Genomic DNA, 57,671 nt, shown 5'->3' on the forward strand with positions numbered 1-57,671 from the left:
CGACTTCAGCCCGAGGATGCGATGAGCCGACATCGAGGTGCCAAACCTCCCCGTCGATGTGGACTCTTGGGGGAGATCAGCCTGTTATCCCCAGGGTAGCTTTTATCCGTTGAGCGACGGCCCTTCCACTCGGTACCGCCGGATCACTAAGCCCGTCTTTCGACCCTGCTCGACCTGTCTGTCTCGCAGTCAAGCCCGCTTCTGCCTTTACACTCCCCGGATGATTTCCAACCATCCTGAGCGGACCTTTGGGCGCCTCCGTTACCTTTTGGGAGGCGACCGCCCCAGTCAAACTGCCCACCTGGCACGGTCCACTACCCCGATCCAGGGGTCCGTGTTAGAACTCCGATGCTGCGAGGGTGGTATCCCAACGGCGCCTCCACTGAATCTGGCGACCCAGTTTCCAAGGCTCCCACCTATCCTGTACACGCACCACCAAAGTCCAATGCCAAGCTACAGTAAAGCTCCATGGGGTCTTTCTGTCCAATCGCAGGTAACCTGCATCTTCACAGGTATTTCAATTTCACCGGGTCCCTCGCTGAGACAGCGCCCAAGTCGTTACGCCATTCGTGCGGGTCGGAACTTACCCGACAAGGAATTTCGCTACCTTAGGACCGTTATAGTTACGGCCGCCGTTTACTGGGGCTTCGGTTCAAAGCTTCGGCCTTGCGGCCTGACCTCTCCCCTTAACCTTCCAGCACCGGGCAGGCGTCAGCCAGTATACGTCGCCTTCCGGCTTAGCACTGACCTGTGTTTGTGGTAAACAGTCGCTTGGGCCTCTCCTCTGCAACCTCCCCCAGCTTTGAGGCGTCTCTCCTCTCACCAGGGAAGGCCATCCTTCTCCCGAAGTTACGGATGCATTTTGCCGAGTTCCTTAGCGAGGGTTCTCCCGCGCACCTGAGGATTCTCTCCCCGCCTACCTGTGTCGGTTTGCGGTACGGGCACCCCGGGTCTCCCTAGCGGCTTTTCTCGGCAGTGTGGCGTCAGGGGCTTCCCTACTTCAATTCGGTCGGCGTCACGGCTCACGTTTAGTCCGACGGACTTCCCTGCCGGACCACGCTTCCCGCTTACCCCGGCACGACCAACGGCCGGGTCCCCCTAGCCTCCTGCGTCCCCGCATCGGTCAAGCGACCCGTAGGTGGTACAGGAATGTCGACCTGTTTCCCATCGCCTACGCCATTCGGCCTCGGCTTAGGTCCCGACTGACCCTGAGCGGACGAGCCTTGCTCAGGAATCCTTAGGCTTTCGGTGGACAGGATTCTCACCTGTCTTTTCGCTACTCATACCGGCATTCTCACTTCCATGCAGTCCACATGTCCTTCCGGTCATGCTTCTGCCCGCATGGAACGCTCCCCTACCGCGTGAGCAGTGAGATGTGAGTAGTGAGTAGTGGGTCACTGCAGTCTTTGCATCAACGTGTAGATCTGCTTCCCGAGCTGTTCGTACCCGGATATGACTTTGTCCATCGCAGCGATCTCGTAACCGAGATCCCTGGCCAGACTCAGAAGGACGTACATCTCGTTGGCAGACCCCAACGCAATCCGCAAAAGTGTCGGAAGTCAGCGGCTGAATCGCGCCGACCGAATCCCTCGGCGATGTTCGCCGGGATGGACACGGCCGCTCGACGCAACTGCTGTCCCAACTCAAACTGTTCGTGGGCCGGAAATCTACGGGTCAGCCGGTGCACCGTCAGCGCCAGTTCGTAGCCCTGCTGGTACACCCGCAGATCCTGAAAACTCCGGACCCCACTCACTGCTCACCACTCACCTCTCACCGCTCACACCCGCAGCTTCGGTGTCCTGCTTAGCCCCGAGTATTTATGGCGCAGCGTCATTCGACCAGTGAGCTATTACGCACTCTTTCAATGATGGCTGCTTCTAAGCCAACATCCTGGTTGTCTCTACAACGCCACATCCTTGACCACTTAGCAGGAACTTGGGGACCTTAGCTGGCGGTCTGGGCTCTTTCCCTCTCGACGACGGACCTTAGCGCTCGCCGTCTGACTGCCGGCCATACTTGCTGGCATTCGGAGTTTGACTGAGTTCGGTAACCGGTGTAGGCCCCTAGCCCAATCAGTGCTCTACCTCCAGCAAGCTCACATGCCGACGCTAGCCCTAAAGCTATTTCGGGGAGAACCAGCTATCTCCCGGTTCGTTTGGCTTTTCACCCCTATCCACAGCTCATCCGGTAGCTTTTCAACGCTAATCGGTTCGGGCCTCCACGGGGTCTTACCCCCGCTTCACCCTGGCCATGGATAGATCACCGGGTTTCGGGTCTACAGCCACTGACTACGCCCTCTTCAGACTCGCTTTCGCTTCGGCTCCGGGCCTGAGGCCCTTAACCATGCCAGTGACCGTAACTCGCCGGTTCATTCTGCAAAAGGCACGCACTCACGCTCTTATGGCGCTCGTACTGCTTGTAGGCACACGGTTTCAGGGTCTCTTTCACTCCGCTCCCGCGGTGCTTTTCACCTTTCCCTCACGGTACTGGTTCACTATCGGTCGCCAGGCGTATTTAGCCTTGGAGGGTGGTCCCCCCGGATTCCCACGGGATTCCTCGTGTCCCGTGGTACTTGGGATCCGCCTTGCGGCCCCTCGCCTTTCGCCTACAGGGCTTTTACCTTCTGTGGCCGGCCTTTCCAGACCGGTTCGGCTAGACTCCGGGCATCGCATTCTCGGCGTCCCGCAACCCCAGCGCCGATTGCTCGGCGCTGGTTTAGGCTCCTCCCCGTTCGCTCGCCGCTACTGAGGGAATCTCGGTTGATTTCTTTTCCTCGTCCTACTGAGATGTTTCAGTTCGGACGGTGCCCTCCGCACAGCCTATGGATTCAGCTGTGGGTGACTGGCCATTACGCCAGCCGGGTTGCCCCATTCGGAGATCCCCGGATCTACGCCTGCTTGCGGCTCCCCGAGGCTTATCGCAGCTTTCCACGTCCTTCATCGGCACCTGGCGCCAAGGCATCCACCGTGTGCCCTTCCTAGCTTGATTTCGCTAAGAATCGCATGTTCACTGTGCAGTTTTCAAGGTACGACCTGGGGTTCTTCTCGAACCCTCAAAACTAAACAGTGCAGAATCGGTCCGCCAAACAGCCGCCAATTCCCCCCAGCCCGTTTTGATGGGCTGAGTATCGACCTGGGAGTCTCCCCCTGCTCAGGGAGGAAAGCTCCTTAGAAAGGAGGTGATCCAGCCGCACCTTCCGATACGGCTACCTTGTTACGACTTCACCCCAGTCACCAGCCCCACCTTCGGCGGCTGCCTCCCCTTGCGGGGTTAGCTCACCGACTTCGGGTGTTGCCAGCTCCCATGGTGTGACGGGCGGTGTGTACAAGGCCCGGGAACGCATTCACCGCGGCATGCTGATCCGCGATTACTAGCAACTCCGACTTCACGCAGGCGAGTTGCAGCCTGCGATCCGAACTGAGACCGCCTTTCAGCGATTGCCTCCCCCTCGCGGGTTCGGGGCGCTCTGTGACGGCCATTGTAGCACGTGTGTAGCCCAGGACATAAGGGGCATGATGATTTGACGTCATCCCCACCTTCCTCCGGTTTGTCACCGGCAGTCTCGCATGAGTCCCCACCTTTACGTGCTGGCAACATGCGACAGGGGTTGCGCTCGTTGCGGGACTTAACCCAACATCTCACGACACGAGCTGACGACAACCATGCACCACCTGTCTCGCCGTTCTCCCGAAGGAGCACTCCCGCATTTCTGCAGGATTCGGCGGATGTCAAGCCCTGGTAAGGTTCTACGCGTTGCTTCGAATTAAACCACATGCTCCGCTGCTTGTGCGGGCCCCCGTCAATTCCTTTGAGTTTCAGCCTTGCGGCCGTACTCCCCAGGCGGAGCGCTTATTGCGTTAACTACTGCACGAGGGGGGTCGATACCCCTCACACATAGCACTCATCGTTTACGGCTAGGACTACCAGGGTATCTAATCCTGTTTGCTCCCCTAGCTTTCGCGCCTCAGCGTCAGTTACTCCCCAGGCAGCCGCCTTCGCCACTGGTGTTCCTCCCGATCTCTACGCATTTCACTGCTACACCGGGAATTCCACTGCCCTCTAGAGCACTCAAGCCCATCAGTTTCAGAGGCACGCCCGGGGTTGAGCCCCGGAGTTTCACCCCTGACTTAACAGGCCGCCTACACGCCCTTTACGCCCAGTAATTCCGGACAACGCTCGCCCCCTACGTATTACCGCGGCTGCTGGCACGTAGTTAGCCGGGGCTTCCTCGCCTGCTACCGTCAAACCCTGCCCATTTCCTGACAGGGCCCTTCTTCGCAGGCAACAGAGCTTTACAACCCGAAGGCCTTCCTCGCTCACGCGGCGTTGCTGCATCAGCCTTTCGGCCATTGTGCAAAATTCCCGACTGCTGCCTCCCGTAGGAGTCTGGGCCGTGTCTCAGTCCCAGTGTGGCCGGTCGCCCTCTCAGGCCGGCTACCCATCGTCGCCTTGGTGAGCCGTTACCTCACCAACTAGCTAATGGGCCGCGGACCCCTCCTCTGCCAGCGCCAATCGCTCTAGCGCCTTTTCTCCCAGCCCCATGCGGGGCCGTGAGCTTATCCGGTATTAGCAGGCCTTTCGGCCTGTTATCCCAGAGCAAAGGGCAGGTTATCCACGTGTTACTCACCCGTCCGCCGCTAGGCTTTGAAGCCGAAGCCTCAAAGCCCCGCTCGACTTGCATGTCTTAGGCACGCCGCCAGCGTTCGTCCTGAGCCAGGATCAAACTCTCCGTGGAAAAGTTCGATTGGCTCGATTGAAGTACTCGGCTCGCTTGGCTTTTCCTCTTCTGCACTGTCTAGTTTTCAAGGTTCGAGACCGCCGCTGCCGTCAGGCGACAGCTTTATCAGTTTAGCAAGCTCTCGGCTTCGTGTCAACCGGCCAGTTCGTTCCAGCCGTTCGTTTCCACCGGCCGCTTCCGGCCCGGCCGCTCCGGCCGAGCCCGCCGCCAACCGGCGGCAAGAAGTCATTCTATCAGGCAGACCGATCGGCGTCAACCGACCAATTGCTGGTTGGCCCGCGCCGCCCGGCATGACGCCGGCAAGATGTTAGTATACCGACTGCCGGGCGGGGAGTCAACACACACCGATCTTTCGGTTGTCTATCCATCCAGCCCGAGTGCGCGCCGCGCGTTGGCCGTGGTGGCCGCCGCGATGTCCTCCAACGTCGTGCCACGCAGCTCGGCCAGGAACTCCGCCACGATCCGCACGTAGCCCGGCTCGTTCCGCTTGCCCCGGTGCGGCACGGGTGCGAGGTAGGGATCGTCGGTCTCCAGCACGATGCGATCCAGCGGCAGCCGCTGCGCCACTTCGCGGCCGACCGGATTGTTCTTATAGGTGACGGTGCCGCCGATTCCAATGTAGAAGTTCAGCGCGAGGCACCGCTCCGCCATCTTCCAGTCGCCGGAGAAGCAGTGCATGATGCCGCCGACCTCGTCCGCCCGCTCCTCCTCCAGGATGCGCACCACATCCTCGTGCGCATCACGGTTGTGAATGACCAGCGGCAGCCCCAGCTCGCGCGCCAGGCGAATCTGCTTTCGGAACACATCCCGCTGCACGTCGAAGGGCGCCCGATCCTTCCAGTAGTAATCGAGGCCCACCTCACCCAGCGCCTTCACCCGCGAATGGCGCGCCGCCTGCCGCAGCTCGGCCTCCGCCTCAGGCCCCCATTCCAGTGCGCTGGTCGGGTGAATGCCCACCGCGGCCCACACCCAGTCCCGCTGCTCGGCAAAGGCCAGCGTGACCGGCAGCAGCGCCCGCTCGAAACCGATCACCATCAGCTGGCTCACGCCCATCTCCTGCGCCCGCGCCAGCACCTCGTCCCGGTCGTCTGCGAACTGGTGGGCCGTATCCACGTGCGAGTGCGTGTTGAACAGCATGTTGCGTCCCTCTTTCAGTCGATCTCCCCGGGCGCCGGCCGCGGCGCCCGGGGAGAGGTGGTCTGGCTCACTCTCGGACTCACTTCACGCGCATCCCGGTGGGGAAGTCCGGCTTATCCAGGGTGACCAGGCTCAGGCTGCCGTCCTCCGCGGTGGCGGCCAGCAGCATGCCGTGCGACTCCACGCCCCGCAGCTTCTTCGGCTTCAGGTTGGCCACCAGGATGATCCGCTTGCCGATCAGCTCCTCCGGCGTGTAGTGCTGCGCGATGCCCGAGACGATCTGACGGCGCTCTTCGCCCACCGCCAGCACCAGCCGCAGCAGCCGGTCCGCCTTGGGCACCCGCTCCGCCTCCACGATCTCCGCGACCTTCAGCTCGACCTCGGCGAAGTCATCGTACTCGATCTGCGCCACGCCTTCCACCGGTTCAGACTGCTTGGCTGCTGGAGCGGCCGCAGGCTTCTTCCCGCCCTCGCTTACGGAGGCCTGGTCGTCATCCTTCGGTACCTCGATCCTCGGGAAGAGCGGGCTGCCCCTGCGGATCGCGGTGCCCGGCTTCAGGCCGCCCCAGGCGACCGCCTGCTCCCAGGGGATCGTCCGGACCTGCTCGGGCTCCAGGCCAAGCTGCTCCCAGATGCGCTCGGGCGTGTGCACCAGGAACGGAGTGAGCGCCACGGCGACCAGGCGCAGCGACTCCGCGAGACTGTACAGCACGCTGCGGAGCTGGCCGGCCTTGCCGGGATCCCGCGCCAGGGCCCACGGGGCCTGTTCGTCGATATACTTGTTCGCCCGGTCCACCAGCCTCCACAGCGCCGCCAGCGCGGTGGAAAGCTCCAGCCGGTCCATGGCCTCCTGGAACTCCCGGAGCACCTGCCCGGCCAGGTCGGCCAGCACCCGGTCGTCATGGTCCGGATCGGGCTCCGGCACACTGCCGCCGCTGAACTTGTTGATCATCTGCGTGGTGCGGGAGAGCAGGTTGCCCAGGTCGTTGGCCAGGTCGTTGTTCGTGCGCAGGATGAACGCCTCTTCGGTGTACGTGCCGTCAGAGCCGAAGGGCACCTCCCGCAGCAGGTAGTAGCGGACGGCGTCCACCCCGTACCGCTCGATGAGGACAAACGGGTCGACCACGTTGCCCTTGGACTTGGACATCTTCTCGGCCTGGGTGCCGAACAGCAGCCAGCCGTGGCCGAAGACTTTCTTGGGCAGGGGCAGGTCGAGGGCCATCAGGATGCACGGCCAGATGATGGTGTGGAAGCGCACGATCTCCTTGCCCACCAGGTGCACGTCGGCCGGCCAGAACTTCTGGTACAGCTCGTCGTTCTCCGTGCCCCAGCCCAGGGCGGAGATATAGTTGGAGAGCGCGTCAATCCACACGTAGATGGTCTGCTTCTCATCGATGGGCACCGGAATCCCCCAGCGCACGGTGCTGCGCGAGACACAGAGATCTTCCAGCCCCTGGTTGATGAACGAGACCATCTCGTTCTTGCGCGTCGCCGGCTGGATGAAGTCGGTTTCCTCGATATACTGCAGCAGCCGGTCAGCGTACTTGGAGAGGCGGAAGAAGTAGCTCTCCTCCTTGGTCCACTCCACGGGGCGGCCGCAGTCCGGGCAGAGGTTGCCCTCCTTCAGCTTGCCCTCGATCCAGAAGGTCTCGCACGGCGTGCAGTACCAGCCCTCGTACGAGGCCTTGTAGATGTCTCCCTGGTCATACAGCTGCTTGAAGATCTTCTGCACGACCCTCTTGTGCCGCTCCTCCGTCGTGCGGATGAAGTCATCGTACGAGATGTGCAGGGCCGCCCACAGCTCCTTGATGCCGGCGACGATCTCGTCGACGAACTCGATCGGCGTCTTCCCCTCCGCGAGGGCCGCCCGCTCGATCTTCTGACCGTGCTCGTCGGTGCCGGTCAGAAAGTACGTCTCGTGCCCCAGCCGGCGGTGATAGCGCGCCAGGGCGTCAGCGGCGACAGTCGTGTACGAGTGGCCGATATGCAGCTTGCTGCTGGGGTAGTAGATGGGCGTTGTGATATAAAACTTGGTCATGCGGAAAACCCCTCCTCACCAAAAGCTTGCCCCGTCAAACACAAGAAGCCTCGTCCCCCGCGAAAGGGACGAGGCTTGCACCCCGTGGTACCACCCTTTTTCGTTCGACGCACGTCGAACCTCATCCGGATACAGGCATCGCGCCGATATCCTGGCCCGCTAACGGGAGCCCCCCGTCCCAGCCTACGCAGTTCGGACGAACCTTCAGCCGGCCGCTCCAGAGCCATGTTCGGGTCATCTCGGTCGCCGCCGGCTTGCACCACACCCGGCTCGCTGTGGGGACCTCAGACCTTACTCATCTCTTTCATCGCGTTTGAATGGCCTTAGTATAGGCGACTCCGAAAACGCTGTCAAGAGATCGCAACGCCGTCTCCTGCTAAGGCTTGCCGCACTTGGGTAAAATGCCCAATTGACCCTTGACTTAGGACGCCCATCCAGTTATGGTTGTCATAAGCGGGCAGACTGCCCTTAATCTTGCAGCCGTTCGAATGTGCCCCAGGTAACGTTAAAGCATTGCCTTGACTTTTTCTGCCATAACTGTTATCATCGGTGATAGAGCTTTCGCAGCCCCTGGATGCAAGGAGGGAATGTGCCATATGATGAAGTCCACGGGAATTGTCCGGAAGGTAGACGAGCTCGGCCGGGTCGTCATTCCGATCGAACTCCGTCGGACGTTGAACATTGAAGAGAAGGACTCCCTGGAGATCTACGTCGACGGGGACAAGATCATCCTGCGCAAGTATGAGCCGGCGTGCGTCTTCTGCGGCAACGCGGCCAATGTGGAAAACTTCAAGGGTAAGAACGTTTGCCAGTCCTGCCTTGCCTCCATGGCTGATCGTGCTCATCAAGTGGGGTAAACCAAATACCGGGGATCGAGTAGGAGGGGGCGGCTAGCCCCCGTCCTCTCACACCACCGGACATGCGGGTCCGCATCCGGCGGTTCGCCAAGATTGACGAGTAGCTTCATAGCATTCGGTCAGGCTTATCAGCCCCTGGGCACGCCAGTAGGCGTTGCCCAGGGCGTTGTGTAGTGGGCCACCTGCCATCCGCCACGGGCCTTTACGGCTGTTGGCGAGTTGGCAGACTACCCATTCGGGCAAACCGAGGGCGCGCAACTCCCGAAAGCGCGTGCGTACACGCTTCCACTGCTTCCATACGCATGCTCGCAGCCGACGCTTCAGCCATCCTTCGAGTCTTTCAAAGGCTGACCTGGCATCGGAGAGCGCATAGTACCCAACCCAGCCCCGCAAGTAAGCGTTCAGGCGTCGGATTCGGTCCTCCATACTCTCGCTGCGGTTGCGGTCCGTCAGCGTGCGAAGCTTGTCCTTCACGCGCTTCAGGCTCTTCGGTGCCAGCCGGATGCGCACTCCCCGGCGCTTGTAGAAGCTAAACCCGAGGAACTGCCGCTTCCATGGCCGGTCCACTGCGCTCTTCTCCTCGTTGACCTTCAGCCGTAACCGCTCCTGCAGGAAGTGGCGCACGCTCCTGTAGACCCGTTCTCCCGCCCGCTTGCTGCGGACGTAGATGTTGCAGTCATCGGCGTACCGGACGAAGTGGTGCCCGCGGCGCTCCAGCTCCTTGTCGAGGTCATCCAGCAGGATGTTCGCCAGCAGCGGGCTCAGCGGACCGCCCTGTGGCGTCCCTTCCTCCGTCGCCGCGACTACCCCGTTCAGCATGGCCCCGGCCTGTAAGTACCGCCGGATCAGCCGCAGCACTCGCTTGTCCGTTACCCGCCGGGCCACGCGAGCCATCAGCACGTCGTGGTTGACCCGGTCGAAGAACTTCTCCAGGTCCATGTCCACCACCCAGTCGTACCCTTCCTCCACGTACTGACGTGCCTTCCTGACCGCGTCATGACCCCGCCGCCCCGGCCGAAAGCCGTAGCTGGATTCGGAGAATGTCGGGTCAAAGATTGGCGTCAGTACTTGCAGGAGTGCCTGCTGGATCAGGCGGTCCATCACGGTGGGAATACCCAACATCCGCTTGCCGCCGCCCGGTTTCGGGATTTCGACCCGGCGGACTGGCTGCGGTCTGTAGGTCCCCCGGAGCAGTTCCTCACGGATGCGGCTCCACTCTGCGCGGATCTGGTCCCGCAGCCGTTCGGTGGGGACACCGTCCACGCCTGGGGCGCCTCCGTTCCGCTCCACCCGTTTCAGGGCGGCCAGCATGTTCTCCCTGGCCACCACCTGCTCCATCAGCTTGCCTTGCTCCCCGCAGGGTGACGCTCCGCCTTGTGCCGGCTGCCCACTCCGCCCTCTCGCCGTCCCTTGCGGCTTCACCGCTACCTCCGGCGAGCAGGCCCCGTGCGGGGTTTTCTGCGTTTGTCGCGGGCTGCTCGAACGCAACGGGTTCACCCCTCTCCTGACGTTCGGCCCTTCCCGGTCGGGGCGTCCCCCTGCCGGTACTATGGCCTATCTCGATGTTATGCACTCAAACTCTCTCAATTTCGCTGGTTCGCACCATTTCGCGTCCTGCCACTTGGCTCAGACACACCCATTGGACGAAAGACTCTGACTTCTGGTGCGAGACAAACGCGGGGTGGCAGAGAAGAGCCCCGTGCGACTCTTCAGACATGCCCTGTATGCTGCCGCCTGGACGGGTCCCACGTACTCCGCCCCCGGCCACCCTATCATGTCTCCCGGGGTCCTTGCCCTCAAAGTCCTTCGTCCTGCCTAAATGGGGGCGGGTGGGGCGCTAGTACTTTGCTGCAGGGTCATGCCCTTCCAGCCATAGTCGGCTTCCCCCACCCAAAGCGGCACATCTATCGGCACACCGCCCTCTCAGGCGGCGAGACCTAACTGCTCCGCCCGCCAGGCCCCCAAGGCCCTGGCCGGATCATAGCTACACTGCTTCCTGACCAGGGTGAACAGCACCCGCAACAGCTTGCACGCCAGCGCCACCAGGGCCTGCTTGCCCTTGAGCGGGTTCTGCTGGCGAGTCCTGAAGTGCTTGTACAGCGCTCGAAACTCCCGGTTCTTGGCGGCCGCCGTCATCGCCATCTGGTACAGCACGTGGCGCAGTCCAGGCCGGCCGCGCTTGCTGATGGGCGTCCGGCTGCGGTCCCGCTGCCCCGACGTGTTCTCTGTCAGGTTGTAGCCCGCCAGCTTGCGAAGTTGCCGCCAGTCCGCATACCGGCGCAGGTCGCCTACCTCGCCTAGGAAGGCAGCAGCGGTCACCACACCGACCCCAGGCACGCTCAGCAGGTACTGGGCGAGGCCCGTCTTCTCCAACGCCTCGGCCATTGCCGCCTCCGTCTCCGCCAACCGTTCCTTCCAAAAGATCACTTCTTGGAGGATCTGCCGCAGCTGAAGCCGGGCGGCGTCCAGCCCGTACGGCACCCCTATAGACCGCCGAGCCGCTTCCTGCAGGTCCTGGGCCCGCCGGAGCCCGACCCGCCGGTTGCTGGCAGCCCGGAGTTCCGCCGCCAGCTGAGTCACCGGCACCGCCAGCACGTCCTGTGGAAACGGCCGGTACTGCAGCACATACAGCGACGCCTGACCGAGCGGGTCGGCAAACACCTCCGTGTACTCCGGGAAGTACTCGTCCAGGAGCGCCTGCAGCTGGTTCAGGGCGGCGTTCAGCTTCCGCCGGTGTTGCTGCCGGGCCTGGGTTAGGATCCGCAGTTCTGCATAGACCCCGTCTGGCAGATACGGCACGGAGAACCGGCCTTGCAGGACCAACTGGGCGTTGAGCCAGGCGTCTTTACGGTCGTTCTTCGTGGGCGAGTTATCGTCCAGTTCCTTGCTCGCCTTGACATGGGCCGGGTTGACGATGACCACCGTGAAGCCCACCTGCTGGAGATACCACGCCAGCGGCTTCCAGTAGTGCCCGGTCGGTTCCATCCCCACCACCACGCGGGTAGCGCCAGCCTTCTCCTTCGCTCGTGCGATCTTTCCCAGTAGACGGTCGAACCCTTCCCTGCTATTCTGGAAATGGAAGGGGCTGCCCACGGGCACCTCGGTCACTCCGTCGACCACCCAGGCCCAGTGCTTCCGCTTGGCGATGTCGATACCGACCACCACCGTGGGTTCACCTCGGACCAGGGCCAATTTCCTGGCTCGCTGCTTCAATTGCATTGCGTTCCGTGACCTCCTGTTACGAGTGGTGATTACCTTTCACACCCTACCGTATCAGGAGGCCTTTACTTTTCTCAACGCCGTCCTACATCATTACAGGACTGCTTTGCTGACTTCTGCCGGTTCAGCCGGGCCTCCCGACCCGGGTTACCAGCGTTGCTGGCGTTCCCGGCAGACCTCCCCGGGTAAGGACGCTGACCTTCGCCCCGCACCCGCCCCATCTACTGCACCGCCCTTTGGCAGCCTCGGGTTTTGCTGTGGTTCGCCAGCTCACCCAGGCGGCACAGCCTCCTATGAGGTTCGTGTTCCTCGGGTCGTGGCTTTGCCTCCGGCTTCCTCCAGATTCCGCCTCGCGACGGACACCCTTGCCTTTGGCTAGCGGGCTCGTGCTGCCTCGCCCGCAGCGGACTCTCACCGCCAAGTCAGCGCCCATGCCGGGCGCACCAAGCAAAAGCACTCCGCCAGCGGCGGAGTGCTTTTTTCATTCCTGTTCCTTCGCATCCAGCAGCGCCTGGTAGACAGCCTTGCGGGAGACCCCGTACCGCAGAGCGACCTCCTTCATCGCCACCTTCCGGTCCACCCCCTGCGCCATGAAGGCCTCTACCTCCCGGGCAAGGAGCGCCGGATCGGGCGCTTCGCCCCCGGCGGCGTCCTCCTCAGCGCCCTGCAGCACCAGCACGAACTCCCCTCTCGGAGCGTGGCGGGTGAAGTGGTCGATGACCTCTGAAATGGCGCCCCGCACGTACTCCTCGTGGATCTTCGTCATCTCCCGCCCGGCCACCATCTGCCTGTCCCCGAGCGCCGCCCGCAGGTCGCGGAGCGTCTCCAGCAGGCGGTGCGGCGCTTCGTACAAGATGAGCGTTCGCTCCTCACCCTTCAGCCGCTCCAGCGCCCGCCTGCGCTCCCGGCCCTTGTGGGGCAGGAATCCCTCGAACGCAAAGCGCCGGGTCGGAAGCCCCGATGCCACCAAAGCGGTCACGAACGCGGTGGGCCCCGGGATGGGGACGACGGGGATCCCCGCCTCCACCGCGCTCCGAACCAGTTCCTCGCCCGGGTCGGAGATGGCCGGCATCCCGGCGTCGCTCACAAGAGCAACGTCCTCACCCTCCAGCAGCCGCCGGATCAGCATCGGACCCGCCTTGCGCCTGTTGTGCTCGTGGTAGCTGGTGGTCGGCGTGTCAATCTGAAAGTGCTGCAGCAGTTTCCGCGTCTCCCGCGTGTCCTCGCACGCGATCACGGCCACCGACCTGAGGATCCGCAAGGCCCGGTGGGTGATGTCCTCCAGGTTGCCGATCGGCGTGCCGACGATGAAGAGCGTGCCCGCCACGTCCCGTCAGCCTCCCGTGGGTTATCCGCCGGTCTGCCCGCCGGCTGCCGGCTTCTCGCCGCCAGCTGACGCCCCGCCGACGGCGCCGCTGGCGGCGGCGGCCGCGCTGCGCCTCCGGCGGCGCCGGCGCCCGCTGCGCGCGGACCGCTCCGCGGTCTTGGCCTCGCCCTGCCTTGCAGCCGCATCCTGGGCATCACGGGCGCGCTGAGCCCCGTGCTGGTCGCCCTGATTCTGCTCGGCACGGGACTGCTCGCCCCTGGTCTCCTGCCGCCTGCTCTGCCGCTTCGTGCGCCTGGCCTCGCCGGACTTGCTCCTGCTCCGCCGCTCGCTCTTGGCGCTGCCGGTCTCCTGAGCCGGAGCTTCGACCGTCGCACCGCCGTCCTGGGCCCTGGCGCCCCGCTTCCGGCCGCGTCCCCGCCTGGCCGGCTTTTCCTCCTCGCCGGCCGCTGCGATCCGGGCGTTTCCACCTCCGCGCGGCTGCGGCGCCTCCTCCACAACAGGCGCCGGGGGCTCCGCCAGCCACTCGACCTCGGGCAGCTCCTCCGGTTCGGAATCGGGCAGCGGCGGCGGCACATAGCCGGGGGCCAGGGTCGGATCCTCTTTCGCCGCCTCGTAGGTCTCCTGCTCGTAGCGCAGGCAGCACATCAGCCTCCCGCAGAGCCCCGAGATCTTCGAGGGATTCAGCGAGAGGTTCTGATCCTTGGCCATCCGGATCGACACCGGCGAGAAATCGCCGAGGAAGCTGGTGCAGCAGAGGACGCGCCCGCAGGGCCCAATGCCCCCGAGCAGCTTGGCCTCATCCCGCACGCCGATCTGGCGCATCTCGATGCGGGTGCGGAAGACTGAGGCCAGATCCCGGACCAGCTCGCGGAAATCGACCCGCCCCTCCGCGGTAAAGTAGAAGATGATCTTTGACCCGTCAAATGTTTACTCAACGTCGACCAGGTACATATCGAGGTTGTGCGCCTCGATCTTCTGGAGAGCGATCGCAAAGGCATCCTTCTCCTTGCGCTTGTTCACCTCCGCGATCTGCGCGTCCCGGTCGTTCCCAATGCGAATCACCTTTTTCAGGGGCTGGACCACCTCGTCGTCCGGGACCTCTTTCGGCCCGACGACGACCTCCCCGTACTCCACGCCCCGCACCGTCTCGACGATGACTCGATCTCCCTGGGCGACGGGCAGCTCGCCGGGATCGAAGTAGTAAACCTTCCCGGCCAGCTTGAAACGTACGCCAACGACACAGACCACCCCGTCACCTCCTCGCTGCCGTGTGCAGCACCGGTTCATGATCTCGCCCTGCAAGCCTGCTCACGGCTGAGCAGCGCTGTGGAGGTCAAGCAGCAGCACATCCAACGCCAGCCGAGTGTTGGCATTGCGCAGCAGCGCTCCCCGCGCGGCAGCCAGGCTCTCCAGCATCGCCATCAGGCCGGGGCCGCCGTAGCGCCGGGCCAGCCTGCGCGCGTCCGCGATCCGGTCTGCGTTGACGACCAGCCGCTCCGGCGCCTCCCGGGCGAGCAGGAGCGCGTCCCGCAGCCAGAGGGCGGTCATCTCCAGCCGCTCCTCCAGGAGTTCTTTCTCCTTCTCCCACGCTGCGGCCTGCTCCAGAAGCGCCGCATCGTCCATCTCCCCCAGGCCGAGGAGCAGGTCAAATGCCTCATCCCGACGCCGGCCCACCTCCGGGCTGGCGGCCATCGCCAGGGCCGCCCCCACCGAACCGCCCGAGAGCGACGCAAACAGGCAGGCTTCCTCGGCGCCGATTCCGGCCTTCTCCTGCAGCACGGCCGCGACCTCCTCCGGCGGCAGTGGCGAGAAATGCACGATCTGGCACCGGGAGACGATGGTCGGCAGCACCCCCGCTGCGTTGGTGGTCAGCAGGACGAAGCGGGCGTAGGCCGGCGGCTCCTCCAGGACCTTGAGCAGCCGGTTGCCGGATTCGGCGTTCATCCGCTCGGCCCCGTCGATGATGACGACCTTGAATCGTCCCTCCGTCGGGCGGGCGTACACCTCGTTCTGCACCCGGCGCATCTGCTCGGTCTTGATCAGCCGCCCGTCGGGCTCCACCACGATCACGTCCGGATGCACCGGCGGGTCCGCGGCCAGCTTCAGGCAGGAGCGGCACGCCCCGCAAGCCTCGCCCGCCTCAGACGCCAGGCAGTTGAGACTGCGGGCCAGTTCGGCCGCGGCCAGCCGCTTCCCCACCCCGGGAGGGCCGGCAAACAGGTAAGCATGGGCAACCCGGCCGCCGGCCACCGCCCGCCGCAGCAGGTCGACGGCCAGGCGCTGGCCGCGAATCGCAGACCACGTCACGCCCAAGGCCCCCTAGAACTGCTCGAAGCGCTCCACGTCGAGCACGAAGATGGTGGCGCCACCCACAGTAATTTCCACCGGATAAGGGATGTACGAGTCCGCCGGCCCGCCCATGGGTGAAAGCGGCGTGACCAGCTGCTCCCTCGAGCGGCAGGTGCTCTTGATGATGCGCAGGATGTCCTCCACCCGATCGTCCTCCACCCCCATGAGAAGGGTGGTGTTGCCCTCCCGCAGAAAGCCGCCCGTCGAGCTGAGCTTGGTCGCGCGGAAGCCCTCCTGGGTCAGCCCCGACAGCAGGCGGTGGGTATCCTTATCCTGAACGATCGCGATGATCAGTTTCACGGAGGTTCGCCCCCTTTCGCTCACGTTGTGACGCCGGCCCCGCGGAAGCGGCGGGGCAGCACTTCCTCCACCAGCCTCCGGATCTCGCTCTGCGTCTCGTCCACGCTCCTGGACGCATCGACCACCTTCACGCGCCGGGGCTCCGCCCGGGCCAGTTCCAGGTAGCCCTCCCGGACCTGCTGGTGGTACTCCAGGGCCTTTCGCTCGATGCGGTCGGCCTCCTCGCCGCTCCGCCTGGCCATGGCGACCTCCGGGGCCACATCGAGCACGATCGTGCGGTGCGGACGCAGGGCGCCCGTGGCCATCTCGTTGATTGTCAGCAGGAACTCCATCGGCAGGCCTCCGGCAGCGCCCTGGTAGACCAGCGACGAGTCGACGAAGCGATCACAGATCACCACCTTGCCCGCCTCCAGGGCCGGCCGGATCGTGCGGCTCACGTGCTCGGAGCGGCTCGCCGCGAACAGCAGGGCCTCCGTGATCACCGACATCCCCCGGTTGGCCGGATCCAGAAGGATCTGGCGGATCTGCTCGGCGATCGGCGTGCCGCCCGGCTCCCGGGTGAAGACGTAGGGAACGCCCCGCTCATCGAGGTACTGCAGCAAGAGCTTGATCTGGGTCGACTTGCCGGAGCCGTCGACCCCCTCGAAGCTGATGAAGACCGACACCGCCGCTCACTCCTCCACGACCTGGATGCTGCGCAGCTGAGGATCCGCAGGGCCCTGGAGGTGCCAGCCGGCGCGGGCGGCGTGCCGGAGGTAGTCCAGCACATCCGCCGTCAGCCGCTCGCCCGGCGCCACCACCGGGATGCCCGGCGGGTACGGCGCCACCAGCTCGGCCGCGATGCGCCCCTCCGCACGGCCGAGCGGCACCGGCTCCTTTCGGGCTAAGTATGCCTCCCGCGGGGGCAGAATCACCTCGGGCCACGGCGGCTCCGGCGGGAGGACAGGCGCACCCTCTCCCGCAGGCAGCCGCTCCAGCCCCGCAATCAGCGCGTCCAGCTGCTCCCGGGAATCCCCGGGAGACAGCACGGCCAACAGATACGTCAGGCCAGCCGCCTCCACGGCCACCCCGGCCTCCTCCCACAGCCAGTCCGCCGCCCGGAAGCCCGTCGTGCCCCGGCCCCGCACGTCGATGAGCAGCTTGGTGGGGTCGTCGGTCGGGCGGACCCGGAGTCCCGGCAGGGCGTCGATGCGCCGGCGCGCCTCGTGGGCGAGCTCCAGCGCACGCTCCCAGGCCTCCCGCCCCCGCAGGGCCAGCTCGCGCCGGGCCAGGTCCAGCGAGGCCATCAGCAGATACGAGGGGCTGGTGCTCTGTACCAGCCTTAGCATCTCCTGCAGCCGCTCAGGAAGGATGCGGCTTCCGTGCCCCAGGTGGCACAGGGAGGACTGGGTCAGGCTGCCCCCCGTCTTGTGCAGCGACTGCACGACCCCGTCTGCCCCCAGGGAGAGCGTCGAGGGCGGCAGCGCGGGATGGAAGGGGAAGTGCGCGCCGTGGGCCTCGTCCACCAGGGCGGGCAGCCCTGCGCGGTGAATGAGCCCGATCGCGGCCGCGGTGTCCGCGGCGATGCCGTAGTAGGTGGGGTGAACCAGCACCGCCGCAGCCGCGCCCGGCAGGGCCGCCGAGAGCGACGCCAGGTCAGGGCCGGTTGCGATGCCCAGCTCCGCATCGAAGGTCACCCGCACCCAGCGGGGCCGGAGCCCGGCCAGGATCAGGGCCCCGAGCACGGAACGGTGGGCGTTGCGCGGCACCGCGATGGTCTCGCCGGGACGGCAGGCGGCGAGGATGAGCGCATGCAGGCCCGCCGTGGTGCCGCCCACAAGGAAGTAGCTCCGCCAGGCGCCGAAGGCCGCGGCGGCCAGCTCCTGCGCCTCGGCGATGACCCCTTCCGGCGCGTGCAGGTCGTCGAGCCCGGGGGCCTCGGTCAGGTCGATCGCCAGGGCAGAGGGCCCGAGAAAGTCCCGCCACTCCGGGGGCGCGGCGCGGCCCAGCTTGTGCCCGGGCACATGCAGCGGCGCCCGCACACGCGCGGCGTACTCTGTGAGCGCCGTGAAGAGCGGCGTCCGCTCCTGGTCCTGTGCCAATTGGCCACCCTCCTCACGGCTCTATTCGACGGTGCGGCGCGGTACACCTGCGAGGCTCAGCGCCCGTGCGCCCGCAGGCGCAGCACCCGCCGCACATCCTCGCCCTCCAGGGTGAGGGCCTCGAAGCCGAAGAGCAGCCGCGAGGCGATGCGCTCCCCGTATGTATCCTGCAGTTCGGCCGCCCGCAGGTTGGTGGAGACGACCATGGGCATCTGGCGGTTCAGCCGCACGTTGATGAGGTTGAACAGCTCCTGGGCCACGAACTCGGTCGCCTTCTCCGCGCCCAGGTCGTCCAGGATGATCAGGTCGACCTCCAGCAGCCGCTGCGCGGCCTCCCGGAAGTCGGCCTCGTCGTCGAACTTCTCGGCGCGGATGAGGTCGATGAACTCCGCCAGGGTGAAGTAGAGCACCGTCTTGCGGGCCGCGATGACGTGGTTGCCGATGGCCGAGGCCAGGAAGGTCTTTCCCAATCCCACCCCGCCCTGCAGGAGCAGTGACCTGCGGCACCGCCCGTCCGCCACCTCCTCGGCGAAGCGGCGGCAGTCGGCCAGAACCCCGGCGTTGTGCTTCCGGTTCTCCGGCGGGTAGACGGTAAGGTCAAAGCGGTCGAAAGTCTGCTCCCGCAATGGACCGGTGAGGCCCGCCACCCGGTAGAGGTCCTCGATCTCCTCCTGGATGAGGCACCGGCACTTGCGGGGGGGCGATACGGTGTCGCCGGCTTCGGTGTCCCGGATCCAGCCGGTGTTCTGGCACTCCGGGCAGTCCCAGTGCACCTCCAGCTCCCGGGGATCGATGCCGTGCCGGCGGAGGATCTCCTCCCGCTCCTGCGAGAGCCGGAGCGACCAGTCCCGCAGTTCCTCGAAGGTCATCTTGAAGCGGGTCGGCCGCTTCAGGTAGAGGCGCGCCAGATCCAGCCCGATCTCCGCCTGCAGCGCCTTGATCTCGGCCAGCCGGGGCAGCCGCGCGAAGATGGCCGCCTCCCGCTCGGCGCGCTCCTGTTCCAGCTGGCGGATGCGGGCCTCCCGGCGTTTGGCCCGCTCAATCGTCATATCGCTTAAAGACAACCTCATAGTAACTATCATCCTTCTTCTCGCGCTTCAAGATGACGTTGGACTGGCCGGAACCCCTGCGGCCCGACCGCGCAGCGCGGCCGGACTCCACGCCCGCGGCCGCCGTCTGCCGCTTCTGCTCCAGCATGCGGTCCAGGTCCGCGCGGGTGCGGATGCCTTCCTGCAACCAGCTCTCGAGCACCTTGTTCGTGTACTGCAGCGGGTTCTTCGCGCCGGCCGACTGCTCGCAGGCCTGGAGGATGACGTCGTCGTCGAACCCCCACTCCTCGTACCAGCGTTCGATCATCGCCTGCTCCGCGGCGGTCAGCGGCCGCTTGATGCCCAGGGCGTGCGTCGCCTTGCGGTGGCGGGCCACGGCCTTCTGGTGCTCCTCCAGGTACGCGGCCACCTGCGTCGGCGTCTGCAGCCCCGCTTCCGCCCACTCCCGCGCGATCGCCTTCAGGTAGCTCATGCGGGTTACCCCCTGGCGGAGACCTTCCCGCAGCACGGCTTCCACCATCTCCACCGCAAACCCGTACTCGTCCACCCACGACAGAATCTCGCGCACGTCGCGGGTGGAGAGCGAGCGCCCCAGCAGCCGTTCCGCCAGGGCAACGGCCGGGTGGGGCCCCTTCCGGGCCATCTCCCTCTGGTGCTCGTGCCAGTACTCCTCCCATACGGCGTAGAGGCGCGCGAAGAGCGGTCCGAAAGAGAACGTGACCTCATTCTCCGTCACATGGTCGCAGCGGGTGATCATGTCCTCTTCCAGCTGCAGCACCAGGGTGCGGACCTGGTCGAAATCGCGCGGCGTGTTGCGGCGGGTAACCGTGTAAACGCTGTAGGGGCTCTCTCCCGGCCCCCCCACACAGGCGAGCACGGCAAAGATCTTGCCGATGCGGTCGTAGTCGAGACCGAGATCCAGGGTATAGTCAAACAGCATCCGGGGGATGTTGACGAAGCCCCGCTTCATCAGCGCCTCAAAAAAACCGAACTCACCCGGCCCCTCGGGCGCGAGTGCCATTCGGCACCCCCCCTTTCGCAAAGTCGGTCCACCGCGCGCCCGTGCGGGTTACGCGCTGTACAGTGGCGTCGCGAGTTTCTCCGTGGCCCGCGCAAACTCCTGCCCTGCGGGCGCGGCCCCGCGCGCCGGCGGGCGCGCGGAAGGCCGCCGGCTTCCTGTCCGGCGGCCTTTCACTCGCTATAGGTCGGGGTGTTCGCTCATCGCCTTGATCCGGCGGAACCGGCGGTCAACCTCCCGCTGGAACTCCGCCAGCACCTCGGCGAACTCCGGCTTCAGCAGGTGGCGCGTCTTGCCCATCATCTTCAGCCACTCTTCCACGGGGATCTTCCGGCCCCTGGCCTCGGGGTCGTACGTCAGCCGGGTCTTGCCCCGCTCCACCTCGTAGAGCGGGAAGAAGTTGCAGTCCACGGCGGCCTGCACGATCTTGGTGCCCAGCCGGTCCTCCGCGAGCCAGTTGAGCGGGCAGGCGATCAGGAGCTTGCCATAGGCCAGGCCGACGTTCTTGGCGTACCACTGTGCCTTGGCCGCCTTCTTCCACAGGTCCTGCGGCTGCGACTCCACGGCCGTGAACACGTACGGGATGTGGGTCGCGGCCATGATCTGCGGCGTGTCCTTGTGGTGGAACGTCTTGCCGCCGCCCAGGCTGCCCACGTTGGAGGTGGCGGTTCTGTGGCCGATGGGCGTGGAGTAGGAGAGCTGCGAGCCGGTGTTCATATAGCCCTCGTTGTCGTACTCCAGGATGATCATGTTGTGGTTGCGCAGAGCGGCGCCGATGGCCGGCCCCATGCCAATGTCCATGCCCCCGTCGCCGGTCACCATCACGAAGGTGATGTCCTCGCCGACGTCGATCTCGCCCCGGCGCTTCTTCTCGTGGAACACCTCCACCACGCCCGAGAGCGTCGCCGCGCCGTTCTGGAACAGGTTGTGGATATAGGTGACCCGGTGGGCCGAGTAGGGATAGCCCGTGGTGACCACCATCGCGCACCCGGTCTGGAAGAGCACAACCACGTCGCCGGAGAGCGCGCGGAAGAAGTTGTCCAGGGCCGGGAAGATGCCGCAGCCCGGGCAGGCGCCGTGCCCCGGCGTGATGCGCTTGGGCATCTCCATCATCTTCCGGGGCGGCGGTACGGTGACCTTCACCTCGTCACCCACGACCTCGACCTTCACCGGCGACTGCTGCTCCTCGCGGGTCAGCGGCCGCACCACCGGCAGGGCTTGCGTCTCGGTGGCCGCGGTGGTGCCGTGGTAGTCGAAGGGCGCCTCCACCCGGCCTGTGCGGGCCATCTCCAGGGCCAGCGCGAAGAACGCCTCGGCGTCGGCCGGGTAGAAGTCCTTGCCGCCCAGGCCGTAGATGCGGGTGGCCACCAGGGTGCGGTTGTCCGGATCGTCCTTCAGGGCGGACTTGATCTCATGCGACAGGTTGCCGCCGCCCGAACCGTAGGAGTCGGCCCGCTCGCCGATGACGATCGCGGCCACCCCGCGCAGGGCCTCCCGGATCTCGGCGGCCGGGAACGGCCGCAGCACGTGCAGGGTCAGCACGCCGGCGCGCACGCCCTGCTCCCGCAGCTGGTCGGCCACCTGCTTGCCGGTGTCGGCCGCGGAGCCCAGCAGCACGACCGCCACGTCCGCGTCCTCCATGCGGTAGCCCTCGACCATCTCGATCCGACGGCCGGAGATCCGCTCCCACTCGGCGAAGACCTCGGGGATCACCCGGCGGGCGGCCTCCATGGCCAGGTGCAGCTGGTACTTGTTGTTGATCAGGTCCGGGTCGTTCATATAGGGGCCGAAGGTCTTCGGATTGCGGGGATCCAGGGCGTGGGGGAAGCCCTCGGGCTGCGGCCCGACGAACTCCTGCAGCACCTTCGGATCCTCGAAGTACGAGACCCTCCGCTTCTGGTGGCTGGTGAAGAATCCGTCGAAGCCGACGATCACCGGCAGGCGCACCTCGGGGTGCTCGCCGACCCTGACGGCGATGGGGTGCAGGTCGTAGACCTCCTGCGGGTTGTTCGCGTACAGGATGATCCAGCCCGTGTTCAGGGCGAAGTAGAGGTCGGAATGGTCCCCGCGGATGTCCAGCGGCCCCGACACCGACCGCGTGACCAGGTCGAGCACCATGGGCATGCGGGTGCCCGACTGCACAGGCATCTGCTCCAGGGCGTACAGGTAGCCGTTGGCCGAGGTGGCGTTGAACACCCGCCCGCCGGCCACCGCGGCGCCGTAGCAGATTCCGGCGGCGCCGTGCTCGCCGTCGCCGGCGATCATCGCGATGGTGTTCTCGCCCTCCACCCGCATTTCGTCAATATACTCGGCGATCTCGGTGGACGGCGTGATCGGGTAGTAGCCCATCAGGTGGAAGTTGATCTGGCTCGCCGCCAGGGCGGCCATCTCGTTGCCCGACTTGAAGGTGGTCTTCTGGACCCTCAGCTGCTCCTCTTTCAGCGCCATGACCGCTCACCTCCCCACAGCCAGCAGATGGTCGTGCCGCACAGTGTGGGCGTCCGCGTAGCCGTCGTGCTCGCGCAGCTCCCGCAGGGCGTCCACCGGGCAGGCCTCGACGCACTTCAGGCAGCCCTTGCAGTACTGGTAGTTGATCCCCTTCAGCACCATCGCGGGCCGTCCCCGCTTGTCGACCCCCTCCTCCCACACGAAGCAGAAGTCGGGGCAGACCAGGTCGCACTGCGCGCAGTCAATGCACTTCTCCCGGAGGAACTCCGGCAGGAAGCCCTGGCGCGAGGCGCTCAGGTCCTTCAGGGCCATGTTGCCCGGGTTGGGGATGACGCCGCCGATGGGCATGTTCAGGTAGCCGTAGGCGGCGCCGGAACCGCGGCTGCGGGCGGCGGGCGCTTCCGCAGACGGGCCGAAGTATTCGAACTGAATCTCCTCGTAGCCCCGCTCGAAGCAGCGCAGATTCCCAGGAACGGTGCGGGGGTACTTCTTCATGAACGTATCGGTGATGAGGGCCTTGATCGCCTCGGTGTCGAGGAAGTCCGCCGCGCGGGCGATGGCGCCGAGCACGGCCATGTTGACCCGGGAGCCCGTCTCCACCGCAATGGTGGTGGCGTCAAAGGTCCCGATGGTCACGTCGTCCAGGCCGAGCATCTGCCGGATCTCGTCCGGCCGCTTTCGGGTATTCACGATCACCACACCGCCCGGGCGGAGGCCGTCCGCGACCGGTTGCGCGCGGATGAGGGCTTCATGAAAGATGCAGACGATGTGCGGCTCCTCAATGGGCGAGCTGATGCGGATCGGGGTGTCAGGTTCGGCGAAGCGGATGAAGGACTTCACGGGCGAGCCCTTCTTCTCGGAGCCGTAAGAGGAGAAGTTGGCGCCGTTCAGGCCCTGGTACAGCACACCGGCCTCGGCCAGCATCTTGCCGGCGATGTTGGCGCCGTAGCCCCCGATCGATTCCAGCCGGATGTTGAAAAACCCGAGCTCGTCCTTGACGGGGAGCCGGATCGTTCCCTGCGTGGGGGTCGCAGCCACAGAAGTCTACCTCCCCTGCACGGTCGTCACGCCTGACACGAAAGTGCTACTACCGCGTGCCGGCGTAGGCATAAGGTACTAATCACTATACCACGTCAAGCCTTCGCCTGCCAATAGCCGGTTTTCGACGGCGAAATGCATTCGTGAACCGGCAAGCTGCATTTGGGGGGGTGCCTGCCTCTCCGGAACTGGGCGGCGAAACGCGCGAAAAGGGCTGTCTCCGGCGCGCACCCGGGACAGCCCCTGTCCTCATTCTGATGCAGTTATCCTTCGGCCGGGTACAGGACGACCAGCAGGAAGGTGGCCACGGGTCCCAGGATCAGCGAGAGCAGGAACCAGAGGAGTCCGCTCTTTCGCTTGCACTGCGCCAACCCGGCGTTGACCAGGGCCAGCGTTCCCCAACCCATCGCGTATTCCCGCATGACGGCAACACCCTCCTTCGTTCGCGCTTCTGCGTGATTGGCGGCATTAGGAAGAGTCCCGCTCCGGGGTGAAAGGTTCGATCCCGCCGCGGTGCGCGCGAATAGGGCCTGAACCGGCGACTGGCGCCGATTCAGGCCCGGGGCAGAGTCCGGGCTCCAGGAGGCCGACGAGCCATCCCGATGCCCGGCGCAGTTCCGAGGGAACGAATGTGTACTTTCCGAGAACCCGTTTCCCACAACCGTTCCCAGCACCGCGTACCCGCTGACCCTTGTCGTGCCTGGCGTTCGCGAAAGTGCACATTCTTGCCACTGCTCTCCCGCGGTAGCCTGCCCCCCCTTCCGGGCCTCCGGACCAGTGAGCCACAGGGCGTGTTGTGGGGCGCCGAACACGGGCTTCACAGCGCGGTCGGTACGCCGGCGGCGGCCTGCCCTTTGGAACGAATGTGCACTTCCCCAACCCCCGGTGCCACAAGCGTTTCCGGGAACACGTTCCCCCTAGCCCGCGCCCCGCCTGGGGTCCACGAAAGTGCACATTCTTACCACTGCTCAACGTGGCGGCCAGCCACCCCTTCCCGGCCCCTCCAGAACAGTGAGCTGAGGCGCGTTGTAGGGCGCCGAGCCGGGCTTCGCAGCGCGGCCGGTGCGCCAGCGGCAAACAGGCCTTTGGAACGAATGTGCACTTTCCCCAACCCCCGCTGCCACGAGCGCTTCCGGGAACCCTTTCCCCCTAGCCCGCGCCCCGCCTGGGGTCCACGAAAGTGCACATTCTTACTTACCACTGCCCGCTCGCGGCAGCCAGCCCCCCTCCCATGCCCTCCAGACCAGTGAGCAGGTGCGTTGTAGGGTGCCGAGCTCACGCTTCGCAGCGGTCGGTGCCCCGGCGGCGGACAGGCTGTTGGAACGAATGTGCACTTTCCCCAACCCCCGCTGTCACGAGCGCTTCCGGGAACGCGTTCCCGCTAGCCCTTTCCCCGCCTGGGGTCCACGAAAGTGCACATTCTTACCACCGCTCGCCCCGGCAACCAGCCACCCCTTCCGGCCCTCACGACCAGTGAGCAACAAAGCGTGTTGTAGGGCACCGAGCGCAGGCTTCGCAGCGCGGCCGGTGCGCCGGGGGCGGACAGGCCTCCCGACACGCTCAGGTAACGAGGACGGAGGCATGCCAGGTCGCCGAGCCATGCGGCCCGCGGAGGCGTGCAGTCGACACGCTACCCTTCCTGCAGCGGCGGGGCCGGGTCCCCGACCGAGCGGATCAGGTCGACCTCCGTCCCGTCCATCGCATCCACGAAGACCCGGAAGTGCTGATCCTCCACGCGCCCCGGCACCTCCCAGACCAGCCGCTCCTGCCCGCGCCGGTCGGCGATCAAAGAGAGGCGCGGCTCTCCGGTGACGGTAAGGCGCGGCGATGTGCGGGCGGCGGCCTCGTTCGCCCCGATCTGCGGCTCAGGCAGGTCGCGGTCCATGTGGTTCACCCAGTAGGCGCGGGCGTCGTATCCCACCAGCTCGCCGTTGTCCATCGCCAGCATGACCCGGATCATCTCGGTGTGGATGGCGACGCCGCCCGCCACGGGCGCGAAGTCCATCACCAGCGTCCCGTCGTTCTCGGCGTGCGAGACCAGGGCCACCGAATCGAAGCCCCATTTCGCCAGCATCTCGGTGGCCTTCGCGATCAGCTGCCCGGGCGCGAGCTTCTTCTCGGCCACGGCCCGCCCGTCGACCATGTAGATCACGTGGCCGCCGTGCACCGAGACCCCAAAGTTCATGGGCAGTCCGTTTTCCTTCGTGGCATCAAAGTAGTAGAGGGAAAGCCCCTTCTCCTTGTCCTCGGGATCGTACACCCCCGTCTGCACAGGCTCGCCCTTCAGGGGCATGTCCACGAAGCGCTTGATCGCCTCTGCGGCGGTCGCGGCGTCGACCCGGGGGCCCGGGTCCGTCTGCGGGCGCGGCAGCCGCGTCTTCTCCGGCGCCAGGGCGCCCTCCTCCCCGGGCGGCACGGGGAGGTTCTGCTCCAGGGTCATCACCGACTTGGTGATGGGCGTCGAGGCCTGGCCGCTCTGCGCCGGGCTGGTCGCCTGCACCGTCGGGTGCCAGCGGATCAGGTTGTTCCCCACCAGGCCCAGCAGGTTCGACAGTTCCTCCTCAAAGAAGACGGCCTGCTTGCGCAGCTCCATGAGCTGGGCCCAGTCTTCCTCGCTCAGGGGCTCCCCCGTGCTCAGCTTGTGGTGCTTCTCGTCGGACTGCGCGCGCAGGGTGTTCAGGAAGTTGGCGACGCGCGGGGTGTTCATGGTCGTGAACGGCAGGGTCGACATGTGCTCCACCGCCTGCGCGCTGAAGACCCGAAGGTCCGCCAGCAGGCTCTCCTGGAGCCTGGGGTCGCTGGTGGCCATCAGCTTGGCCGTGCGCTCCTCGATGTTTTCGCTGGTCCACTTCAGCTTGTGGAATGCGGCCATGTACTTGTTTTCGGCTTCCCGCAGGTACTGGTTCTTCAGGCGGGTCTGGTAGGCGCCGAAACCCATCGCGCCCACCAGCGCAACGCCCAGCAGCAGATACGCCCATACCTGCCCCTTCTGCGACTGCACGGCGACGGCCCCCTACTTCGCGAAGATGTGTTTGCCGATGGTCCGCACCTGCTCGCGGGACCAGATGAAGGCGTTGCTGGTCTTGGCCGGGGCGAAGAAGTAAAGCGACCCGTTGGAGGGGTCCCAGCCGGCCAGGGCTGCCCGCGCCGCCTTGAAGCACTCCTCGGTCGTCTCCTTGTAGATCTCCCCGTTGGAGACCGATTCGAACGCATGGGTCTGGTAGACGACCCCCGCCACCGAATCAGGGAACCGGTTGTCCAGGGTGCGGTTCAGAATCACCGCCGCCACGGCCACCTTGCCCTCGTACGGTTCGCCTCGGGCCTCGCCGCAGACCGTCTGGGCCAGCAGGTGCAGGTTGTCCTTCGCGGCCCTGCTCTCGGCGAATGTCCGGTGACCGTCGAAGGTCGCCTCCGGCCACAGCAGCAGCGCGCCTGCCGCGCAGACCGCGAGCGCCCATTTCAGCAGCCTGTGCACAGCCACTCCTCCTCCTCTGCCAGTGATCAAGCCTAGTCTCCCTGGCCGCGGCCCGCTCCATGCAAGAAGCCCCGGCCCCTTGCCGGGGCCGGGGCCTGCGCCCGCCGGCTCGCTCCGCTCACGCTGTGCGGTAGGCCGCCAGCGCGCCGTCGCCGAGCGTCACGAACACCCATCCGCCGGCCAACGCCATCGCCACGGCCGGGGCCGGGAGGGGAACGGACCACCGCAGGCGCCGGCTCGCCCCGTCGCAGCCCACCAGCGCCGGTTCCTGCGTAGCCCACAGGTGCAGATCCCCGGCCAGAAGGTGCGCCGCCCCGGCCGGTGGCGCACCGGCCGCCTTGCAGGGCTCCGCCCCGGCCGATGGCGTCCCCGCCGCCTTGCAGGGCTCCGGCCCGGCCGGTGGCGTCCCGGCCCCGTTGCAGGGCTCCGCCACCGCCTCGCCCGTGAACAGATCCACCCAGCGGCCGGGGTAACAGACCGCCTCGCCCCGCACCGCCGGCGTGCCCGGGAGATCCGGCCTGCTCCAGACCAGCTCTCCGGTCAGCGCGTCGAAAGCCCGGCCGCCCGCCACCACCAGCAGCTCCGCGAAGACGGGCGCGCTCGGCGCCGCCTCCGCCTGCCACCGCACTGTCCCGGTCAGGGCGTCCACGGCCCAGAGCGTCCCCGCTTCGGTGACGGCGAACAGCATGCCGTCGCCCAGCGCCACCGGCCGCGTCACGGGCCCGTCCAGGGGGGCCTTCCAGACCAGGGCGCCGGTCTTCGCCTCCACGGCCAGCGCGCCGCCGCGCCCGGATCCGCAATAAAGGATGCCGTCAGCGGCGAGGGGCGAACCCAGGTCCTCACCCGGCAGAACCTGCCATACCGCGTCTCCCGTCCGGGCATCCACCGCCCGCATGGGCCCGCCGGGTTCACAGAAGTAGACAAGTCCATCATAGACCGCGGGCGCGGGCAGGGCGGAAGCGTCCCGTGCAGCCGGTGCATCTACCTTCCAGCGCACCGCGCCCGTCCACTGGTCCAGCGCATAATAGATGCCGTCTCCCAGGCCGACATAGACCAGACCGTACCGGGTCACCGGCGCCGAGGGGCGGACTCCGGCGGGCTTCGCGGCCCGGCGGGTCCACCGGTGGGTGGGCGGCGCCGCGGGCGTCGCCGGGCCGTCGGCCGCGCGGCTGGGCACCCGCCCCAGCATGGGCCAGTCCGCCCCCGGCTCCGGCGGCTCCGGTATCACCAGCCGTTGCCCCGGCGCAATGAACTCCGGGTGCGCCAGCTGGTTGGCCAGCATGATGGCCTTCACCGTCGTCCCGTAGCGGGCCGCCAGGGCCATGGCCGTCTCGCCCGCGCGCACGCGGTGCACGAGGCCTCCGGGCGGCGGCGACGGCCGCTCGCCGGGGCGGGGAATCAGGAGCGCCTGGCCCGGGCTGATCGCGTTGGGATCTTTCAGCCGGTTGGCGGTGACGAGGGCGTGAACGGTCGTCCGGTATCGCCGGGCGATGGCGAACAGCGTCTCACCTGGCTGCACGAAGTAGAAGACCATACCCCGACCTCCGTCTTTTTCCCCATGCTACGCAGGTCGCGGCAGGGCGGTCTTCACGTGGAGATTTTTCCTGTTCGTCGCGCGAAAACTGTCCACCGCGGCATCCCCAGTTTGACCACAAGTTATCCACAATGACGGGGGATAATTTTTCGACCCGAACGAACAAAGCCGCGCCGCGTGGGCGTTTCGGGGAACGCGAGTTCTCCACAGGTCGGCGAAAACCTGTGTACAACTTTCCCGCAGCCCCATCCCCGTGTCGAATCGCCACGCGCAAAAAATTCGGGGACGGCCCGCAGGCCGCCCCCGGAAACACGCGCGAACGTGTCGACAAATCCAAGGCTAATGTATCGACAATTCAACTACCTAACGGTGAACATCCTTCACTACCTTCACCAGCTTGACCTCGGGATCCTCGGTGCCCTGCACTGGCAGCCCGGCCTGAATACACTCGTCCAGGTAGTCCAGGTTGTCCTCGGCCACGATCTCACCGGGCAGCAGGATCGGGATGCCGGGCGGATACACCATGATCGACTCGGCGATCACCCGCCCCTCCGCCTCCCGGATGGGCACCACCTCTGTCTCCGCGTAGAACGCCGTCCGGGGGTGCATGGCGAGGATCGGCGTCGTGGGCACCTTCACCTTCACCACGTTGGCCGGCCGCTGCCGGTAGTAGCGGCGGGAGATCTCGCGCAGCGCGGCCACCAGCGCATCCACGTCCTCCGCCGAATCGCCCAGCGAGATGATGCACAGGATGTTGTAGAGGTCCGACAGCTCTACCTCGATGTTGAACTCCTCCCGCAGGAGCACCTCCACCTCAACGCCGGTCACGCCCAGCTCCTTCACGTTGACGCAGAGCTTCGTGGGGTCCAGGTCGAAGCGGGACGACGACTGACCCACCGAGTCTGGCCCCAGGCAGTACAGGCCGGGAATCTCGTCGATCTGCCGCCGGGCGCGCTCCGCCAGGCGAACGGCCCGGTCGATCAGCTCCCGCCCACGGGTGGCCAGCTGCTTGCGGGCCACGTCCAGCGACGCCAGCAGCAGGTACGAGGTGGAGGTGGTGTGCAGCATGGAGAGGATGGCCTGCACCCGCCCCGGGTTGATGAACCCCTCGCGCACGTTCAGCACGCTGGTCTGCGTGAGGGAGCCGCCCAGCTTGTGCACCGACGTGGCCGCCATGTCGGCGCCCGCCTGCATTGCGGAGAGCGGCAGTTCATCGTGAAAGCAGAGGTGGACGCCGTGGGCCTCGTCGACCAGCACCGGAACCCCCCGGGAGTGGGCCAGCTCCACGATGCCCTTGAGGTCCGCCGAGACGCCGTAGTAGGTCGGGTTGATCACGAGCACACCCTTGGCGTCGGGGTGCTGATCCAGGGTGTGGCGCACCGCCTCCAGGCTCACGCCGTGGGCGATGCCCAGGTCGTAATCCAGGTCAGGGTTCATGAATATGGGCAGGGCCCCCGACAGCACAATGCCGGTGAGGACCGACTTGTGGACGTTGCGGGGAACGAGAATCTTGTCGCCGGGCCCGCAGACGGTCATGATCATCGTGATGATGGCGCCGCTGGTGCCCTGCACGCTGAAGAAGGAGTGGTCCGCCCCGAAGGCCTCGGCGGCCAGCGCCTGCGCCTCCCGGATGATGCCGTGAGGGTTGTGCAGGTCGTCGAGGGGCGCGATGTTGATCAGGTCGATGGCGAAGGCGCGCTCACCGATGTACTCCCGGAACTCGGAGGCCATCCCCGCGCCCTTCTTGTGGCCGGGAATGTGAAACTGGATCGGGTTGCGCGCGGCATGCCGCACCAGTCCGGAAAACAGCGGTGTCTCGTGCTGATTCACGGTCCTCACCTCCTGCGGGGGCATGTCTGACTGCATCTTAACGCAGTATAACAGAACTCAGCCGTCTGTAAACACCGCGCCGTTTCCATCCGGCGCGGGTCGGAGGTGGCACGTTGGGTGAAGTTACGGTCGTCCTGGTCCGCTCGGCCATCACGTTCTTCAACCTGCTGATCCTGTGCCGCCTCCTCGGGAAGACCCAGGTGAGCCAGCTGACCTTCTTCGAATACGTCAGCGGCATCACCCTCGGGTCGCTCGGCGCGGAGCTGTCTACCAACCTCTCCATCCGGCCGTGGCCCATCTTCGTGGGGATGGCCGCCTGGGGCGGCTTCACCCTGCTGACGCAGGCCCTCGCCCTGAAGAGCCGCTGGATGGCCAAGATGCTGGATGGCGAGCCCGTCATCCTGGTCTACAAGGGCCAGATTCTCGAGGACAACATGCGGCGGCTCCGGATGCGGGAGAGCGAGCTGGCGGAACTTCTGCGGGGCCAGTCCATCTTCCACTTCGACGAGGTGGAGCTGGCCATCCTGGAGCCGCGCGGCACGCTCTCCGTGCTCAGGACGCCCGAGACCCAGCCGGTCACGCCGGCCGATCTGCAGGTCCCGGTCTCGTCCCGGGGTCTGGGCATCGAGCTGGTGGTGGACGGCGAGGTCATGGACCAGAACCTCCGCCGGCTGGGCGTCAACCGGGCCTGGCTGATGGCAAGGCTGAAGGAGCAGGGGGTCGGAAGCCCCAGGGAGGCCTTCATGGCGGTGGTGGACGCCGAAGGCAAGGTCTACGTGGACCGGTACACCGATAAGTTTCCCAAGGCCTACGATCTCAGCGACTACCCCGGGCCCAACTGAGCCGGGGAAAGGGAGGCGCTGCCGTGAAAAGCCGGCTGTTTCAGCTGATCTACTACGGCCTGCCCGCGCTGTTCGTCGCGGTCTCGGCCCTGGCGCTGAACTCGGGGACCTTTCTGAAGCGCCCGTTCGGGGCGCACGACGACATCGCGGCCCATCTGGAACAGCTCCTCAGCCATACGGAGGAGCAGCGCTGGGAGGACGCCGGCGCAGCCGTTCGGCAGCTCGGCGAGGCCTGGCGGCACGTCCGGGGCCGTGTGCGCCTCTCATCCGCCTTCGAGGAGGTGGAGGCATTCGACCTCGAACTGGCCGGGCTGCAAGGGGCGCTCGAGAGCGGCGACGCCAGCCAGACGCGCATCGCCGTGCGCCGGCTCCTGGCTCTGTGGGAAGATATCGGGTCATAAGTGGAAAGAAGGACGTACCTGGCAGCCGCTGGGTGCGTCCTTTCCTATTGACGCCAATTTGCGTAGGGTTTAGAATGAGTGAGTACTCACTCCTGCCTCCTGGCAGGTTGTGATCCGATATCGAGAGGGTGATTGCCCATCATGCAGATTCCGCGTTCGCTGGTATCCAGACTGGCTGCGGTGGCGCTGCTGGTCAGCACGGGCGCCGCGGCCCTCGGCGCACCCGCGGCTGCCGCCCCGCTGGAGGTCGGAGCCCCGGAGGACGGAGGCCCGGAGGTCGGTGCCCCGGAGGTCGGTGTCCCCGAGGCCAGTGCCGCAGGGGCCGAACCCCCGGGAGCCGAGTCCGGTGAGCCGGCACCCGCCGACGAGCAGCCGGCCGCACCGGCGCCGATCCTGAGCCTCAGCCAGGCCCTCTATTTGGCGGAGCGGCACAACCCCGGGCTGCGCATGGCGGCGCTCCAGGTGGAGGCGGCCCGGGCAGCGATGCAGGCCGCGCCGGCGAGCGCCCCTGCCCTGGCCCCGCTGGCAGCCGCCTACCTGCAGTCCCAGTACGGGCTGACGATCCCCGCTGAGGCCATCACCCCCGGCGCGGTGGGCCAGCAGGCCGCTTACGCCTACGAGCAGGCCGCCGCGCAGTACCAGGCCGCGCGCCAGCAGGTGAGGGCCGGGGCGCTGCAGGCCTACGTGGAGTGGCAGAAGGCCGCAGCCACGGCTCTGGCGCAGCGGGCCGCGCTGGAACGCACGGAAACCCAGCTCGCCAACGTGGAGGCCGCCGTGGAAGTCGGCATGGCGGCGCCCTACGACCTGCTGCAGGTGCAGACGGCCCTGGCGGGCCAGCAGGCGGCCCTGGCGGGAGCCGAGGCCATGGAGCAGGGAGCGCGCAGCGCCCTGGGCCAGGTGATCGGCATTCCGCTTGCGCCGGACGTCCAGCCCGAACCGCTCACCCTGCGGGCGGAGGACGTCGTCCTGCCGGACGACCTGGAGGGGCTGATCGCCCGCGCGATCCAACGGCGCCCCGACCTGCGCGAGGCGGCGGTTGAGCTGGCCGGCCGCCGGCTGCAGTCCGGCATGGCCGCAGGGGGCGGGGCCGCCGCCCAGGTGCAGGCCGCCGCCTCCAACTACGAGCTCACGCTCGCGCAGGCCCGTGCCCAGGTCACCCAGGCTTACCTCGCGGCCCGGGGCTCCCTGGAAGAGTTGAAGGCCCGGGAGAAGGCCGTGGAGATGGCCCGGGAGGCCTTGCGGCTCGCCGAGCTGCGCTACGAGGCCGGCATCGCGACCTGGGTCGAGGTGCAGAGCGCCTCCGCGGCCGCGCTCGAAGCCGAGGCGGGCCGCATTCAGGCCGCCGCCGGCCTGATGCTGCGCCTCCTGGAGCTCAGCCACGCGGTCGGCGACGGGTAGGGAGGTGCACAGTTAATGGAAACGACCCGTTCCCGCATTCTGGAGGCTGCGCTGCACCTGATCAGCGAGCGGGGCTACAACGGCGCCACCACCGCCGAGATCGCCCGCCGGGCCGGCGTGGCGGAGGGCACCATCTACCGATACTTCCGGGACAAGAAGGAGTTGTTCCTCGCCTGCGTGGAGCCCGTGGTGCAGGAGGCCCTGCGCCGCGAGCGGAGGCTCCCCCGGACGGGCGACGTGCGTGAGCTCATCCGCATGCGCATCCGCGAGCTGGTGCAGATCATCCGGGAGAACCGCGCCGTCTTCAACGTACTCTTCACCGAGGGCCGGTTTCACCCGGAGATCGCTGACATCATGCTCCAGCAGGTGGTCTCCGCCTTCACCGACCAGGACCGGGAGGCGTTCGCCAGGGCGCTGGGCGAGAGGATGGTCAACCCGCAGCTCCCGCTCATCATGACCGTCGGACTGGCAGCCGCCATCTGGGCGATGCTGCAGGTGGGCCCCGAGACCCCCGCCCCCTTCGCCGGCCTCTTGCCGGAAGGCTGGTACGACCGGCTGGATGACGATATCGCGGATTTCTTCACCGATGCCATATTTGCGTCAGGAACAGTATAGAGGTGTAACCTATGCGTAAGCTTATTGCCTTTGTATTGAGCCTCGCGCTCCTGGGCCTCACGGGGCCGAAGGCGTCGGCGGCTGACCTCTCCTTCCTGCAGCCCGCCGCCGCCCCTCCCCTGCGCGTTACGGTAATCAGCACAGACGGCACGCCGCTGCCGGAGGCCGAGGTGCAACTGCTCACCCCCGGGCTGCCCGGCATCCTCTCGGCACGCACAGACGGACGGGGCCAGGCGACCCTGAGCCTGCCCCCGGGCCAGAGCTTCTGGCTGCGGGTCTGGGCCGAGGGGCACGGCCTGGTGGAGCGGGCCTACGTGCCCGCCAGCGACGGCACCGCCCTCACGCTCACCGCCGAGCCGTACACGGCCTTCATCACCGGCCTGGTGCGGGACTCCCGGGGGCTGCCCGTGGCGCGGGCAACCGTCGAGCTCTTCCGGGCCGGCTACGGCCTTGAGGCCACGGCCCGCACCAACGAGTTCGGAGTGTACACCCTCTCCTCCGTGCGGGCCGACGGCGAGTACACCCTGCAGGTCCGGGCCGACGGGCACCGCCCCGTCTCCCAGGAGATCGGTGCACTCGACCCCCGGCGCCGCAACCAGCTCGATATGACCCTCCCGATCGCCACGGGGCGCGTCACCGGCGAGGTCGTCTCCGGCGCCCGGGGCACGCCGGTCTGGGACGCCACGGTGGAGCTCCTGCTGGACGGCTGGGGCCCCGTGGCGGAGGCGCGCACCGACCGTTCCGGCTACTTCAGCCTCGCGGCGCCTCCCGCCGAGGGCGGCGCCTACCGGCTGCGCGTCTCCCGTTATGACCACGAGACCATGACCACCGCCCCCTTCTCCCTTCAGGAAGGCGGCTGGCTCGACTTCAGCGGGGCCGACCGGCTGGCGCTCAACAAGCTCTACGCCGACATCGCCGGCAAGGTGTTCGACAACAGCGCGCAGCCGCTGAAGGACGTCGAGGTCCACCTGCAGCGCGCCGGTGTCGGCACCGTGCAGGTGGCCCGCACCGATGAGGAGGGCCGCTTCGCCTTCACCGAGGTCGTCGGCGGCACCTACCGGGTGCGCGCCTTCCCCGGCGGCACCCTGATGAACAGCGACACCGGCTGGATGAACGTCGCCGGCGGAGAGCGCATCTCCGCCAACGTCGTCGCCCAGACGCCGGATACTTACAGCTACGGCAGCGCCGTCCTCTCCGGCACCGTCAAGAACCACCTGGACGAGCCGATCGCCGGGGCCGAGGTGAAGGTCTCCCGGGGCTCCCAGACCTGGAGGGCGAAGACCGACGAGGACGGGCGGTACGACGTCAGGCTTCAGGCCAACGTCCCCAACAGCCCGGCGGACGACCCCGGAACGGGCTACCACGTCAGCGTGAAGGTGGACGGCTACCTGTACACCGACCAGCCCTTCGTGGAGGAAGGGACTCCGCCCGGCCTGGTGGACGTGCGGCGGGGGAACAACACCGCGGACTTCGTGCTCCAACCCGAGCGGGCCTCTGTGGCCGGGCGGGTGGTGAACGACCTGGGCGAGCCCCTGGCCGGCGTGAAGGTCGGGCTGCGCGAGGAGGGCCGCAGCCGGGTAACCGAGACCACAACCGACGAGGCGGGCCGGTATGAGTTCCGCAACCTGCCGGTCGCGAAGCAAACCCGCTACCTGCCGGTCATCACCGATCTGGCCTACGTCAGGGGCGCGGTGGCGCCCGACGGCGCCCAGCGGGAGCCGGCCCCCCTCAACCCGGCCGCCCCCAGCAACGTGGTGCTGGTGGCCCGCCCCAGCGAGACTCTCTTCCTGGGGTTCGTCCAGGCTGGCGATGACCGGCCCGCCGCCGGGGCCGAGGTGACCGTCATCCGCACCAGCGACGGGGCGACCTTCTCCGGCGTGGTCGGCGAAGACGGCAGCTACGTGGTGAAGGCCCCTGCCACTCCGGGCGAGGCCTACCTGGTGCGGGCGGCCAGAGAGGACTCGGTGCTCTCCGCCGCCGCCGGCGTGCTGGAGCCCGGCACCCGGTTCGGCGTACAGGCCAACCTCACGGCCCACGTGCCCGCGGCGATCACCGGGCGGGTCGTCGGCGCCGACGGCACGCCTCTCACCGGCGTCAAGGTGGTGCTGTACGCCGAGGGCAGCCACGTCGCGGACCGGGTGGCCTACACCAACAACGAGGGCATCTACCGCTTCAGCAACCTCGTCCCCGGCCGCCGGTACCTGCCGGTGGCGGTGGATTCCGCCGGCGCCCGCAGCAGCACGGCGCCGGGCGAGGTCGTCATCACCCCCCTGGTCGGTCTGCCTTCCGGCGAGACCGTCTGGGCCGACATCCGGCTGGATGCGCTGCCGGCTGCACCCTGACCTTATGGAGGTGCAAGTACGATGAGGCGTTTCTTTCCCGCGGCATGCCTGGCGCTCTGCGCCCTGATCCTCTCGGGCTGCGGGCTGGCCTCCGGCCATGACAGCGGGCCCACCGTGGAGGCCGTGGCCGTCGCGGTCACCGAGGCCCGCACCGGCACGCTCACCGCCACCAGCCGGGCGTCCGGCCAGCTGAGTCCCATCCGCAGCGTCTACATCACCGCCAAGGTTCCGGGCAAGGTGGTGGCGGTTCACCACGAGATGGGCGACGCCGTTCAGGAGGGCGATCTCCTGGCGGAGCTGGATGACAAGGACCTGGCCAGCCAGCTCGCCGCGGCCGAGGCGCAGTACACCCAGGCCAAGGCCCAGCAGGCCGAGGCGGCCCGGCAGGCCTCCCGGCTGGAGATGCTCCTGGAGCAGGGCGCGGTCTCCCGCAGCCAGGCCGAACAGATCCGCACACAGCTCACCCTGGCGAACGCCCAGGTGGAGGCGGCGCGCGCCCAGCTTGAACTGGCCACCTCCAGCTACGAGGGCGCGCGCATCACCGCGCCGGCCGACGGCGTGCTGGCCGCCCGCCTGGTGGAGCCCGGCGGCATGGTCGGCGCGGGCACCCCGCTCTTCCAGCTGGTGGACCTCTCCACGGTGGTGGTGGAGGCGGGGGTGGCCGAGGCGGCCATCAACGCCGTGCGCCCCGGGGTGACGGTCTCCGTCACCGTCCCCGCCCTGAACCGTACATTCACCGGCGAGGTGGAGTCCGTCAGCCCGCAGATGGACCTTCAGACCCGTTCCTACAAGATGCGGGTCACGCTGCCGAACCCCGACGGCGTGCTGAAGGGCGGCATGTTCGCCGAGGTCATCATCCCCCTCACCGAACAGACCGGGGTGCTGGTGCCCGTGAACGCCCTGGTGGAGGGAAGCAGCGAGCCCCACGTCTACGTGGTGAAGGAGGGCGTGGCACACCGCACCCCGGTGACCGTCATCGTCCGCTCCGACGAGCAGGTGCTGGTGGAGGGCCTCGCCGCCGGGGACCAGGTGGTTGTGGCCGGGCAGAACCGGCTCTACGACGGCGCCCCCGTGCGCCTGGGAGGAGGGCCTGAGCCGTGAGGCCGCTCATCCGGTTCTCCATCCGCCACCCTGTACCCACCATCGTCTTCTACCTGATCGCCGCCGTCATCGGCCTCGTCTCCCTGAGCAGGCTGCCCCTGGACCTGTACCCTGCCATGGAGTTTCCCCTTGCGGTGGTCGTCACCCGCTACGAGGGGGCGGGGCCTGAGGAGGTCGAGGCGCATGTCTCCCGGCCCGTCGAGGAGGTCGTGGGCACCGTGCCCGGCGTCACCAGCGTCTCCTCCTCCAGCTCGGAGGGCACGTCGCTGGTCATCGTCGAGTTCGACTATGGCACCGACATGGACCAGGCCACCCTCTCCATCCGGGAGAAGGTCGACCAGGTGCGAGGCTACCTTCCCGACGGCACCGACGCCCCGATGGTCTTCAAGATCGACCCCGCCGCCCTGCCGGTGCTGACCATCGCCCTCACCGGCTCCGACGATCTGGTGGAACTGAAGGCCCTGGCCGAGGAGAGAGTCAAGCCGCGGCTGGAGCGGCTGGAAGGCGTGGCCTCCGTGAACGTCCACGGCGGCCTGGAGCGGGAGATCCAGGTGATCGTGGACCCGGCCAGGCTGCAGTCCTTCGGCCTCTCCATGACCCAGGTGGCGCAGCTGCTGGCCTACGAGAACCTGAACCTGCCCGGCGGCGAGGTTCCCGAGGGCACGGTGAACCTGCTCGTCCGCACCGTCGGCCAGTATGAATCGGTGGACGAGATCCGCGACCTGCGCCTGGGACCCGTGCGGCTGGGCGACGTGGCCGAGGTGCGCGACACCTTCGCTGAGGCCGACTCGAAGGTGTGGCTGAACGGGCGGCCCGCCGTCTCGCTTGACATCCAGAAGCAGAGCGGCGGCAACTCCGTGGCCGTGGCCAACGCCGTCAAGGCCGAGCTGAAGCGAATCGAGGCCGAACTGCCGGGGCAGGTGCAGGCCACCATCCTCTCCGACACCTCCCGCATGGTGGTCACCTCGCTGCAGTCCGTCGCGTCCAACGGCATGCAGGGCGGGATCCTTGCCGTCCTGGTGCTGCTGTTCTTCCTCCGGCACCTGCGCGCGACCTTCGCGATCGCCGTCAGCATTCCCGTCGCCATCATCTCCACCTTCGGGCCGGTCTTCTTCAGCGGCATCACGCTGAATATCATCTCGCTGGGCGGGCTCGCGCTCGGGGTAGGCATGATGGTGGACTGCTCCATCGTCGTGCTGGAGAACATATTCCGGCACAAAGAAATGGGGAAGGACATCTTCCAGGCGGCGGAGGACGGCACCGCCGAGGTGGGGCTGGCCGTCACCGCCTCCACCCTTACCACGATCGCCGTGTTCCTCCCCGTCGTCTGGATCACCGGCCTCGCGCAGCTCTTTTTCCGGGAGCTGGCGCTCACCATCACCTTCTCGCTGGTGATGTCGCTGCTCACCGCCATCACCCTGGTGCCCATGATGGCCCCCCGTCTCCTGACGGACCGTCCGGCCCGGCGCCAGGTCCCCTGGGTCGCCCGGCTCGCTGAGCGGAGTGGGCAGTGGCTGGAGCGGCTGGAGGCCGCCTACGGCCGGCTGCTGGAGTGGGCCCTGGGCCACCGGTGGCAGGTGGTGGCCATCGGGGCCGCCTCCCTGGCCCTGTCCCTCCTGGTCCTGGGGCGGATGGGCCTGGACTTCATCCCCACCAGCGACACCAGCGAGTTCCGCGTCAGCATCGAGATGCCGCCGGGCACCCGGCTCGAGGAGACCCAGGCCGCCGTCGAGCGGGCGGTGGCCCAGATCGAGCACCTGCCCGAACTCCGCAGCCTTTACGTCTCGGTGGGCTCCACCGGCGGCGCCTACAGCACCGGCGGCCAGTCCCACCAGGCGTTCATCTCGGGGGCGCTCTCCCGACCTAACGAGCGGCGCCGCGGCCTCGACGAGATCGTGGAGGACGTGCGCACCCGCATCGTCCTGCCCGGCGCCAAGGTGACCGTAGCGCCCTCCGGTACGATCGAAACCGGCGGCAACGACATCGAGGTGCAGGTCAAGGGGCCCGACCTGGAGGTGCTGAAGGAGCTCTCGCGGCAGGTCATGGCCGAGGTCGCTCAGGTGCCCGGAGCCCGCGGGCTCGACACCACGGTCAGCGAGGGGCTGCCCGAGATCCAGATCCGCGTCGACCGCGCCCGGGCCGCCGCCTACGGCCTCAGCCCCAGCCAGGTCGCCGCCGCCGTGCAGTCCGCAGTGCGGGGCCAGGTGGTCACCCAGTACCGGGTGGGGGGCGAGGAGGTCGACATCCGGCTGCTGGCCGCTGAGAGCGCCCGCGAGAACGTCGGCGCGCTCCGGCAGCTGCCCATCGCCACCCCGTTCGGGCAGACCGTTCCCCTGGGCGAGCTGGCCGAACTGGTGCGGGGTGTGGGCCCCACCTCCGTCGACCGCGAGGACCAGATGCGTGTGGTGAAGATCATCGGCCAGATCCACGGGCGCGACCTGGGAAGCGTGACGAATGACATCAAGGCGCGCCTCAGCGCCTTCCCGCTGCCGCCGGGCTACGAGATCGGTTATGGCGGCGACTACGAGCTGATGGACGAGGCGATCGGCGGCCTCCTGCAGACGCTCGTCTTCTCCGTCGCGCTGGTCTACCTGGTCATGGCGGCACAGTTCGAGTCGTTCCTCCACCCCTTCGTCATCATCTTCACCATCCCGCTCGCCCTGGTCGGCGCTGTGCTGGCCCTGGTGCTGACCGGCCGGAGCATGGACATCTCGGCGATGATCGGCCTTATCCTGCTGGCCGGCGTCGTGGTCAACAACGCCATCGTGCTGGTGGACTACATCAACCAGCTCCGCCGGCGGGGGATGGAGCGGGATGAGGCGGTGCGCGTCACCGGCCCGCGCCGGCTGCGGCCCGTGCTGATGACCACCCTGACCACGGTGCTGGGCCTCCTGCCGCTGGCGCTCGGCCTGGGCGAGGGCGCCGAGCTGGAGGCGCCCCTGGCCACGGTCGTCATCGGCGGCCTCACCCTGTCCACCCTGCTGACCTTGATTGTCATCCCGGTCGTCTACACGCTCTTCGACGACCTGCTGGTGCGGGTGCAGAGCCGCATGGCCGCCCGGACGCAGACGGCAGCCATGTAGCGGGCGCCGCTGCCCGTGAGGCCAACCCCCCGGCGGAGGCCGGGGGGTTGGCCGTTGTGGGGCTGCCCTTCCGGCCGCCGGGCCTTGCGCATCCCGGCGAACCGCGGGCGTGCCGCGAGCGTCTATAATCTTTGCGGGATTCTTTGCGAAGAGACACGTCTCCGGTCGACCAACCGTTTGCGCAGTGAGGTGCTTATGTCCACTTCTCACAGCTCACTTCTTCGGTTCCTGGGCCGCTACAAGTGGCGCTACCTGCTGGGCGTGCTGGCGCTCGCCGGCACCGACCTCCTGCAGCAGGTCACGCCCCGCCTCATCGGCATGTTTGTGGACGACCTGGAAGCCGGCATCCTGGACCTGGCAGGCATCTACCGGTACCTTGCCTTCATCATCGGCACGGCCCTGTTCATCGCCGTGCTGCGCTTCCTCTGGCGCATCTTCGTCTTCGGCACGGCCCGGTTTGTCGAGCGCGACCTGCGCGCCGACCTCTTCGCGCACCTGGAACGGCTCTCGGCCTCCTTCTACCACAAGCACAAGACCGGCGACATCATGGCGATGGCCACCAACGACCTCCAGGCGGTGCGGGGCATCGCCGGCGAGGGCGTGCTGATGGCCGCGGACGCGGTGGCGATGACCGTCTTCACGCTCATCGCCATGATCTCCACCATCGGGCTGAGGCTCTCCCTGTGGGCGCTGCTGCCGCTGCCCTTCCTGGCCTTGCTCATCGCCGTGGTGGGACGGGCGATCTTCGCGCGGTCGCGCGCAGTGCAGGACAGCTTCGCCCGGCTCTCGGACGTGGTGCAGGAGAACATCTCCGGCGTGCGGGTGGTCAAGGCCTACACGCAGGAGGCCGCCGAGGAGGCCAAGTTCGACGCGGCCAACCGGGACTACATCCGTCGCTTCATGGCGATGATGCGCATCGACGGCCTGTTCGACCCCGTGGTCAGCCTCTTTGCCGGGCTCTGCTACGTCATCGCGCTGCTGGTCCCCGGCCGTGCGGTGCTCCGGGGGGAGATCTCGCTGGGCGACTTCGCCTCGCTCACGATGTACATCGGCATGCTCATCTGGCCGATGATCGCGGCGGGCTGGGTGGTGCACATCATCCAGCGGGGCTTCGCCGCCTTCTCCCGCATCCGCGAGGTGCTGCTCACCGAGCCCGAGGTGCAGGACGCGCCGGAGACCGTGGTGCCGGAGGGCGGCCGCATCCGCGGCGAGATCCTCATCCGCGACCTCACCTTCCAGTACACCCCCGAATCGCCGCCGGCGCTGGACGGCATCAACCTGCACATCAGGCCGGGCCAGACTCTGGGCATCCTGGGGCGCACGGGCAGCGGCAAGTCCACCCTCGCCTCCCTGCTGGCCCGCATCTTCAACCCGCCCCGGGGCACCGTCTTCATCGACGGCATCGACGTGCTCGACCTGCCGCTTGACCTGCTCCGGCGCTCCATCGCCGCCGTGCCTCAGGAGGCCTTCCTGTTCTCCCGCACGGTGGGCGAGAACATCGCCTTCGCGCCCGGCGAGTGGACGGAGGAGCAGATCCGGCAGGCGGCCCGCACCGCCCACGTGGAGCACGATATCCTGGAGTTTCTCCCCGACGGCTTCGACACGATGGTCGGCGAGCGGGGCGTCACCCTCTCCGGCGGCCAGCGGCAGCGGGTGAGCCTCTCCCGGGCCATCCTGAAGGACGCCCCGATCCTCGTGCTCGACGACTGCCTCTCCGCCGTGGACACCGCCACCGAGCAGCGCATCCTGAACGGCCTGCGGCCGGTGATGCGCGACCGCACGACCATCATCATCTCCCACCGCGTCGCGGCGGTGAAGGCCGCGGACCAGATCATCGTGCTGGAGCGCGGGCAGATCGTCGAATCCGGCACCCACGACGAGCTGGTCGCCCTGGGCGGCCGCTACTTCCGCACCTACCAGCGCCAACAGCTCGAGGAGGCCATCGCCAGCCTCGAGTAGCCCACACAGGAGGGAACTATGGCGGACTTCCGCGAAGAAGAGGCCCTTGGCAAGGTGTACGACGCACGACTCATGGCCCGTTTGCTCTCCTACGCCCGCCCTCACTGGAAGGCGCTGCTGGCCTGCATCGCCATGCTCGGCGTGGCGGTGAGCCTGGATCTCCTGGTGCCCAAGCTGGTGCAGATCGCCATCGACGACTACCTGATCCTCGGCATCGAAGATCCGGCTGCGGTGGCAGGCCTCAGCCGCCTGGCCCTCTGGCTGACCGCGGCCCTCGTCGCCAACTTCACCGTCTCATACGGCGAGGTGCTGCTGCTGCAGTTCACCGGCCAGAAGATCATCTACGCCATCCGCAAGGAGCTCTTCGGCCACCTCCAGCGGCTGCACCTGCAGTTCTTCGACCGGAACCCGGCCGGGCGGCTGGTCACCCGGGTGACCAACGACACCGAGACGCTGAACGAGATGTACACCAGCGTGCTGGTGAACCTGTTCCGCGACATCTTCATGCTGGTGGGCGTGGCCGTCGTCATGATCAGCACGCACCCCAGGCTCGCCGGGGTCAGCCTGCTCCTAATTCCGGTGGTCGCCTACTATACCCGCTTCTTCGCGGCCAAGGCGCGCGACGCTTGGCGCGAGGTGCGGGTGCGGCTGGCCCGCATCAACGCGTTCGTCGCCGAGCACGTGAGCGGCATGCGGGTGGTGCAGCTCTTCGCCCGCGAGGCGCAGACGTTCGCCGAGTTCAAGCATGAAAACGACGAGTACAACCGGGCCTCCTGGCGGCAGCTCATGGTCTGGGCCGTCTTCCGGCCCATCCTCGACCTGCTGGCCAACATCACCATCGCCCTGGTGCTCTGGTACGGCGGCGTGCAGGCCCTGGCGGGCGACCTGACGCCCGGCACCCTGCTTCTGTTCGTCACGCTCTCCCGCCGCTTCTTCGAACCGCTGATGCAGCTCGCAGAGAAGTTCAACATCCTGCAGAGCGCCATGGCCTCGGCCGAGCGCATCTTCATGCTGCTGGACACCCAGCCGGCCATCGTGGACCCGCCGGACCCCAAGCCGCTGGGCCGGGTCACCGGCGAAGTGGAGTTCCGGAACGTCTGGTTCGCCTACAACGAGGACGAGTGGGTGCTGAAGGACGTCTCGTTCCGGGCCGAGCCGGGGCAGACCATCGCCTTCGTCGGCCACACTGGAGCGGGCAAGTCCTCCATCATCAACCTGCTGGCCCGCTTCTACGACGTGCAGAAAGGCCAGGTGCTGGTGAACGGCATCGACGTGCGCGAGGTCTCCACCGCCGAGCTGCGGCGGGCCATCGGCCTGGTCGCGCAGGACGTGTTCCTCTTCAGCGGCGACATCGCCTACAACATCCGGCTGGGGAACGCTGAAATCAGCGACGAGCGTGTCCGGGAGGCGGCCCGCACCGTCGGGGCCGACGAGTTCATCCGGGAGCTGCGCTACGGCTACGACGAACCCGTGGCCGAGCGCGGCGCCACCCTCTCGGCGGGCCAGCGGCAGCTGCTCTCCTTCGCCCGCGCCCTGGCCTTCGATCCCCCCATCCTGGTGCTCGATGAGGCCACCGCCTCCATCGACTCCGAGACCGAGGCCCGCATCCAGGAGGCCCTGAAGCGGCTGACGAAAGGCCGCACCACGTTCATCGTGGCGCACCGGCTCTCCACCATCCAGCACGCCGACCAGATCATCGTGCTGCACAAGGGGCGAATCCACGAGCAGGGCACCCACGAAGAGCTGCTGGCGAGGCAGGGGCTCTACCACAAGCTGTGGCGGCTCCAGTTCGAAGAGGGGCTGCAGGAGCACGAGTCCGAGCCCGCAGCGCATCTGGCGCACAAGTAAGAGGCGCCATTCCCGGACCGCACTGCGGCGGGAATGGCGTCTTTTCTTTCTAGGGAATGACCACTTCACACCCCTGCGACTTCCCGGTCAGAAAGCGCAGAAGCGCCAGCCCCTCAGCCTTCAAGCCTTCTTTGGCTGCCGCCGGCAGCGGGCTGAAGGGTTCGAGGCTGAGCTGCGCACGCCTCTCACCGTCTTCCCAGCGCCAGAGGCCGGCCCAACCACGTCTCTGCCATGATCCATGCGGGGGTGCCGTAACTGCCCCATTTGCCGCCCGGAGGCAACTGCACCATCGGGAGGTGGGTACGGGCCAGGAAGGTGAGAGCGGAAGGCTCCTCTCCCGGCGTCAGGCGCAGAAGGTGCTCACGGATCTCCGGCAGGGTTCGGGGCTCCACCGCCGCAAAGGCGCCAGCCTCCCTCAGCAGCGTCTCCAGCGGAAGACGCTCCGCCTGCGTCTTGAAAAAACTGCGAAACGCCCGGGTAAGCACGGGCTGCAGCGCTTCACGAATGCGCAGCAAGTCCCGCGCGCTGACGATGTGCAGGGTGCTCCGCATGAGCATGGCCTTGACGAGCCTCCGGGAGGAGAGGGCCTGGTCCAGGTCCTCCCGGCGGAAGCCGTGAAGCCGGCTCCATAAACTCAGATAGGCTTGTTGTGGATCCTGCGCGTTGAGCCCGGCCAGGCGCTCCACCATGCGCTCCACCGGGAGCGAAGCCCGTGTCAGAAGATGATTTCGGGCCAGAAGGGCTCGGTTCAGATGCCCCTCTGTCAACACCGGGAGATCCCCGTCCGGCCGGCGACCTCTTTTCATGTCGAATCCCTCGCATTTGTGTGCAAGAGGATACAGTATTGGCGTTATTATGACGATGTCGTCTGGTGACAGGTACGCTGCCGCGAACAGCGCGGGGAGGGACTGCGGCGCCGGCCGGCGCCCCGATACGGCGCCCACAGAAAAGGCTGTCCCCGAGTCAAGCCTGTTGACTGCAGGGACAGCCGCTCTTACCGTCACACGGTCCGGCGTACCACCGGCTCCACCAGGGCCAGGACCTCCTCCGGCGTGCCCACGGTCAGGCACTGCTGCGCGAGCGCCCGGGCTTCCGCGGCCGGCGTCGAGCGCACCAGCCGGCGGATGCGGGGCAGAAGGGCGGGCGCCATCGACAGCTCGTCCACGCCCAGGCCCAGCAGCAGGAGGGCGCCCTCCGGCAGGCCACCCATCTCGCCGCACACGCCGACCCACTTCCCGGCGGCGTGGGCCGCCTGCACGACCCGGTCGATCAGTCGCAGGACGGCCGGGTGGTAGGGCTGGTACATCTCGGCCAACTCCGGGTTCCCCCGGTCCACCGCCAGGGTGTACTGCACCAGGTCGTTGGTGCCGATTGAGAAAAAGTCCACCTCCGGCGCCAGGTGGTCGGCCAGCAGGGCGGCCGACGGGATCTCCACCATAATGCCGACCTCGTACTGGTCTGCCACCCGGTGTCCCTCGGCCTCCAGCGAGCGTCGGGCCTCCGCCAGAGCCTCCCTGGCACGGCGCAGGTCGGCCAGCCCGTTCACCATCGGGAACATGATGGCCAGGCGGCCGTGAACCGAGGCCCGCAGCAGCGCACGGAGCTGGGTCCGGAACAGCTCCGGCCTACGGAAGCAGAGCCGCAGGGCGCGCACGCCCAGGAAAGGGTTCTCCTCCTTCGGCAGGCCCAGGTAGGGTACGTCCTTGTCGCCGCCGATGTCCAGGGTGCGGATGATCACCCGCTGGCCGTTGGCGTTCTGCAGGGCCTCGGCGTAGGCCTGGTACTGCTCCTCCTCCGTCGGCGCTGACTCGCGGCCCATGAAGAGGAACTCCGACCGCAGCAGGCCGACCCCCTCGGCCCCCTTCTCCATGGCGAAGGCCACCTCTGCCGGCGAACCGGCGTTGGCCGCCAGCTCCACCCGCACGCCGTCCGGCGTCTCCGCGGGCAGCGAGGCCTCGGCCCGGTCGCGCTCGGCCTGCTCGCGGGCCCGCGCCATGGCGGCCTCGTAGCGGCTGCGCGTCTCCGCACCCGGGTCGAGCACCACTTCGCCCGTGTCGCCATCCAGGGCGACGGTCATGCCGTCGTCGGCGGCATCCAGCACCCCTGCCGCGGCCACCACCGCCGGGATGCCCCAGGAGCGTGCGAGGATGGAGGTGTGCGAGGTGGGACCGCCCTGCTCCGTCACGATGCCGAGAAGCAGATCGCGGTCGATGCCGATGGTGTCGGTCGGGGCCAGGTCGCGGGCGACCACCACGGCCGGCTGCCGGAGCACAATCCCCACCGTGCGCCCGGTCAGTGCAGCGACGAGCCGCCGACCCACGTCGCGCACGTCGGCTGCACGCTCGCGCAGGTATTCATCATCCAGGGCTTCCAGCATGCCGGCGAATTGCTCGACGGCCGCCCGAACCGCCGCCTCGGCCGGCTGCCCCGCCTGGATGCCTTCCTCCACCAGATTCTGCAACTCCGGGTCCTGGAGCATGAGCTGGTGCGCGGTCAGAATCTCCCTGGCCTGCTCGTCGGCCCTCTCGGCCAGCTGGTTCAGCTCCGCCTCGGCCCGGCTGCGGGCGGCCTCGTACCGAGCCCGCTCCTCATCGGGCGTGCCGGCCGGCTGCGCCGCGACCTCCGGCTGCCCCTCGCGGTATACGAACGCAGGGCCGACGACGGCGCCGGCTGCGGCCGCGACCCCCCGCAAGACCCGCTCACTCACCGAGTCCACCCTCAATCAACGCGGCCAGGGCAGCCATGGCCTCCTCCTCCCGGGGCCCCTGGCAGCGGATGACGATGGTCTCCCCCTGGGCGACGCCAAGGCTCAGGAGGGAGAGCAGGGAACGGGCCGAGACCTCCTTCTCGCCCTTGCGCACGAAGATCTCCGTGTCGGCGAACTTCTGCACTTCCTTGACGAACAGTGCGGCGGGCCTGGCATGCAGTCCGGTAGGGTTGCTTAGGGTAAAGGTCCTTTCTACCATGCGGCGGACACTCCTTCTCGGTAACTTCCGCAAAGGCGTTTAACAATAGTATCCGGGATCGCGGCCCGGCTGTCCAGCAGGATTCGGTACATTTTCCGGCGTATCCATGCCGAGTCGCGGTGGAAAGGGGGTTTTTGCGCTGGTGCACCTGAAGATTGATCCGGAGTTCAGCCGGCAGCTGCCCTTCCTGACGCTGGGGATGCTGGAGATCGCGGAACTGGAAAACGGCCCGGCCACGGACGCCCTCCGGGCGCTGGTGGACGCGACCGTGTCACAGACCCGGGCTGAGCTCAAACTGGAGGAGATCAGCCAACTGCCGGCCATCGCCGGGTGGCGCAGGGCGCTGAAGGCCATGGGGACGGACCCCGCCCGGTACCGGATCTCCTCCGAACGCCTGCTCAGGCGCATCGTGAAGGGGGACGGGCTGCCCCGGGTGAGCCTCATCGTCGATCTGGTCAACGTCTGGTCAGCGGCGTCGGGGCTGCCCATCGGGCTGTACGACGCCGACCGGCTGGAAGGCGCCGCCCTCGAGTTCGCCGCAGGGCGGGAGGGCGAGCGCTACCTGACGCTGGCCGGCACCGAGATGGAAACGAAGGGCAAGCCTGTGCTGCGCGATGCGGCCGGACCCTGCGGCTCGCCCATCACCGACTCCGCCCGGACCGCCACGCATGAGGGAACCCGCCGGTGCGTCGCGGTGGTGTTCGGCCCGCCGCTCTACGACGGCGAGGAGTTCGAGCGCCACCTCGACCTGCTGGCGGACTGGGTGCAGCATTTCACCACAGGCAGGGTGACCGCGCGGGAGCGCGTCGTCTCATAACCTCCGCCGTCTCCGCGCGAATTATACAGGGCAGCAGGAGGGGCTGGCCGCCCCCCGCCACCGGCGGAAAGACCGCCAGGTCAACGCCGGGTGGTATGGGGGTGGCCAGCCCTTCCAGATCGCGGATGGAACGGCCGGCGATGAAGACCTGCACGTGCGGGAGCAGGTCGGAACCGTCGGGGGTGAGCACCTGCCCCGCCAGCCCCGGGCACTGCGCCACCAGGCGCCTGAGCACCTCGCCCACGGGCTCCCCGGGCGCTCCCGGAACCTCCACCCGGGCGGCGCCGGCAAGAGCGCGCAGCGTCGCGTAAAGCCGAACCTGCACGGCTCAGACGATCTCCAGTTCCCGCAGCTTCTCCATGGGCACCACGCCGTTCTTCCAGCCGCGGGCTGCGTAGTACTCTTCGAGCATCACGTCCAGCTCCGACACCTGCCCGGCGCTGCCCCCGGTCGCGGGCTCGGTGAGGAAGCGCTTGGGCAGGTAGTCGCTGCCCTCCCCCAGGCCCGCCAGGTTGTTGTAGTACCGCTCCAGGTTGTAGATGCGCTCGCCGGTGCGCATCACGTCCTCGGCCGTGAACGGCACGCCGGTGATCGCGCTGTACGCCTTCGCGTACTCCTCGGCGCCCATCGCGAAGGCCGAGAACTTGCAGAGGTCCATGGAGTCGGAGAAGGCGTGCAGGTCCTGGAAGACCTTGAGCAGCGCGCCCTTGCCCTCGGGACTCAGGCGGTCGGCCTGCAGGGGGATGCCCGCGATCTCCGCGGCAACCGTGTAGCCCCGCAGGTGGCACGCCCCCCGGTTCGAGGTGGCATAGGCCAGCCCGATGCCCTTGATGCCCCGGGGGTCGTAGGCGGGAATGGCCTGCCCCTTCACCGAGTTGGCCAGGTCCGGGCGGCCGAAGGAAGTCGCCGCGCCGTAGGCGCCCAGACCCAGGGCCCGGCCCAGCTGCCCCTCCGCGCGGGCAATGAGGCTCGCCACCGCGATCATCCGCTCCGCGTCGCCCCAGGCAATGCCGTCCTCCAGCAGCCCGAGTTCGGTGGCCTCCATCGCCGTGGAGAGCACGTTGCCCAGCTCGATGGTGTCCATCCCATAGTCGTTGCAGAGATCCAGGAGTTTCGCCACAGCGCCGGCGTCGGTCAGTCCGCAGTTGACGCCCAGGGCCCAGGCCGTCTCGTACTCGAACGACTCCGTGCGCACCCCCGCATACGGGCCTTCCTTGATCTCCACCAGCTTCTTGCACGCGACGGGGCAGGCGTGGCAGGTGGGCTCCTCCACCAGGTACTGCGCCCGGATCGTCTCCCCCGAAATCGCCTCGGCATCGGGGTGGAAGGTCTCCTTGCCGTTGAACGCGGGCAGGGCCCCGACCTCGTTGATGATGTTCATCAACACGTTGGTGCCGTACAGCGACAGGCCACCCTTGCGCGGCGCGGTCAGCACGCCCTCCATGATCGCCTTCAGCCCGACCTTGCGGGCCTCCTCGAAGTCCTGCTTCCGGTCGTCGGCCGGCTTCCACTGGTTCCTGATGTCGCCGATGGCCACGACCGCCTTCAGCTTCTTGGAGCCCATCACGGCGCCGGTGCCGCCCCGGCCGGCCGCCCGGTCGTTCTCATTCAGGATGGAGGCGAAGCGCACCTGGTTCTCCCCGGCCGGGCCGATGGCCATCACCGAAACGTTCCGGCCGCCGTGCCGCTCCTGCAGGATGCGCACCGTCTCCCGGATGCCCTTGCCCCACAGGTCCGAGGCGTCCGCAAGCCTCACCATTCCCCTCTCGCAGATGGCGTAGACCGGCGTCGCGGCCGCGCCGCGGAAGAGCAGCCCGTCAAACCCCGCCCAGCGGAGCCGCGCGGCGGACCAGCCGCCCATGTGCGAGTCGGTCACGCCGCCCGTGAGCGGCGACTTGGTGCAGACCGCCAGCCGGCCGGACATATTGATCGCACTGCCCGTCGCCGGACCGTTCATGAAACAGAGCAGGTTCTCCGGCGACAGCGGGTCGACCTCCGGCCCGTTGTCGAACACGTACTTCACGCCGAGCCCCCGGGTGCCAATGTACTTCCGCGCCGCGTCCGGGTCGATCCCCTCATACGTCACGTTCCCGGTCGTCAGGTCAATGCGTGCGACCCTGTTCGCATACCCCGTCAAGACCATGCTGAGCCACCCCTCCCAGCAATCCGTTTCCACATAATATTCGGGCAATACGTCGAATTCCCTCTTCGTGAAAGGATGTACTTGGGTGGGCCGGCTCGAACACTTCAGCCCCCGGATCTGCTCCGGGGGCTGTCATGGTTAATCGTCGAATTTCCACACGTGATAGCGCTCCATCTCCCGTTCCCGACGCAGCCGCTCCTGCTGCTCGGGATCGCCCTGCGCGCGCTCCAGCATGAGCTGGCTCTGCGAGCGGTGCGCCCGGATGGCGGCCAGTTTGGTCTCCCAGACAGAGCTTACATCCACCACCAGGTCCGGCTCGCCCAGCGCCGCGGACGCCCTGCCGAAAGCGCGGGTGTGCACCGGCGGGCGCTCTTCCGGCGGCAGCTGTGCCACCGCACGGACCGTTGCCCGGCCCAGGGCCATGTGGTCGGGATGCACGCTGTATTCGGGGTGGTACGTGATGATCAGAGATGGGCGGATCTCCTCGATGATGGCCCTCAGGCGCGCGGCCAGCGCGTCGGGATCCTCAAACTCCACCGTCTTGTCCCACAGCCCGAGAAAGCGCAGGTCGGTGATGCCCAGGATGCGGCACGCCTCCCGCAGCTCCTGCTCACGCAGCGCCGGCAGGCTCTCCCGCGTGGCAAACGGCGGGCGGCCCATGTTCCGGCCCATCTCGCCCCGGGTGGCGCACACGTAGGTGACGGGCACGCCCCGCCGGGCGTACAGCGCGATGGTGCCGCCCACCGCAAAGGTCTCATCGTCGGGATGCGGCATGATGACCAGCAGGTGCTCCTTCACGGTCTGACCTCCTACAGGGGAAACGGCGAGTGACTCAGTTCCAGAGCGATGGCCAGACGACCGTCGGCATCGTGGCCCGCCAGCAGCAGCCGGCCCTGGTCGTCCACCTCGTAGTCCGTCAGCCCCTCAGCATAGGTCCAGCCCTTGCCGGACTCCATTTGCAAACCCACCCGGTACGGGCCGGAACCCGTGATCTGGGCGCGGCTGAACCGCACCCTGGCGTTGCGGATGAAGGCGCAGACCGCCATCGCGTTCCCGCCGGCCGACTCCCCGGCGTAAGCGCCGTTAGTCGTCTCCAGGTGCAGGTAGACGTCGGTGTTGACAAAGGATTGCAGCCGCTGCTGCACAACCTCGCGATCGATGGGCTCCATGCAACTTGCCTCCAGCTTGGCGAATGACGTATGGTCGTAATTTAGACGCCCCCGAAGCAGCCCGGCGATACGCCGCACCCGGCCGGCAGCACAGAAGAACGATCCCCCTGCCACAGGCTGGCAGGGGGATCGGCTCACTCTTCCCTTTCAGACACCCCGGTCACCGGCCTCCTCCTGGACCGCATGTATCCGCGGAAGACGATGGTGCTCTCCTCAGCGGGCCGTGCGATGGGAACCGGCGCCTCCGGTTCTTCCTGCGCCTGCCGGGCAGGGGCCGCGAGCGCTGAACCGGGTTCGGGCCCGACAGCGGCTCCCGCCGGCCGCGCAGCCGACTCCGAGCGGTTGAGCCCCACAAAGCGCCCGCCGGGATCGATCACCAGCCGGCGGCAGTCGGCGTCACCGAACAGCTGTCCACCCTTGCCGATCCGCAGGGTGCCCGTCACAGTGACGTCGCCGTGGATCTCGCCCAGCAGGTAGAGGTCGACGGACCGCACCGGCCCTGAGCAGATGCCCCCCGGTGCGACGACCAGCTTTCCTTCGTGGGCGACCTCGCCGCGGATACACCCGCGCACCTCCAGCGTGCCGCGCGAGCGGACCGGGCCGTGAACCTCGGTCCCCCTGTCAATCACCGAATGCGGCTGTGCGTCCGGCTTCCGACGCCACCCGAACATGGTGCCTCACACCCTAGCGGGGCTGTGGATTCACCGGGGTTCGCTCGGTCCAGGGCGCACCGCCGGTCCCGTAGATGTAGTGGGCCCAGGCCAGGTAGCCGCGGCTGTTGGCTGTCAGCGGATCCGCAATCAGACTCGCCTGCGGGAACTGCGGCACCAGGTACCGCTGCAGGGCGTGACCGCCTCCGCCGGTGAACCACAGGGCATCATAGTCGGCCACCTGCCAGGTGGAGCGGATTTCGACCAGCACCTTGGTCGCCAGCTGCTCGAAGGCCTGCTCCCTGAGCCCGGTGATGTCCACCCGCCGGCCGCTCACACCGATTTCACCGGAGATGATCGCCTCGTCCAGCGCGTGGTTCTCCCGCTCGATGCCGTACTCCCGGAGCAACCCCGCGGCGACCGCGCCGTAGGCTGCAGACAGCCCGGTGGGCACTGTGCGGCTCTGTTCGGGCACATACTCGCCGCCCTCCACCGTCACCAGGTCCGTGGTGCGGAAGCCGATGTCGATGATGCCCACGCGGCCTTCGGCAGTGACCGGCTGCTCCACGAGCTGGCCCCTGGTATCCAGCACCTGTGACCAGTAGGTGCCCAGCGGCTGCGGAACCACGGTCACCCGGTCGACGCGCAGGAGGAGTTCTTCGGCGTCGGCGGCGCGGAACCGCACGACCCGGTGGTCGCCCCTCACGCTGCGGATGAACTCGTCGGCCAGGTGCATGCGGCCCGGGGGCAGCCCCGTGACGACGGAGAACGTGGTGTTGGGTTCATGACAGAACAGACTGAGGGCCGTCAGGAACAGGACGAGCAGGTCGTTGCCTTCGTCGCGCATGACGGAAAGGGACCGATAAGCGATACGGGACTGGCGCACGGCCAGGGTGCCCACATGGTAGACCCTGTCGCCGATCTGGATGCGCAGGTTGTCCGTGGGATCGGCCTCCTGGGATGCGAGTCGCAGGGGCTGATGCGGGCTCCCGTCGCCAACGACGCTCGGGAACAGGAAGCCTTCCCGGCCGTCAGTGGCCTTGACGAATCCGTAGCCGAGATCTACGCCGATAAGCCGTTCCATGGTTTGCCCCCCTTAGAGCTATCTGACAGGTCCGGGCCGGTGATCGCTTAAGGGCTATGGACTTCAAGATTGGAAAATTACTACCAATAAACATACCTTACCTACCTCAAAAAGTAAAGGAGGCAGGCCGCTTGTCGCTGCATCTGGTGAACCGCGTCTTTTCGGCGGCGAACTGCCCGGAAGAGGGGATGACCGGACCCCGGGGGACGCAGCCGGGCTGCGCGCTGCGGTCTGTGCGCCCAGATCGACATTTCGCCGCAAATCGCCCTATCGCGCGGCAACCTCCTGCTAAGCTTGAACCAGTAGCGCACGGGCTGTGTGCAGATGCCCGCGGGAAGGAGGGACTGTTTCGGTGTCGACCTATTCGACGATGGCTGCAAACTGGGAAGTAGGACTGGTGACGGCTGAAGCGGTCCACGGAATCGGCTTCGCCATGGAACTGGAACTGGAGACTAACGCCGAGAAACCCGCCGGGAACATGGAGAGTCTGGAGGACGCGGCGGACTGAGCGCCGCGGGCCCGCCGGCCCACATAACCCACACACAACCACAGCCGAGTCAGGGAAGATCCCCCCGACTCGGCTCTTCTGTATGCTCTTCACACTTCCTTCACAATCTGGAGCGAAACTGGGGGGTGAGCCACACTGGAAATGGGGGGTATCGATGACGAAGACGTGGAAGATCTCGCAGACGCGGAGAGCGTTATCCTCCCTGTCGCTGATGGCCCTGCTGCTGGTCGCCCTGCTGGGCCTGACGGCAGGCTGCTCGGCGGGGCCGGCCGCCCGGGACCCGGCGGTCCAACCCCCGGCAGCCGGACACGAGGCGAGTCTGCCGGAAGGGTTCCCCGAGCCGCCCGACTGGTTCGAGGTGGTCCCGGAGCCCATCCAGCACGTGTACGCGGCGGCGGCGCACCACCCTGAGGAATTGCAGTACATCCCCTGCTACTGCGGCTGCGGCGAGATCCACGCCAGCAACTTCCACTGCTACTTCCAGCAGGACGAGACCGGCGCGGTGGTCGCGTTCGACTGGCACGCCGCGGGCTGACAGATCTGTCTGGACATCACGCGTGACGTGGTGACAGGACTCGAGAAAGGAAAACCCCTCACCGAGATCCGCCGGGAGATCGACGAAGCGTACCAGGCGCTGGGGCTGGAGCCCACTCCGACGCCCATGCCCCCGGACGACCAGTAGACGCTGCGGAGCACCCGAGACCGGGTGCTCTTCTTCATGCTTCACGCGCGTTTTACGGGCGCGGCAGGCGGAACCAGAAGGAGGCGCCTTCGCCCGGCCGGGACTCCACCCCAACGTCGCCGCCGTGCGCCCGGATGATGGAACGCACCACCGCCAGGCCGAGGCCCCGCCCTCCCTTCCGCCGGCCCCGGAAGCGGTCGAACACGTGGGGAAGCTCGCCCGGGTCGATGCCCCCGCCCGTGTCGCGGACCCACACGGTCACGGAGTCCGCCGCAACGTCTGCCGACACCCGCACCCCGCCGCCTGCAGGGGTGTGGCGGAGGGCATTGTCGAGCAGGTTGAAGAGCGCCTGCTGAATCCTCCCCCCGTCGGCACGGACGGGCGGCAGCGGCTCCGGCAGGTCCACCGCCAGCGCGACGCCCTTTTCCGCCGCCTGCGGCCGCACAGTCTCCACGGCCTGCAGGGCCGGTACGCGCAGGTCCAGCGGAGCCAGGTCCAGGGCCATCTGGCCCTCGCCCATCTGCGCCAGGTCCATCAGGTCGTCCACGAGCCGCCCCACGCGGTCCGCCTCATCCATCACCACCTGCTGGCAGCGCCGCACCTCCGCGGGGTCGGTCACCAGCCCCTCGGCCAGGGCCTGCGTGTAGCCGCGGATGTACGAGAGCGGCGTGCGCAGCTCGTGGGCAACGTCCGCCAGGAACTCCCGCCGGCGGCGCTCGTGGGTCTCCAACTGCTCCGCCATCTGGTTGATCGCCAGGCCGAGGCGGCCCAGTTCGCTCGCGTCCTGCACCGCCACACGCGCCGAAAAATCGCCGCGCGCGATGGCGCGGGTGGCCCGCTCCATCGCCAGCACGGGCCGGGTGAGGCTCCTGGCCAGCACCAGGGCGAGCCCCATGCCCAGAAGAAGGGCGGCGCCGCCGGCCACCCAGAGATACCGCCGGGCCTGATCGAACGACTGCCGCAAGGGGTCGGCGGGGGCCAGCAGGAGCACCCCGCCGGCGCCCCCCGGGACCGGGACGCCGGTCACGATGAAGGTGCTCCCCCCGGGCGCCTGAAGCTGCCCCGTGTGGGTCCGGCCGGCGATCACCGCCCGCACGGTGTCAGCCGGCACGGCGATCGCCGAGGCGCCCTCGAACGAACGGGGCTGCCCGGCTGCGTCCACAACCACCACCTCGCCGCCCACCATCTCGGCCATCAGCGGCGCGGCGGCCAGGGCCGCATCGTCGGCTGCGAGCATGTCCGCCAACTGCCGGCTGTGGTAGAGCAGCGGCTCGGTCACCTGCGTGGCGTAGAACCGCTCCAGCAGCTGGTCAAGGGCGTACTCCACGGGAACCAGCACGAAAAGCAGGAGCAGGGAGAGTGAGAGCCAGAACTTGGCCACCAGGTTAAGGCTGCGCATCGGCCACCTCCGCGAACCTGTAGCCCACGCCCCAGACCGTGACGATCATCCCCGCGCCCTCGCCCAGCTTCTCCCGCAGGTTCTTGATGTGCGCGTCCACCGTGCGGGCGTCACCCTGGTAGGCCGGCCCCCAGATCCGGTCCAGCAGCTTCTCCCGCGAGAAGACCTGGCCCGGGTGCGCCGCCAGCAGGACGAGCAGATCGAACTCCTTCGGCGTCAGCGCCAGGCGGCGGCCGGCGTACGCCGCCATGCGCTCGGACGGCCGGACCGTCAGGCTGCCCCGGCGGATCGGCACGCGGGCCTCCACCTGCCCGGTCGCGCGGCGGAGCACCGCCTGCACCCGGGCGACCAGCTCCCGGCCGTCGAAGGGCTTGGCCACGTAGTCGTCCGCGCCCATGCGCAGGCCCTGCACCCGGTCCACCACGCTGCCCCGGGCCGTCAGCATGATGACGGGGACGGCAGACTCCTCCCGAATGCGCCGGAGCGTCTGCCAGCCGTCCAGCTGTGGCATCATCACGTCCAGCAGCACCAGATCCGGCGCAACCGCGCGCACCGCCCGCAGCGCGGCGAGGCCGTCCTCCGCCTCGTGCACCTCGAACTCCGCCGCCAGATAGAGCCGGATCAGCTCCCGCATACGGGGCTCATCGTCCACCACCAGCACGACCGGTCGCCTTCGCGTTATAGAAGCCATCTACCTCCACCTCTGCCTCAGCCGTCTCCTCTGGCTCACCTGTTTCCCTGAACCGTCTCCTCTGCCCCAGCCTTCCTCTCTGCCTCCCCGCCCCCGCAGCGCAGTCCCTACTTCAGCCGGCCCCGCGCCGCCACCGGCAGCACCAACTCCACCACGCCGCCCCGCACGCCGATCACCTCGTCGAACAGGTTGACGACCGGGCAGATGTGGTTGGGGAGCACCCGCACCTTCTCCCCGATCCGCAGGCGCTCGACCCCCTCGCCCTCGATCACCCCGTGCTCCTCCGAGACCCGGGCGATCGTGAGGCCGAAATCCGGCAGCAGCCCGTACCCGGCCGTCCGGCAGATCCCGCTCGAACGGGTATCGCTGGTGAGGCTCTTGCTCCCAGTGTCCAGCACCGCCCGGTCGGGCCCCGGGCGGGAGACCACCGTCGCCAGCACGTGTGCCGCGCAGGCCTCCACCCCGCCGGCCAGGGCCGCCTGGGCCGCGTCCAGGAAGATGTACGTGCCGGGCCGGATCTCGGTGATGCCCTTCCGGTACCCGGCCCCGCTCAGGAGCCCCGGCGTGGACCCCACGGAAACCACCGGATCGATGCCCAGCAGCTCCCGGAGGCCGTCGCCCAGCCGGACCATGACGTCCTGCGCCGCGCGCTGGACCGCAGCCAGCTCCTCCCGGTCAGCCGCCTCGTAGGTGTAGCCCTCGTAGGTGTAGATGCCCCGCACGGAGAGCCCCGGGAGCGCGTGGACCTCCTGCGCCAGGGCCGGCGCATCCGCCGGGGAGATCCCGCCCCTGCGGCTGCCGGTGTCCACCTCGATCATCACGTCCAGCGGCCGGGCCGCTCCCGCCATGGCGCCTGACAGCGCCCGCGCCTGCTCGATGTGGTCCACGCCCACTGCCAGCCGCACCCGCGCGGCGAGGGCGGCGGCCCGCTCCGCCTTCGCCTGGCCGAAGAGCGTGTTGGCGATGAAGATGTCGGTGAGGCCGGCGTCGGCCATGACCTCGGCCTCGGTGACCTTCGCGACGGTAATGCCGGCGGCGCCGTGCGCCAGCTGGCGCTGGGCAAAGTAGGGGGACTTGTGGGTCTTGGTGTGGGGGCGCAGGGCCACCCCTGACGCTGCAGCGATCTCCGCGCCGCTCCGCAGGTTGGCCTCCACCCGGTCCAGATCGATGATCAGCGACGGCGTATCCAGAGCTTCCACAGGCGTTCCCGGCCGGATCATCCCGCCACCTCCATGAAATCAAGTTGTTTTCCGGATCAAGGCACGCTCGGTTCCCGAAACGTCTTTCGGCGTCGCCGGAGGCACCTCCTGTCCGGCACCCTGAGATGGTATGCCCGCCCCAGGCCGCTCATAAGAATGAGGTGCTCTACCCGTGTAAGGAGGGAACCGGACTGAACAACCAAGACCCTGCACCCCTGGCCCGGCGCCGCCTGCAGCGTGCGCTGCTCCACCTGCCGCTCTACCAGGCCATCGCGGAACTGGCGCCGCCGGACGGAAGGCAGCTGGCCAGGCACGCCCTGGCGCTGCACCTGCGGG

General features: G+C 67.6%; 44 protein-coding genes, 2 rRNA genes, 1 pseudogene and 1 other annotated feature (2 of these 48 only partly in view). Of the genes and pseudogenes, 14 read left to right on the forward strand and 33 right to left on the reverse strand.

The features are described from left to right. The 4 genes from ACZ45O_RS13535 to metG form a co-directional block, all read right to left on the reverse strand. Window positions 1-2,988: ribosomal RNA gene (locus ACZ45O_RS13535) — 23S ribosomal RNA — on the reverse strand (it extends 365 nt beyond the left edge of the window). A gap of 183 nt (window positions 2,989-3,171) precedes the next feature. Continuing rightward, a 16S ribosomal RNA gene (locus ACZ45O_RS13540) occupies window positions 3,172-4,735 on the reverse strand. Together the 16S and 23S rRNA genes form the textbook arrangement of a ribosomal RNA operon. Before the next feature lie 363 nt (window positions 4,736-5,098). After that, the gene (locus ACZ45O_RS13545) at window positions 5,099-5,875 is read right to left on the reverse strand and encodes a TatD family hydrolase (RefSeq protein ID WP_464853698.1); all 777 of its coding nucleotides are present in this window, start codon (window positions 5,873-5,875) and stop codon (window positions 5,099-5,101) included. Window positions 5,876-5,954: 79 nt separating this feature from the next. Further along, window positions 5,955-7,913, reverse strand: a complete 1,959-nt coding sequence (metG, locus tag ACZ45O_RS13550; RefSeq protein ID WP_464853699.1) for a methionine--tRNA ligase — start codon at window positions 7,911-7,913, stop codon at window positions 5,955-5,957. Between the two features lie 61 nt (window positions 7,914-7,974). Next, window positions 7,975-8,230 (reverse strand) — a binding site (T-box leader). A 282-nt stretch (window positions 8,231-8,512) separates the two neighbouring features. Here metG and ACZ45O_RS13555 point away from each other — a divergent pair. Next, complete coding sequence (locus ACZ45O_RS13555) at window positions 8,513-8,770, forward strand: AbrB/MazE/SpoVT family DNA-binding domain-containing protein (RefSeq protein WP_464857763.1); 258 nt, start codon at window positions 8,513-8,515, stop codon at window positions 8,768-8,770. A 48-nt stretch (window positions 8,771-8,818) separates the two neighbouring features. Here the strand turns inward: ACZ45O_RS13555 and ltrA are convergent, their stop codons facing one another. The 17 genes and pseudogenes from ltrA to ACZ45O_RS13640 form a co-directional block, all read right to left on the reverse strand. After that, the gene (gene ltrA / locus ACZ45O_RS13560; RefSeq protein WP_464853701.1) at window positions 8,819-10,108 is read right to left on the reverse strand and encodes a group II intron reverse transcriptase/maturase; all 1,290 of its coding nucleotides are present in this window, start codon (window positions 10,106-10,108) and stop codon (window positions 8,819-8,821) included. A gap of 585 nt (window positions 10,109-10,693) precedes the next feature. Next, entirely contained in the window at window positions 10,694-11,989 is a 1,296-nt protein-coding gene (locus tag ACZ45O_RS13565; protein ID WP_464846448.1) for an IS110 family RNA-guided transposase, read from the reverse strand. Window positions 11,990-12,470: 481 nt separating this feature from the next. Beyond that, complete coding sequence (rsmI, locus tag ACZ45O_RS13570) at window positions 12,471-13,316, reverse strand: 16S rRNA (cytidine(1402)-2'-O)-methyltransferase (protein WP_464853703.1); 846 nt, start codon at window positions 13,314-13,316, stop codon at window positions 12,471-12,473. Window positions 13,317-13,925: 609 nt separating this feature from the next. Beyond that, a pseudogene (locus ACZ45O_RS13575) lies at window positions 13,926-14,564 on the reverse strand (PSP1 domain-containing protein); the annotation flags it as partial. Window positions 14,565-14,624: 60 nt separating this feature from the next. Next, window positions 14,625-15,623, reverse strand: coding sequence for a DNA polymerase III subunit delta' (gene holB, locus ACZ45O_RS13580; RefSeq protein WP_464853704.1), 999 nt, complete (start codon window positions 15,621-15,623; stop codon window positions 14,625-14,627). Window positions 15,624-15,635: 12 nt separating this feature from the next. Next, window positions 15,636-15,965 carry a cyclic-di-AMP receptor gene (locus ACZ45O_RS13585; RefSeq protein WP_464853705.1) on the reverse strand — a complete coding sequence of 110 codons (330 nt, stop codon included), beginning with the start codon at window positions 15,963-15,965 and terminating at the stop codon, window positions 15,636-15,638. 20 nt (window positions 15,966-15,985) lie between these two features. Next, window positions 15,986-16,630 carry a dTMP kinase gene (gene tmk / locus ACZ45O_RS13590; protein ID WP_464853706.1) on the reverse strand — a complete coding sequence of 215 codons (645 nt, stop codon included), beginning with the start codon at window positions 16,628-16,630 and terminating at the stop codon, window positions 15,986-15,988. 6 nt (window positions 16,631-16,636) lie between these two features. Continuing rightward, the gene (locus tag ACZ45O_RS13595) at window positions 16,637-18,046 is read right to left on the reverse strand and encodes an aminotransferase class I/II-fold pyridoxal phosphate-dependent enzyme (protein WP_464853708.1); all 1,410 of its coding nucleotides are present in this window, start codon (window positions 18,044-18,046) and stop codon (window positions 16,637-16,639) included. A gap of 56 nt (window positions 18,047-18,102) precedes the next feature. Next, entirely contained in the window at window positions 18,103-19,095 is a 993-nt protein-coding gene (locus ACZ45O_RS13600) for an ATP-binding protein (RefSeq protein ID WP_464853710.1), read from the reverse strand. Then, the gene (locus ACZ45O_RS13605; RefSeq protein ID WP_464853712.1) at window positions 19,085-20,116 is read right to left on the reverse strand and encodes a DnaD domain-containing protein; all 1,032 of its coding nucleotides are present in this window, start codon (window positions 20,114-20,116) and stop codon (window positions 19,085-19,087) included. The genes ACZ45O_RS13600 and ACZ45O_RS13605 overlap by 11 nt, the downstream gene beginning before the upstream one ends. A gap of 177 nt (window positions 20,117-20,293) precedes the next feature. After that, window positions 20,294-22,561, reverse strand: a complete 2,268-nt coding sequence (locus ACZ45O_RS13610) for a thiamine pyrophosphate-dependent enzyme (protein WP_464853713.1) — start codon at window positions 22,559-22,561, stop codon at window positions 20,294-20,296. 6 nt (window positions 22,562-22,567) lie between these two features. Then, window positions 22,568-23,599, reverse strand: a complete 1,032-nt coding sequence (locus tag ACZ45O_RS13615; RefSeq protein WP_464853714.1) for a 2-oxoacid:acceptor oxidoreductase family protein — start codon at window positions 23,597-23,599, stop codon at window positions 22,568-22,570. A 263-nt stretch (window positions 23,600-23,862) separates the two neighbouring features. Beyond that, window positions 23,863-24,021, reverse strand: a complete 159-nt coding sequence (locus ACZ45O_RS13620) for a hypothetical protein (RefSeq protein WP_464853716.1) — start codon at window positions 24,019-24,021, stop codon at window positions 23,863-23,865. Window positions 24,022-25,229: 1,208 nt separating this feature from the next. Further along, the gene (locus ACZ45O_RS13625) at window positions 25,230-26,600 is read right to left on the reverse strand and encodes a PepSY1/2 domain-containing protein (RefSeq protein WP_464853717.1); all 1,371 of its coding nucleotides are present in this window, start codon (window positions 26,598-26,600) and stop codon (window positions 25,230-25,232) included. Window positions 26,601-26,612: 12 nt separating this feature from the next. After that, window positions 26,613-27,074, reverse strand: coding sequence for a cell wall hydrolase (locus ACZ45O_RS13630; RefSeq protein WP_464853719.1), 462 nt, complete (start codon window positions 27,072-27,074; stop codon window positions 26,613-26,615). A gap of 118 nt (window positions 27,075-27,192) precedes the next feature. After that, a complete protein-coding gene (locus ACZ45O_RS13635; RefSeq protein ID WP_464853721.1) occupies window positions 27,193-28,608 on the reverse strand; it encodes an outer membrane protein assembly factor BamB family protein in 1,416 nt (471 codons plus the stop codon). A gap of 363 nt (window positions 28,609-28,971) precedes the next feature. After that, window positions 28,972-30,447 (reverse strand): aminotransferase class I/II-fold pyridoxal phosphate-dependent enzyme, encoded by a 1,476-nt coding sequence (locus tag ACZ45O_RS13640; RefSeq protein ID WP_464853723.1) that lies wholly within the window; start codon window positions 30,445-30,447, stop codon window positions 28,972-28,974. Window positions 30,448-30,551: 104 nt separating this feature from the next. Here ACZ45O_RS13640 and ACZ45O_RS13645 point away from each other — a divergent pair, with 104 nt between their 5' ends. The 9 genes from ACZ45O_RS13645 to ACZ45O_RS13685 all read left to right on the forward strand — a co-directional run bounded on the left by ACZ45O_RS13645 (window position 30,552) and on the right by ACZ45O_RS13685 (window position 44,027). After that, window positions 30,552-31,280: a DUF421 domain-containing protein gene (locus tag ACZ45O_RS13645; protein WP_464853725.1), complete on the forward strand. Its 729-nt coding sequence runs from the start codon at window positions 30,552-30,554 to the stop codon at window positions 31,278-31,280. A 23-nt stretch (window positions 31,281-31,303) separates the two neighbouring features. After that, window positions 31,304-31,681: a hypothetical protein gene (locus ACZ45O_RS13650; protein ID WP_464853727.1), complete on the forward strand. Its 378-nt coding sequence runs from the start codon at window positions 31,304-31,306 to the stop codon at window positions 31,679-31,681. Between the two features lie 141 nt (window positions 31,682-31,822). Further along, window positions 31,823-33,079 (forward strand): TolC family protein, encoded by a 1,257-nt coding sequence (locus tag ACZ45O_RS13655; protein WP_464853728.1) that lies wholly within the window; start codon window positions 31,823-31,825, stop codon window positions 33,077-33,079. A gap of 15 nt (window positions 33,080-33,094) precedes the next feature. After that, window positions 33,095-33,694: a TetR/AcrR family transcriptional regulator gene (locus ACZ45O_RS13660; protein WP_464853730.1), complete on the forward strand. Its 600-nt coding sequence runs from the start codon at window positions 33,095-33,097 to the stop codon at window positions 33,692-33,694. A gap of 11 nt (window positions 33,695-33,705) precedes the next feature. Further along, window positions 33,706-36,036 carry a carboxypeptidase regulatory-like domain-containing protein gene (locus ACZ45O_RS13665; protein ID WP_464853732.1) on the forward strand — a complete coding sequence of 777 codons (2,331 nt, stop codon included), beginning with the start codon at window positions 33,706-33,708 and terminating at the stop codon, window positions 36,034-36,036. Window positions 36,037-36,057: 21 nt separating this feature from the next. After that, complete coding sequence (locus ACZ45O_RS13670) at window positions 36,058-37,137, forward strand: efflux RND transporter periplasmic adaptor subunit (protein WP_464853734.1); 1,080 nt, start codon at window positions 36,058-36,060, stop codon at window positions 37,135-37,137. Next, window positions 37,134-40,220, forward strand: a complete 3,087-nt coding sequence (locus ACZ45O_RS13675) for an efflux RND transporter permease subunit (protein ID WP_464853736.1) — start codon at window positions 37,134-37,136, stop codon at window positions 40,218-40,220. Before ACZ45O_RS13670 ends, ACZ45O_RS13675 begins: the two co-directional genes overlap by 4 nt. Before the next feature lie 195 nt (window positions 40,221-40,415). Then, entirely contained in the window at window positions 40,416-42,179 is a 1,764-nt protein-coding gene (locus ACZ45O_RS13680; protein ID WP_464857765.1) for an ABC transporter ATP-binding protein, read from the forward strand. Between the two features lie 18 nt (window positions 42,180-42,197). Then, a complete protein-coding gene (locus ACZ45O_RS13685; protein WP_464853738.1) occupies window positions 42,198-44,027 on the forward strand; it encodes an ABC transporter ATP-binding protein in 1,830 nt (609 codons plus the stop codon). Window positions 44,028-44,212: 185 nt separating this feature from the next. On the opposite strand, the gene ACZ45O_RS13690 is transcribed toward ACZ45O_RS13685, so the two are convergent. From ACZ45O_RS13690 to ACZ45O_RS13700, 3 genes are all read right to left on the reverse strand, one after another. After that, window positions 44,213-44,716, reverse strand: coding sequence for a DNA glycosylase AlkZ-like family protein (locus ACZ45O_RS13690; RefSeq protein ID WP_464857767.1), 504 nt, complete (start codon window positions 44,714-44,716; stop codon window positions 44,213-44,215). Between the two features lie 311 nt (window positions 44,717-45,027). Then, entirely contained in the window at window positions 45,028-46,743 is a 1,716-nt protein-coding gene (ptsP, locus tag ACZ45O_RS13695; RefSeq protein ID WP_464853740.1) for a phosphoenolpyruvate--protein phosphotransferase, read from the reverse strand. Continuing rightward, the gene (locus tag ACZ45O_RS13700) at window positions 46,727-46,993 is read right to left on the reverse strand and encodes an HPr family phosphocarrier protein (protein WP_011197392.1); all 267 of its coding nucleotides are present in this window, start codon (window positions 46,991-46,993) and stop codon (window positions 46,727-46,729) included. The genes ptsP and ACZ45O_RS13700 overlap by 17 nt, the downstream gene beginning before the upstream one ends. Window positions 46,994-47,135: 142 nt before the next feature. On the opposite strand from ACZ45O_RS13700, the gene ACZ45O_RS13705 reads away from it, so the two are divergent. Next, window positions 47,136-47,810 carry a B3/B4 domain-containing protein gene (locus tag ACZ45O_RS13705; protein ID WP_464853741.1) on the forward strand — a complete coding sequence of 225 codons (675 nt, stop codon included), beginning with the start codon at window positions 47,136-47,138 and terminating at the stop codon, window positions 47,808-47,810. On the opposite strand, the gene ACZ45O_RS13710 is transcribed toward ACZ45O_RS13705, so the two are convergent. From ACZ45O_RS13710 to ACZ45O_RS13735, 6 genes are all read right to left on the reverse strand, one after another. Then, window positions 47,767-48,135 carry a ubiquitin-like small modifier protein 1 gene (locus tag ACZ45O_RS13710; RefSeq protein WP_464853743.1) on the reverse strand — a complete coding sequence of 123 codons (369 nt, stop codon included), beginning with the start codon at window positions 48,133-48,135 and terminating at the stop codon, window positions 47,767-47,769. The two genes, ACZ45O_RS13705 and ACZ45O_RS13710, sit on opposite strands and share 44 nt — an antisense overlap. 3 nt (window positions 48,136-48,138) lie before the next feature. Next, a complete protein-coding gene (locus ACZ45O_RS13715; RefSeq protein WP_464853745.1) occupies window positions 48,139-49,953 on the reverse strand; it encodes an aldehyde ferredoxin oxidoreductase family protein in 1,815 nt (604 codons plus the stop codon). A 138-nt stretch (window positions 49,954-50,091) separates the two neighbouring features. Continuing rightward, a complete protein-coding gene (gene bshB2, locus ACZ45O_RS13720) occupies window positions 50,092-50,751 on the reverse strand; it encodes a bacillithiol biosynthesis deacetylase BshB2 (RefSeq protein ID WP_464853747.1) in 660 nt (219 codons plus the stop codon). Window positions 50,752-50,762: 11 nt separating this feature from the next. Beyond that, window positions 50,763-51,122, reverse strand: a complete 360-nt coding sequence (locus ACZ45O_RS13725; protein ID WP_464853749.1) for a YojF family protein — start codon at window positions 51,120-51,122, stop codon at window positions 50,763-50,765. A 134-nt stretch (window positions 51,123-51,256) separates the two neighbouring features. Beyond that, entirely contained in the window at window positions 51,257-51,793 is a 537-nt protein-coding gene (locus ACZ45O_RS13730; RefSeq protein WP_464853751.1) for a bactofilin family protein, read from the reverse strand. Between the two features lie 13 nt (window positions 51,794-51,806). Further along, entirely contained in the window at window positions 51,807-52,856 is a 1,050-nt protein-coding gene (locus tag ACZ45O_RS13735) for a ParM/StbA family protein (RefSeq protein ID WP_464853753.1), read from the reverse strand. A 352-nt stretch (window positions 52,857-53,208) separates the two neighbouring features. Between ACZ45O_RS13735 and ACZ45O_RS13740 the strand changes: the two genes are divergently transcribed. Together ACZ45O_RS13740 and ACZ45O_RS13745 are read left to right on the forward strand one after the other, a co-directional pair. Further along, window positions 53,209-53,364 carry a hypothetical protein gene (locus ACZ45O_RS13740; RefSeq protein WP_464853755.1) on the forward strand — a complete coding sequence of 52 codons (156 nt, stop codon included), beginning with the start codon at window positions 53,209-53,211 and terminating at the stop codon, window positions 53,362-53,364. A gap of 211 nt (window positions 53,365-53,575) precedes the next feature. Further along, window positions 53,576-54,046: a PCYCGC motif-containing (lipo)protein gene (locus ACZ45O_RS13745; RefSeq protein WP_464857769.1), complete on the forward strand. Its 471-nt coding sequence runs from the start codon at window positions 53,576-53,578 to the stop codon at window positions 54,044-54,046. Window positions 54,047-54,098: 52 nt separating this feature from the next. Here the strand turns inward: ACZ45O_RS13745 and ACZ45O_RS13750 are convergent, their stop codons facing one another. The 3 genes from ACZ45O_RS13750 to ACZ45O_RS13760 all read right to left on the reverse strand — a co-directional run bounded on the left by ACZ45O_RS13750 (window position 54,099) and on the right by ACZ45O_RS13760 (window position 57,356). Further along, on the reverse strand, window positions 54,099-55,445 hold the full coding sequence (locus ACZ45O_RS13750) for a sensor histidine kinase (RefSeq protein ID WP_464853757.1): 1,347 nt from the start codon (window positions 55,443-55,445) through the stop codon (window positions 54,099-54,101). Next, window positions 55,432-56,136, reverse strand: a complete 705-nt coding sequence (locus ACZ45O_RS13755) for a response regulator transcription factor (protein WP_464853758.1) — start codon at window positions 56,134-56,136, stop codon at window positions 55,432-55,434. The genes ACZ45O_RS13750 and ACZ45O_RS13755 overlap by 14 nt, the downstream gene beginning before the upstream one ends. 107 nt (window positions 56,137-56,243) lie before the next feature. Then, a complete protein-coding gene (locus ACZ45O_RS13760; protein ID WP_464853759.1) occupies window positions 56,244-57,356 on the reverse strand; it encodes an alanine racemase in 1,113 nt (370 codons plus the stop codon). A gap of 140 nt (window positions 57,357-57,496) precedes the next feature. Here ACZ45O_RS13760 and ACZ45O_RS13765 point away from each other — a divergent pair, with 140 nt between their 5' ends. After that, window positions 57,497-57,671, forward strand: the beginning of a protein-coding gene (locus ACZ45O_RS13765; protein ID WP_464853761.1) for a PQQ-dependent sugar dehydrogenase. 1,607 nt of this gene lie beyond the right edge of the window; the window shows 175 of its 1,782 coding nt (coding positions 1-175); the start codon lies at window positions 57,497-57,499; its stop codon lies beyond the right edge, outside the window.

This window comes from Symbiobacterium turbinis (genome assembly GCF_055383075.1).

Coding starts and splice junctions, on each gene's coding strand:
- ACZ45O_RS13545 (WP_464853698.1), bottom strand. CDS start 5,875: ATGCTGTTCAACACGCACTCGCACGTGGATACGGCCCACCAGTTCGCA.
- metG (WP_464853699.1), bottom strand. CDS start 7,913: ATGACCAAGTTTTATATCACAACGCCCATCTACTACCCCAGCAGCAAG.
- ACZ45O_RS13555 (WP_464857763.1), top strand. CDS start 8,513: ATGAAGTCCACGGGAATTGTCCGGAAGGTAGACGAGCTCGGCCGGGTC.
- ltrA (WP_464853701.1), bottom strand. CDS start 10,108: ATGGAGCAGGTGGTGGCCAGGGAGAACATGCTGGCCGCCCTGAAACGG.
- ACZ45O_RS13565 (WP_464846448.1), bottom strand. CDS start 11,989: ATGCAATTGAAGCAGCGAGCCAGGAAATTGGCCCTGGTCCGAGGTGAA.
- ACZ45O_RS13600 (WP_464853710.1), bottom strand. CDS start 19,095: ATGACGATTGAGCGGGCCAAACGCCGGGAGGCCCGCATCCGCCAGCTG.
- ACZ45O_RS13605 (WP_464853712.1), bottom strand. CDS start 20,116: ATGGCACTCGCGCCCGAGGGGCCGGGTGAGTTCGGTTTTTTTGAGGCG.
- ACZ45O_RS13610 (WP_464853713.1), bottom strand. CDS start 22,561: ATGGCGCTGAAAGAGGAGCAGCTGAGGGTCCAGAAGACCACCTTCAAG.
- ACZ45O_RS13620 (WP_464853716.1), bottom strand. CDS start 24,021: ATGCGGGAATACGCGATGGGTTGGGGAACGCTGGCCCTGGTCAACGCC.
- ACZ45O_RS13635 (WP_464853721.1), bottom strand. CDS start 28,608: ATGGTCTTCTACTTCGTGCAGCCAGGTGAGACGCTGTTCGCCATCGCC.
- ACZ45O_RS13655 (WP_464853728.1), top strand. CDS start 31,823: ATGCAGATTCCGCGTTCGCTGGTATCCAGACTGGCTGCGGTGGCGCTG.
- ACZ45O_RS13660 (WP_464853730.1), top strand. CDS start 33,095: ATGGAAACGACCCGTTCCCGCATTCTGGAGGCTGCGCTGCACCTGATC.
- ACZ45O_RS13665 (WP_464853732.1), top strand. CDS start 33,706: ATGCGTAAGCTTATTGCCTTTGTATTGAGCCTCGCGCTCCTGGGCCTC.
- ACZ45O_RS13670 (WP_464853734.1), top strand. CDS start 36,058: ATGAGGCGTTTCTTTCCCGCGGCATGCCTGGCGCTCTGCGCCCTGATC.
- ACZ45O_RS13680 (WP_464857765.1), top strand. CDS start 40,416: ATGTCCACTTCTCACAGCTCACTTCTTCGGTTCCTGGGCCGCTACAAG.
- ACZ45O_RS13685 (WP_464853738.1), top strand. CDS start 42,198: ATGGCGGACTTCCGCGAAGAAGAGGCCCTTGGCAAGGTGTACGACGCA.
- ACZ45O_RS13690 (WP_464857767.1), bottom strand. CDS start 44,716: ATGGTGGAGCGCCTGGCCGGGCTCAACGCGCAGGATCCACAACAAGCC.
- ACZ45O_RS13700 (WP_011197392.1), bottom strand. CDS start 46,993: ATGGTAGAAAGGACCTTTACCCTAAGCAACCCTACCGGACTGCATGCC.
- ACZ45O_RS13715 (WP_464853745.1), bottom strand. CDS start 49,953: ATGGTCTTGACGGGGTATGCGAACAGGGTCGCACGCATTGACCTGACG.
- ACZ45O_RS13725 (WP_464853749.1), bottom strand. CDS start 51,122: ATGGAGCCCATCGATCGCGAGGTTGTGCAGCAGCGGCTGCAATCCTTT.
- ACZ45O_RS13730 (WP_464853751.1), bottom strand. CDS start 51,793: ATGTTCGGGTGGCGTCGGAAGCCGGACGCACAGCCGCATTCGGTGATT.
- ACZ45O_RS13735 (WP_464853753.1), bottom strand. CDS start 52,856: ATGGAACGGCTTATCGGCGTAGATCTCGGCTACGGATTCGTCAAGGCC.
- ACZ45O_RS13750 (WP_464853757.1), bottom strand. CDS start 55,445: ATGCGCAGCCTTAACCTGGTGGCCAAGTTCTGGCTCTCACTCTCCCTG.
- ACZ45O_RS13755 (WP_464853758.1), bottom strand. CDS start 56,136: ATGGCTTCTATAACGCGAAGGCGACCGGTCGTGCTGGTGGTGGACGAT.
- ACZ45O_RS13760 (WP_464853759.1), bottom strand. CDS start 57,356: ATGATCCGGCCGGGAACGCCTGTGGAAGCTCTGGATACGCCGTCGCTG.